This is a genomic window from Massilia eburnea (assembly GCF_009720745.1).
Taxonomy (GTDB): Bacteria; Pseudomonadota; Gammaproteobacteria; order Burkholderiales; family Burkholderiaceae_D; genus Rugamonas; species Rugamonas eburnea.
This window is the reverse complement of the sequence record NZ_WNKX01000008.1, coordinates 1-57135: the sequence shown is the minus strand read 5'-3', so window position 1 is coordinate 57135 and position 57135 is coordinate 1. Positions and strand designations below refer to the sequence as shown.

Here is a 57135-nt window from a genome sequence, read left to right as displayed (position 1 = left end):
GTGCACTGACCCTGATTGCTTCGCTGAGAAGAAGGCGGCGCACTACAAGCGAATCATTGTGGTCGCGAACAAGAAGGGCATCCCGGTTTTGGAAGGCGATGAAGCTGACGAAGCGTACCCATGCAATTGGAACCGCGACGAAGCGTTCGTTACCGAAGATCACCACCTGAGCGCTTTCGATCGCGTGGCGCCGGCGACCGGCATGGGCGGCACGGTCAAGAAGCACATCGAGGCAGAAGGCTGGCCTACGCCGGCGAAGTACCTCAAAGAAGACAATGGCAGTGTCAAAGCGCTCTATCGCCGCGAAGACATTCAAGCAGCCCTGGAAAAGGCAGGCGCCTGCGAAACAGAACAGGCCCGCGCCGATCGCCGCGGCGCGGATGCAGCCGGCGCAGACGCGAAGCTGACCGCACAACAAGAGAGAGCGGCCCGCGAGGCAAAGGAACGCGAGGAACGCCAGAAGCGCTGCAAGACGCAGACGCAAGAACGCGTCGCTCGCTACCGCAAACTGCGCTCCCTTGCAGCCGACGGACTTACGCTGGACATGCTGCGCGAACTGACCAAGGCAATCGTTCTCGATGACCAGGGATTCTGCCTGCCAGACGACTTGATCGGCGACCTGTACCGTTTCGACGACCGCAGCGACGAAGGCCTGTGCGCCTACATCGACCAAGCTGACATGACGACCGTCCAATTGCTGCTGATGGATCTACTCATCGGGGAGAGCCTCACTGTCGACACTTGGAACCTCGATGAGGACCTGACCCCATTCGAGCAAGCGCTTGTGACCATGGCGGAAACGGTAGGCGTCGACGTCACGCCTGCCGACCTGGCTGTCGCCGGCATCGACATTGACGCACTACAGAACCCCGAAGACGTTCTCGCCGCGATTACAGCGAACATCGAACATATGACCGCTGTCATCGCGCATATCATCGACAAGGCTCCGCACCATATCGGCAACGCTGAGGCCGCTGCGAACGCACTCGGCTACTTCTACAAGGATAAGGCTTGGCATAAGAAGGACGTTCAAACCCCAGCTGCAGCTCCTGCCAACCGCACCGATGAGGCAGAAAGCGCACCGGCGCCACGCAAGACGATCACCCTCAAGGGCAAACCGCAGGCACAGGAAGGCGACACGACCGGCCCGGTCATCAAAGTGCGCAAGAACCGCGCGGCCCAGGCCGAAGCGAGTGGCGAACTGGTGCCGGAACCAGAGCAAGCACCGAAGCTGAAGCCAGCGGCGGCGTGGCCCTTCCCGACGCAAACGAGGACCTAAGCAATGCGCAATGAACGGATTCTGGACCTAACCATGTTCGCGATCCTTGCCGCCATCAGTGCGTTGATCACGTTGATGGCGACCACTTAACCTAGTCAATCAGTAGAAACCATATGAACGCATTTAATAACCATACGACTACGGTGGCGCCGGCCAAACCATTGCCAGCGCACCTGGTCATCACCAGCCTGGCGAGCGAACTGCACGCGGCAGGCGAAGTTTTGAACGCGCTGCACCACTTCGCTCCAATGGCGGCACTGCTGCACGCCAAGGCCGACCTCAAGGAGCGCGGCGTGATTGACCAGGATCTCAAGCGCAACGCCGAACGCGCCGCCGTACTGAGCATGTCAAGGCAGTACCTCGCACAGCACCGCACCACCTCGCCGCGCGCCGCGGCCAGCCGCGACCTGGCGCGGCGACTTCGCACCGTTGCCGGCCAAAGCATGATCAAGCCGCCAGATATCGACATTGAAGCCGCCGATCACATCGAAAGGCTTGTGCTTGAGATTGAACGCCTGACTCGCGCTGACCAGTCTTCGCAGGAGATCACTCAATGAGCGCAGCAATGAACCGCCTGTACGTGGACTTGCCCGAGGTGGCCAGTCTGCTGACGTTATCGACCGCGACAATCCAAAAGATGGTTCGTCAGAGTGAGTTCCCACCGCCTCGCAAGCTGTCCGCACAGCGCGTCGGCTGGCTGGTGCGCGAGGTTGAGGCTTGGGCAGAGGAGCGGCCAGTGTCAGATCTTCCACCTCCGCCAAATACTGGTGGCCGCAAAGGGCCTAAGCAATCGGCTGACTGCCAAGGTCAAAATAGTGGGCAGTAATTCAGGTTATCAAAGGCGAGTGAGCGTAAAAAAAGGCCCGCAATTGCGGGCCTTTTTTCTAAATTCCAGCCTATCTATATGCCGCTTGCCGATAGGAGTATTCTTCAACCAAATCTTCGGTTAAAACTGCTGCAGCAATAAAAGCCAGAGTCAGGCGCACAAACGAAGTGCACACTTCCCGCAGCTCAACCATCTTGGTAAATACCGACAAGCCACTTGCCTTGAGGGCGCGAATAAAGCCGCCCAACAACATAACAACCACAACGATTGGGAGGAAGAACACAATCAGCAAGACCATCCAGCCCGAGCTTGTGAGCATATAGCTCATCATTATCTGGCGCGCTTCGTGACGCAGAGCGGCAATGTACTTCGACTGATCCACTGAGTCGCATACGAAGTTTCGCTCGAATCGCTCCTTCATCGCTCGCTGCAAATCTTTGTTGTGCTTAACGGCAGTCTCTATGTAGTTGAATTCGCTATACGAGAATCGCTCGGTATAGCGAAGGTAGCCGTTCAACAAGTCGCGCACGTGTCGATAAATTGGGGAATTCATATCCCAATCATTTTTTCTGAAGGTCGCGCGAAGGTTGTCTCGCAAGTCAAACAACTTATCTCGATGAGTATCCAACAGCGATCGCTTGAGCATCTTTCTCCACATGAGATTGATAAGAAGGATGCCGATTCCAGCAATAATTAGTTCCATTTATACCTCCGCGCTTTCTGGGGTATCCCCAGTGTGAGTTAAACCACTGGAAGGATGGTAAGGGTCATTTGCTTCGCGACGGTGCCTAGCTTTCGCCGCTTTTTCAACAATTCGCTTTTTGCCCTTTCTCTCAAGGTACCACGCGGTGGTTGATCCCGCCGCGAGAACATAACCGAGAATACCGCTTATATTGAGATTCTTGACCAGTACTGCAAGAGCAGAAATCCCCGCTGGGTTTGCGGCCGAAATCTCTTTGAGCCCCGACATTACCAAGTAGATGATTAAAACTGCGCCGGCGATCTTCGCAACGTTATCGAACGTTGCCAACTTTGCCTTTTGCAAGGACGCCGCGATCCGAGCCTGTTCAAGAAGTAGCTCATTCTTATTCATTGTTATTTCCAGCTGGACTTGATAACTGGCAATATTACCACGACCCAGCCGGCCAATATTCACACAATGTAACATTACGTCTCACCTCGTCTCACTGCGTCACGCTGTGCGATGGAGGCTGGCAAGCGCATAATGACACACATCAGCGCATCAGGCTTACGACATAGCAACCCAACGCACGAAAGTATCAGCTCTCCGCAAGACGTTCTAGATGCGGATCAAGCCGCGCGAGCCATTCGCGCCGTTCCTTGTCGTACGCATGGCGGTTGTACACGCCCGTAATACCCTGCTTCATGTGGCCGAGGATTGCCTCGCCCACCTCGTCAGGGCAGCCGAGGGCCGCAAGCAGGGTCCTCGAGCTGCGCCGCAGATCGTGCGGCGCCCAGCGGTCCACCGGCAATCGCGGTCGGTCATATTCCGGCCGCGTCTTCGAATACGGCATATGTAGCCAAACCTGCGATGCAACGTTCTTTTGCTCGACATGCCCCGATGCGCAATGCTTCGAAGGGAACAGGTAGCCACCCTCGGCCACCTCCAGCCGGCGCCGCACGATGCGCTCGGCGCGCCCCAACAGCGGCACCCGAAAGTCCGTCGCATGCTCCCGCCAGCTGTTCTTTGTCTTGTCCTTAGGAACCGTCCACCAAAGGCCGTCGCTTTCTTCCGAAATCTCGCCGGCGTGCATGGCCATGATTTCCGATCCACGGGCGCACGTCCACAGGTACAAGGTCAGCGCATCCTCGACAATACGAGAGAAGTTCGGCAGCCAGGGAATGAGCTTGGCCAGTTCGGCTTCGCTGAGAACGCGCTTCACCACGCCGGCAGCTGCGCCCTGGATCATCCGGCCCTTGCTGCGCAATTTCCCGCGCATGATCAAGCGCCACCAGTTCGGCACCGACTCGGGAAGCCGGCCAGAATCGAGCGCATAGTCCCACGCTGCACCGATTTCCGCCCGCAACTTTGCCGCCTGGACGGGAATGTGGCCGAACGACTCGATCAAGTCGAAGGCCACCGACCTAGTCACGTCCGCTGCGCGCACTTCGCCAGTTTGGCCCAGCATGGTTTCGAACATACGCCGGACTTCAGCCGCACCTTTCTCGCTCCGGTTCTTCTCGATGTACTTGACCAGGTAGTTGTCGCACACATCGGCGACGGTGACCACTTCCATTGCGGCCCGCTCGCGTTCCGCCGCCGCCGCCGCGCGCTTCTCGCCGCGCTCGGCACGCTTCTTTGCGCTCGGATCTGCACCTTCGGCGCGCGCCAGGCGTAGCTTTTCCCATGCGACGGTAGCCGCCGCGAACGATACAACCGGCCATTCGCCAATTTTCGTTTGCTTCATCTTGCCGTCGACCGGGCTCTTGTAGCGGTAGATCCAGGATCGCTTCGTTGCGGTAGCTTCGAAACGCAATCCTGGGCACTCGGAAATGGTAAAGTGTTGGCCTGCCGGCAGCAGCTTGGCGGCGCGCGCATCGAATGACATGATTCTCCTTGCGGTGTAGGTTTGGCGTAGCTTTTCGCGAATACGGGAAGACAGGCCAGAATTTTAGCGTAACTTCAATTTTCAAAAGGAAAAAAGTTACGCTAAAAGCGCAAGTGCGTGCATGTGCGGCGATGCGTTGATACTAAAAGCAAAGTCGATCCAAAAATCGATTTCCCGATATATTTCAAATACTTATTCGTGAACACCCATTCAAATCAAGAGGTTGCAAGCTCCACCGAATCCAAGATGACGCCAATGATGCAGCAATACCTGCGCATCAAGGCCGATTACCCGACCATGCTGGTGTTCTACCGCATGGGAGACTTTTACGAGCTTTTCTTTGATGACGCCGAGAAGGCCTCGCGCGTGCTGGGCATCACGCTGACCGCGCGCGGCACGCAGAACGGTGTGCCGATCAAGATGGCAGGCGTGCCTTTCCACTCGCTGGACGGCTACCTGGCCAAGCTGGTCAAGGTCGGCGAGTCTTGCGCGATTGCGGAGCAGATCGGCGACCCGGCCCTGGCCAAGGGCCCGGTGGAGCGCAAGGTGGTGCGCGTGGTCACGCCGGGCACCCTGACCGATTCGGACCTGCTGCCGGAAAAATCGGAACGGCCGCTGCTGGCGATGACGATGATGAACAACCGCAAGCACGTCACTTGCGGCCTGGCCTGGCTGTCGCTCGCTTCCGGCGCGCTGCGCCTGATGGAATTCTCCGGCGACCAGCGCAGCGTCAACGTGCGCCTGATGCAGGAGCTGGAGCGCATTGCGCCCGCTGAAATCCTGCGCGGCGATGATGCCGACATGTTCGACGACATCTCGATCTGCCACGTCAACAATGTGCCGGCCTGGCACTTCGACGTGGTACACGGCCATAAGGCGCTGCTGGACCAGTTGGCGGTTGCCACCCTGACCGGCTTCGGCGCGGAAGGCCTGGGCGCGGCGTTCGGTGCGGCCGGCGCCCTGCTGCGCTACGCCCAATCGACCCAGGGCCGCGGCCTGCAGCACGTCAAGAGCCTGTCCTGCGAAACGGAAAACGAATACATTGGCCTGGACGCAGCCACCCGCCGCAACCTGGAGCTGACGGAAACCATTCGCGGCCAGGAATCCCCGACCCTGTTCTCGCTGCTGGACCACTGCCGCACCGCCATGGGTTCGCGCCTGCTGCGCCACTGGCTGCACCATGCCAAACGCGACCAGTCGGTAGCCCGCGCGCGCCACGATGCCATCGCCGCGCTGATGCAGCACGACACCACCGGCTCGCTGGCCTACCACCTGGCGCAAGTGCCGGATATCGAACGTATCACCACCCGCGTGGCGCTGCTGTCGGCGCGTCCGCGCGACCTGTCCGCCCTGCGCGACGGCCTGCAGCAGCTGCCGAAGCTGCAGCACGCCATGCAGCGCGCCCTGAGCCACGACAACGCGCAAGGCCTGCTGGCCAAGCTGCACCACGGCCTGAACGAGCCGGAAGAATGCGTCAGCCTGCTGGTGCGCGCCATCATGCCGGAACCGGCCACCATGGTGCGCGACGGCGGCGTGATCGCACGCGGCTACGATGCGGAGCTGGATGAACTGCGCGGCCTGTCCGAAAACGCCGGCCAGTTCCTGGTCGACCTGGAGACGCGCGAGCGCGAACGCACCGGCATCGCCAACCTGCGCGTCGAATACAACCGCGTGCACGGCTTCTACATCGAGGTCACCAACGGCCAGGCCGACAAGGTGCCGGAAGACTACCGCCGCCGCCAGACGCTGAAGAACTGCGAGCGTTACATTACGCCGGAACTGAAAGCCTTCGAAGACAAGGCCCTGTCTGCGCAGGACCGCGCTCTCGCCCGCGAAAAAATGCTGTACGACGAGCTGCTGGCAGCGCTGGCGCCGTTCATCGGCCCGCTGCAGGCGATCGCCCAGGCACTGGCGCAAGTGGACACCTTGTGCGCCCTGGCCGAACACGCCTTGCGCAACAACTGGTGCGCGCCGAACCTGGTGGCCGAGCCGTGCATCAACATCGTGGAAGGCCGCCACCCGGTGGTGGAAAACCAGATCGAACGCTTCATCGCCAACGACTGCAAATTCATGGCCGACCGCCGCCTGCTGCTGATCACCGGCCCGAACATGGGCGGTAAATCGACCTTCATGCGCCAGGTGGCCCTGATTACCCTGCTGGCCTATGTCGGCAGCTATGTGCCTGCCGCCAGCGCGACCATCGGTCCGATCGACCGCGTGTTCACCCGTATCGGCGCGACCGACGACCTGGCAGGCGGCCGCTCCACCTTCATGGTTGAAATGACCGAAGCGGCCACCATCATGAACGGCGCCACCGAGCATTCGCTGGTGCTGATGGATGAAATCGGCCGCGGCACCTCGACCTTCGACGGCCTGGCGCTGGCGTGGGCAATTGCGCGCCACCTGATCGAATCGAGCCGCAGCTTCACCCTGTTCGCGACCCACTACTTCGAGTTGACGCAGTTGCCGGAAGCGCATCCGACCGCCGCCAACGTGCACCTGTCGGCGGTGGAGCACAAGGATTCCATCGTCTTCCTGCACGCCGTGCAGAACGGCCCGGCCTCGCAAAGCTACGGCTTGCAGGTGGCGCAGCTGGCCGGCGTGCCGCAGCCGGTGATCAAGGCCGCGCGCAAGCACCTGGCGCGCCTGGAAGCGCAGGCACTCGACGCAACGCCGCAGCTGGACCTGTTCGCCGCGCCGGTGGCCGACGCCAACGACGACGAGGCGGCGCCGGTGGCAGCCGCCGATCCGCGCGCCAAGGAATTGCTGGCGGCGCTGGACGACATCGACCCGGACGCCATGACCCCACGCGAGGCGCTGGACCGCCTGTACCAGCTCAAGCGCCTGGCACAGGCATGAAGCCGCAAAGCATCCCGCGCCGCAGCGCCGTGCGCTGGCTCGCCGCTCGCCGGCTGGCCGTCGGCGCTGCGCTGCGCGCCGCCGCCAGCGCGGCGATAGTGCCGCTGGTGGCAACCGCGCTGCCTGCGGCAGCCGTGTTGTCCGCGTCCGCCGTCCCCCAGGCGAAGGCCGCGCAAGCCGCATCGGCCGCACAAGCGCACAACGACAAGGCTGCGCCAGGCAAGGGAGAATTCACCTTCGTCCTGCTCGGACACAATTTCGGCAAGGACGGCGGCGACGCCGAAGTGCGCCGCATGCTGGCCGAAGCCGACCGCACCGACCCAGCCTTCATCATCGCCACCGGCATCAAATCCGCCGGCGAGCCGTGCACCGACCGCCTGTACGAAGCGCGCCGCGATTTGATGAACAGCGCCGAACACCCGCTGGTCCTGCTGCCCGCCGGCAGCGACTGGGCCGAGTGCCGCAATTCCAACGGCAAATCGAATGCCACCGAACGCCTGAACCGCATCCGCGAACTGTTCTTCATCGAACCGGATTCGCTCGGCACGTGCAAGCTGGCCCTGAACCGCCAGTCCGCCATCGCAAAATTCCGCGACTACGCCGAAAACACCTACTGGGAGCAGGGCAACATCCTGTTCGTCACCATCAACGTCCCGGCGAAAAACAACCACTATCTCAGCGAGGCAGGCCGCAACAGCGAGTATGAAGACCGCATGGTGGCCAACCGCGCCTGGCTGCACCGCGCCTTCCTGACGGCCAAGCGCAAGAAGCTGCCCGGCATGGTGCTGGTGATGGATGGCGACATCGGCGCCCATGTTGAGCAAGGCTTTTTCGCCCGCCTGTCGCAAAAGCGCGATGGCTTTACCGAGATTCGCCGCATCGTGCGCTCGCAGGCCGACAAGTATTCCGGCCAGCTGCTGCTGGTAGATAACCGCAAACAGGACAAGGCGGCGCCGGCTATCTCATGGAACAAGAACGTGGGCCACCTGTCGCTTGGCGCCGAATGGACGGCGCTGCGGGTGATTCCCGGCAGCGCCTCGCTGTTCACACTGGAACGCGACTAGGCTCCAAAAAAGAATCCCCGCCGAGCGGGGATTGTTCTTAGTGGATCGGGTGGCTGCGGAAGTGATCGCCTTCCTCGCCCTCGTCGCCTTCTTCATCATCGTGGTGGTGGCCATGGGCGCCATGCACGTGCTCGTGGGCGATTTCTTCTTCGGTGGCGGGGCGAACGTCCACCACTTTCAGTTCGAAGCGCAGGGCCATGCCGGCCAGCGGATGGTTGCCGTCCAGGACCACTTTATCTTCGGCGATCTCGGTCACGGTGAAGATCATCGCGTCGTCGTCCTCGCCGCCTTCAGGCAGGCCTTCGAACTGCATGCCGATTTCCAGCGGTTCCGGCAGGCGCGCGCGCTCTTCCACTTTCAGCAGGTTCGGATCGTAATCGCCAAAGGCGTCTTCCGGTTCAATCTGGATCGTGGTGGCGTAGCCGGCGTCTTTGCCGTCCAGTTCTTCCTCGATCTTCGGCAGGGTATTCTCATAGCCACCGTGCAGGTAGACCATAGGCTGGCGACCGTCTTCGATCAGATTGTTCTGTGCGTCGGACAGTTTGTATTCCACCGTCACGACGGTATTCTTGGCGATCTTCATTGAGCTTCCTTTCTTTTCTAAGCTGGGAAGGATTATACCGCTTGCTATAATCGCCCCCATGAAAAAACTCACTCTCCTGGGCGACATCACGCCCGAACAATTCCTGCGCGATTACTGGCACAAGAAGCCGCTGCTGATCCGCCAGGCCGTGCCCGGATTCAAGCCGCTGCTGCCTTTCGACAAGCTGGCCGAGCTGGCCAGCAAGGACTACGTGGAAAGCCGCCTGGTCACCAAGAAAGACGGCAGCTGGGACATGCAGCACGGCCCGTTGAAATCCTTGCCTGCACGCAGCGAGCGCGAGTGGACCATGCTGGTACAGGGCGTCAACCTGCAGGACGACAAGGCCGACGAACTGCTGCGCCAGTTCCGCTTCCTGCCCGATGCCCGCCTGGACGACCTGATGGTGAGCTTTGCCACCGACGGCGGCGGCGTTGGCCCGCACTTCGATTCCTATGACGTTTTCCTGCTGCAGGCGCAAGGCCAGCGCCGCTGGAAGATCAGCGCACAGAAAGACCTGACCCTGATCGAAGGCCTGCCGCTGAAGATCCTGAAGAAGTTCAAGGCCACCGAAGAATTCGTCCTGGAACCCGGCGATATGCTCTACCTGCCGCCGCATTACGCCCACGATGGCGAAGCGATCGGCGATTGCCAGACTTATTCGATCGGTTTCCGCTCGCCGTCCTACCAGGAATTGGGCGAAGCCTTCCTGCAATTCATGGCCGATTCCATCGACCTGCCGGGCCGTTACGCCGATCCGGACCTGGAACCGACCAATAAGCCGGCCGAGATTCCAAAAGCCATGCTGTCCAAATTGGCCGATGAATTGAATAAAGTCAGCTTTACCGAAGACGATTTCGCCATTTTCCTGGGTGAATACCTGTCCGAGCCAAAACATAACGTCTTCTTCCAGCCCCTGGAAAAGCCGCTAACTGCCGGCAAATTCCAGCAAGCCGCTGAGAAAAAGGGCGTAACCCTCTCCCGTAAGACGCAAATGCTGTATCGCGGCAAGAATGTCTTCATCAATGGCGAATCGTTCGCCATGAACAAGTCCGATAAAGCCGCACTGGAAACGCTCGCCAATACCCGCGGCCTGGACGGCGCGGCCGTGGCGGGCGCTTCCGAGGACGTGCTCGAAGCGCTGTTCGCCTGGTATACCGACGGCTGGCTGGAACTCAATAAATAAGCGGAGATCAGCATGGAAAAGCAGCTCTTTGACAGCCGTACCCAATTCCAGGCCCTGCTGCAGGACTGCATTTCCGAGGCCCGCCTGACGCTGCAAATGTTCGACCCCAACTATGAATGGTGGCAACTGGGGCACTCCAGAACGGATGCCCTGCTGCGCCACTTCCTGCAGCATAAGGGCCAGCTGAAGCTGGTCGCCCACAGCAATGCCCACCTCGAGCGCAACGAACCGCGCTTCCTCAAGCTGCTGGAAGATTATTCTCACCAGATCGAATGCCGCCTGACGACGCGCAGCATCGCCACCCTGACCGACTCCTTCTGCGTGGCGGACGGCGTAACGATCGTACGCCGTTTCCATTCCGATCATTTCCGTGGTGAGGCAGATATTAATAATCCTTCGTCAACGCAAACCAGCCTGGAGCGTTATGAGGCCATCTGGGCTGAAACTCAGCCAGGTTTGCGGCCAGGAACTACTGGATTGTGAGCCAGAAAACTGTAAAATGCTGCGGTTCGAGATTGTCCGGTGATCGCTGCAGTTGCAAGCAGAACGGCGCGGTAAAAAAATATTGCGTTTTCGCAAAATAGTTGCGTAAACAATCCGTTTTGCTATTGCGACGCAGCAGAAAACGCTATAATATCCGGTGTGTTTCCGTGTCTGGTCGACCTTTTTCTGAAGGTTGGAAAGGCCGACGAAACGCCGTACGAGCGATAATTACCGGTAATTATTCATCGCAACATTGTTAATATTTTTGTTGTTATTTAAGGAAAACAAATGAAAAAATCCCTGCTGATCGCCTCCCTGCTGGCCGTTGCCCTGGCTGCTTGCTCCAAGAAAGAAGAAGCTCCAGCTCCAGTAGCTACCCCAGAAGCAGCTGCTCCAGCAGCCGCTCCTGCAGCTCCAGCCGCTGACGCAGCTGCTGCTCCTGCCGCTCCAGCCGCTGACGCTGCTGCTGCTGCCGCTTCCGCTGCTTCCGACGCTGCTGCTGCTGCTTCCGCAGCTGCTTCCGCTGCTTCGGCTGCTGCCTCCGCTGCTTCCGCTGCTAAGTAATTCCTTCGCAGGGAAAAGAAACCAGCCTTCGGGCTGGTTTTTTTTTGCTTAAAAAAGGGGCGAAAAAAGGGGACGTAACACATTTTCGTGAAGCTTGAAAATGTGTTACGTCCCCTTTTTCCGCCCCGCCCCTTTTTTAAGCAAAAAAAACCGGCCAAAGGCCGGTTTTCCTATTCAAGGCTTTCGCCTTATTTCAGCTGCTCGTGCAGCAGCGTCAGGATCTTCTCGCCCACCGGCGATTCTTCCGGCTTATTGTCGTTGTTCCACACCGATACCTGGGTGGAATTGACCGAGTCGGCGCGGACGGAGATGCGGTAGCGCTGCGCTTCCTTATCCTTGTCCGAAGAACCGAGGTTGAACAGCTTGCTGAAGAAGCCGCGGGTGTCGGTCGCGTCGTTGACGAAGCGGACGAAGTACACACCGTTCACACGGTCGCGGTCTTCCACGGTGAAGCCGGCACGGTCCAGCGCCAGGCCAACGCGGCGCCAGGTGCGGTCAAAGCCTTCGTCGGTGCGGATGTAGCGGCCGGCGCCCTCGCCCACGATGGCGGCGTGCTGCGCTTGTACGGCGGCGTTATCCACGGCGGTCTTGGCCGTTGCTTCGTCGGCGGTGCCGCCCAGCTTGGTCATCAGCTTGGCCAGGAAGATCGCTTCCAGGTTCGGGTCGCTATTGCGGTTGGTCCACATGGTCGACTCGTTCTGCGAGCCGGTGACTACTTCCTTGGTGCCGCGGTGGCTGATGTAGATCTCGGTGCCGCCGGCAGGATTGCGCTCGAGGCGGGTGCGGTACTTGTCGCGCTCGCCGCTCGAGTACAGACCGTCGAAGACCTTGCCCAGGGTGTTGCGGATGAAGTCCTGCGGGATCTTGGCGCGGTTTTCATTCCATTCGGTTTCCATCACGCCGGCAGTCGCATCGTCCACCGCCAGGGTGAAGCCCGACTCTTCCCAGAACGATTTCAGCTGCGGCCACAGGGCTTCCGGCGTCTGCTGCACCACCAGCCAGCGCTGGTTGCCGGCACGCTCGACGCGCACTGCGCTGTTGCCGGTGCTGGCCACTTCATTGCTGCTCACCTGCGCGGCAGCCGGGGCGCCCGGGCGGGAAGCCTGGTAGCCGGAGGCCGTCGCCACGCCGCGGTCATTGTTCGGCAGCGCGTAGCGGTTGTCCTTGGACAGCTGGGTCAGGTCCGGCGGCACGTCCAGCGTGCTGGCTTTCTTGGCCGACTTGTAATCTACCTTGGTTTCGCCTACTACGGACTGCACCATGCCGCAGCCGGTCAGGCTCAGCATCAGGGCGCCAACGACGAGCCCGCGCTGCGGGGTCTGGGAAACGATCTTGCGAATAGTCATGTGAAGAAGAAGATTAGTTCAGCACGCCGGATTCACGCAGGGCTGCGCGGACGGTCTCATGGTACTGCTCTGCCAGCGGCACCAGCGGCAGGCGGATACCTTTCGGCATCTTGCCCATTTCCGCCAGGGCCCACTTGACTGGCACCGGATTCGGTTCGATGAACAGGTTCTGGTGCAGCGGAAGCAGCTGGTTGTTGATGGCGGTCGCTTTCGCGGCATCGCCTGCCATCGCGGCTTCGCACATTTCGTGCATCTGGCGCGGCGCCACATTGGCGGTCACCGAGATATTGCCCTTGCCGCCAGCCATCATCAGCGCGATGGCGGTCGGATCGTCGCCCGAGTACACGGCGAAGTCGGACGGCGCACGGCGCAGCAGGTCGTAGCCGCGGCCGATATTGCCGGTCGCGTCCTTGACGCCGATGATGTTCTTGATCTGGGCCAGGCGCAGGATGGTGTCGTTGCTCATGTCGGCAACGGTGCGGCCGGGCACGTTGTACAGGATGACCGGCAGGTCCACCGCTTCGGCGATGGCCTTGAAGTGCTGGTACATGCCTTCCTGGGTAGGACGGTTGTAGTAAGGAACCACTTGCAGCGAAGCGTCGGCGCCGGCGCTCTTGGCAAAGCGGGTCAGTTCGATGGCTTCCTGCGTGGAGTTGCCGCCGGAACCGGCGATCACCGGGATACGGCCTGCTACGCGTTCCACGGTCGCCTTGATCAGTGCACAGTGCTCGGCCACGTTGACAGTGGCGGATTCGCCGGTAGTGCCGACGATGACGATGGCGTCCGTGCCTTCGGCGATATGCCAGTCGATCAGCGCGTTCAGGCCTGGATAGTCCAGGGTGCCGTCGGCGTGCATCGGGGTTACGATTGCTACAATGCTACCCTTAATCATAGGAAACCAATTGCAATAAGAATTAAAACGACGATTGTAGAGCATACCCTGCACCCGTGGTGCATTTTGGTCGCTCAAAATGACGGCAACAGCGCCGCCTCCCTTGGAAACTCCGCTTTTACGGCGCAAATCCTCTGCACCATCGCGGGTTTCGGTGTATTAACGACCCCATCTTCGAATGCGATGACACGCAAACCATGCATTCTAGCCAATTCCAACAATTCTCCCGGCTGTAACAAAAAAGCCGGATTTGATGGTTTGCCGAAGGCGGCATTGCCGTCGGCGAAAGTCTCGTAAATCAGCATGCCGTTCGGCGCCAGGCTGCCCAGCATGTCCGCCAGCAGCGGGCGGTGCAGGTAGTTGGTGACGATGATGGCGGCGAAGCGCTCCAGGCCGAAGGGCCAGCAGGCCCCCTCTTCTTCCAGGTCGATCTGGCTGGTGACGATGCCGTCATCGGCGGTGGCGGCCAGGGCTTCAGCATCGCGGTCCACCGCCACCACGGCGTGGCCGAGCGCGGCCATGAGGCGCGAGTGGCGGCCGCTGCCGCAAGCCAGGTCCAGCACTTCGCCGCCCGGCACCAAGGTGGAGAAACGTTCGACCCAGGCCGATGGTGGAGTAAAGACATCAGCCATAACTTAATCCCATCGCTTCGCGCACGTCGCGCATGGTTTCCTGCGCCAGCTTGCGCGCGGCTTCATTGCCGTCGGCGACGATGGCGCGCACCAGGGACGGATCGTCCAGGTAAGGCTGGGCGCGTTCGTGCATCGGCTCCTGCTCTTTGACGATGGCGTCGATCACAGGCTGCTTGCATTCGATGCAGCCGATGCCGGCCGATTTGCAGCCCTTCTGCACCCATTCCTGGGTCGGTCCGTCGGAGTACACGACATGGAATTGCCAGACCGGGCAGCGTTCCGGTTCGCCGGGATCCGTGCGGCGTACGCGTGCGGGATCGGTCGGCATGGTGCGGATCTTTTTCGTGACCGCGTCCTTGTCCTCGCGCAGGGCGATGGCGTTGCCGTAGCTCTTGGACATCTTGCGGCCGTCCAGGCCCGGCAGGCGCGACGCCTCGGTCAGCTTGGCCTGCGGCTCGACCAGGATAAGCTTGCGCGCGCCTTCCAGGTAGCCGAACAGGCGCTCGCGGTCGATCATCGACAGGTTTTGCGCGTCGTCCAGCATGGCCTTGGCTTGTTCGAGGGCGGCGTCATCACCTTCCTGCTGGTAGGCGGTGCGCAATTCGTTGTACAGCTTGGCGCGCTTGCTGCCCAGCTTCTTGACGGCGTCCTGCGCCTTTTCTTCGAAACCCTTCTCTTTGCCGTACAGGTGATTAAAGCGGCGCGCGATTTCGCGCATCATTTCCACATGCGGCACCTGGTCGTCGCCGACCGGCACTTCGCTGGCGCGGTAGATCAGCACGTCGGCCGCCTGCAGCAGCGGGTAGCCGAGGAAGCCGTAGGTTTGCAGGTCCCTGTTGGCCAGGTTTTCGATCTGGTCCTTATAGGTTGGCACGCGCTCCAGCCAGCCCAGCGGTGTGGCCATCGACAGCAGCAGGTGCAGCTCGGCGTGCTCGGGGATCTTAGACTGGATGAACAGCGTGGCCTGGGTTGGGTCGATGCCGGCTGCCAGCCAGTCCACCAGCATGTCCCAGGTCGATTTTTCGATGATCGACGGGTCGTCGTAATGCGTGGTGAGCGCGTGCCAGTCGGCGACAAAGAACAGGCATGGCTGCTCGGACTGCATCTTGATCCAGTTCTTCAAGGCCCCGTGGTAGTGGCCAAGGTGCATGCTGCCCGTGGGGCGCATGCCGGAGACTACGCGGTCAGGATACATAGGGGAGGAATGGTCGGAAAGGCAGTTCGATCGCGGTCATCACCAGGCCAACGAGGCCATTAACGAGGGCGCGGAACGGGCCGGTGTTCAGCAGCAGAATCAGGCCGAGGAAAATAAGGGGGCCAAGCCGTTCAATGCTCGCGAACTTAACTGCCAAGTCGCGGGGAAGCAGCGCGGTGACAATGCGACCACCATCCAGTGGCGGGATCGGGAGCAAGTTGAAGGCGCACATCACCGAGTTGGCGATGACACCGGCCTTGCACATTTCGATCGGGAAACGCTCATAGACGCGCAAATTAAGCAGCACCACCAGCAGAAGCATCCAACCCAGGCCCATGACGAAATTGGCGGCCGGCCCCGCGGCCGCCACAAAGCCCATTTGCTTTTTGGGGTTGCGCAAGCGGCTGAAGTCCACCGGCACTGGCTTAGCATAGCCGAATGGCGGTGCGCCAATGAATTTCAACATCAGCGGCAGCAGGATGGTACCAAACAAGTCGATGTGCTTGAGGGGATTCGGGGACAGACGGCCCAGCCTTTCAGCAGTGTTGTCGCCAAAATAACGGGCCACGTAACCGTGGGCGGCTTCGTGCAGGGAAATGGCAAACAGGACAGGGATCGCGTAGACCGTGATTGTCTGGATTACCTGGTCAAAATTGTTCATATCGGGAATTCTATCAGAGGGGTCCAGCGCGCTTGCCGAGCGCCGGAAGGCATCAGAGGCCGAGCGCGGCGCAGTCGCCGCAGCCGCGCCGGATCAATTCTGGCTCGTCGCCGGTCAGGTCCACCACGGTGGTCGGCTCGAAGCTGCAGGCGCCGCCGTCGATCACGAGTTCGACCTGTTTGCCCAGCCGCTCCAGCACCATGTCCGGGTCGGTCAGCGGCTCGTCGTCGCCAGGCAGGATCAGGGTGGTGCCCAGCAGCGGCTGGCCCAGTTCTGCCATCAGCATCTCAGTGATCGTACTCTTTGGCACACGCAGGCCGATGGTCTTGCGCGAGGGGTGCGACAGGCGGCGCGGCACTTCGCGCGTCGCCTCGAGGATGAAGGTGTAAGGGCCCGGCGTGACAGCCTTCATCAGGCGGAATTGCTTGTTGTCGACCCGGGCGTAGGTGCTGATTTCGCTCAGGTCGCGGCACAGCAGGGTCAAATGGTGCTTTTCGTCGATGCCGCGGATGCGGCGCAGCTTTTCCACCGCCGCCTTATCGTCCAGGTGACACACCAGCGCATAGCAGGAATCGGTCGGCAGCGCGACGATGCCGCCGCCGTGGATGATTTGCGCCGCTTGCTTGATCAGCCGCAGCTGCGGGTTTTCTGGGTGTACCTGGAAGAATTGGGTCATGGTTTAGCGCAGCTGCTGGAGCGCCGCGATGCGTTCTTCAATCGGAGGATGGCTGGAGAACAGTGCAGCCCAGCCGCTCGGCGAGGTAATGCCGGAAGCGGCCATGCCCTGCGGCAGTTCTCCCGGATGCACGCCGCCCAGGCGCGCCAGGGCGTGCTGCATTGGCACGCTGGAACCCAGCAAGCGGGACGAACCGGCGTCGGCGCGGAATTCACGCTGGCGCGAGAACCAGGCCACAATCATGGAGGCGATCAGGCCGAACACGATTTCGCATACGAACACGGTGACCATATAGCCGATGCCCGGACCGCGGCGCTCTTCACCCTTGTTCAGCATATTGTCGACGATGCCGCCGACGATGCGCGCCAGGAACACGACGAAGGTGTTCACCACGCCCTGGATCAGGGTCAGGGTGACCATGTCGCCATTGGCGATGTGGGCGACCTCGTGGCCCAGTACCGCTTCCACTTCCTCCTTGTTCATGGACTGCAGCAGGCCGGTGGAGACGGCAACCAGGGCGTCGTTCTTGAAGGCGCCGGTGGCGAAGGCGTTGGCGTCGCCTTCGTAGACGGCGACTTCAGGACGGCCGATGCCCGCCTTGTCGGCCAGGCCATGCACGGTGGCGACCAGCCATTGCTCGGTGGAGTTCTGCGGCTGCTCGATGACGCGCGCCCCGGTCGACCATTTGGCCATGGGCTTGGACATCAGCAGGGAAATGATGGAGCCGGTGAAGCCGACCACGGCCGAAAATGCCAGCAGGCTGCCCAGGCTGGTGCCGGAGCCGGGCCGGCCAATGCCGAGCAGGGACAGGACGATGGAAAGCACCGCCACAACTGCGAGGTTGGTGGCGATGAAGAGGACGATGCGTTTCATGTGGGGTTCTCCGGACAACTTTGCCGAATCATAATCTATGGTCAGTTGCAGGGGAATTCAAGTGCCAAACCGGTAACCCGGCCGGGTTACCGGCTTACCGGTTGTCAGAACCAGTCATGCCAAACCGGCGTCACATTAGCCGGCAACGGCGGCAGCAGGTGAAAATCAACCCGCGCCTCCCCCGGCGCATGAAAATCCGTCCCGCGCGAAGCCAGGAAACCATAACTATTGGCCAGATTGGCATATTTCGGATACTGGTCAGGCGTATGCGACCCGGTCACCACCTCAATCGCCGTCCCACCCAGCGCTTTGAACTCGTCAAACAGCACGCCTTCCTGCATCGGCGTGAATTTGTAGCGTCCCGGGTGCGCAATTACCGCAATCCCGCCCGCGCCCAGAATCCAGCCCACCGCATCCTGCAGCGAAGCCCAGCGATGCTCGACGAACCCCGGCTTCCCCGGCGACAGGTACTTGCGGAACACCTCCGGCACCGAAGCGCAAATCCCCTGCTCCACCAGGAAGCGCGCAAAGTGCGTGCGCGACATCAGCGAAGGATTGTCGACGTAATTCAACGCACCTTCATAAGCGCCCGGAATGCCCACCATCTCCAGCTGGCGGCCAATCTCGCGCCCACGGTTATCGCGCCCTGAACGGGTATCTTCCAGCCCTTTCAGCAAGGCTGAATTATTTTCATCAATCTGCAGGCCGACGATATGCACCGTCTCATTGGCCCAGGTGATGGAAATCTCCACCCCGGGCACGAACTGCATGCCATGCAGCTGCGCCGCGGCGCGTGCAGTGGCGACGCCGCCCACTTCATCATGGTCAGTCAGCGCCCAGACGTTCACGCCCGCCTTACGGGCATGTTCGGCCACCGCCGCCGGGGGCAGCACACCGTCGGACACATTCGAATGGCAGTGTAAGTCTACGTTCAGCATACGGATTGCAAAATTGCGAAGCTTTCATTGTACGCTGAAAGCTCAAGCCAGGAATTCCTCCAACATTTCGGCCAGCAATTCGGGCTGGTCATGGTGCAGCATATGGCCGGCATCGGGCATCATTTTCGGCGTGACCTTGGCCAGGTGGCCCAGGCGGCGGTCGATTTCGGCGCGCGCCTCGTCCTTGGGGCCCATCCACAGCCACATATTGGTGTCTTCCGCCTCCACCCACAGCACCGGCGCCGTGATTTTCTTCCAGCAGGCCAGCACTTCCTCAACCCGGTAAAGCGAAGGACCCGGGCGCTTGTGCACCGGGTCGCCCAGGATTTCCCAGCGCCCTTCCGCATTCCGGGCCGACCAGTGCGTCGCCAGGAAGGCAGCGCGTTCGTCGGACAAGCGCGGGTTGGTCTTCTGCAAACGGGCGGCGACGGCGGCCTGCGATTCGTAGGTGCGCATTTCCGGCGCGACCAGCAGTTCGTCCAGCCACTTGCGCATGCGCGATGGCGCCTGCTCCGGCACGGTCGCCTTCAGCCCGAAGCCTTCCAGGTTGATCAGGCGGCGGATGCGCTCGGGACGCACGCCTGCGTATAAACTGACAACATTGCCGCCCATGCTATGGCCCAGCAAATTCACCTCGCCGTCCGGCTGGTAATGGCGCAGGATGGCATCCAGGTCGGCAACGTAATCCGGGAACCAGTAAGTATCGGTACCGTTACGCTCGGTCAGGCCGAAGCCGCGCCAATCGGGTGCAATCACGTGCCAATCGCCCTTCAGGCAATCGACCACGAACTGGAAGCTGGCGCCAACGTCCATCCAGCCGTGCACCATGAAGACCTTGGGCGCGCCTTCGCGGCCCCAGTGCAGCACGTGGGTGCGCTTGCCGCGCACGTCGATGAAATCGGAACGGGATGGAATCATGTCGCTTGCCTCAAAATGGTGAAACGAGATATTAGCACGACCGTGCTAAAACCTGCTTGGCGTACAATAGCGCCACTTCCCTTCCCTCGTACCGGACCATCCATGACAATTTACCAGCTTGGCGAGCATTCGCCTGAGATTGATGCTTCCGCTTTCGTGGCGGAGAATGCGACTTTGATCGGCAAGGTCACGTTGCACGCGAACAGCTCCGTCTGGTTCGGCGCAACGATTCGCGGCGATAACGAGCGCATCACAATCGGTGAAAACAGTAATGTGCAGGAAGGTACGGTCATGCACACCGACATGGGCTACCCGCTCACGGTGGGCAAGGACGTGACCATCGGCCACCAGGCCATGCTGCATGGCTGCACCATCGGCGACGGCTCGCTGATCGGCATCCAGGCGGTGGTGCTGAACGGCGCCAGGATCGGCAAAGGTTGCCTGGTCGGCGCCGGCGCCCTGGTCACCGAGGGCAAGGAATTTCCCGACAACTCGCTGATCGTCGGTGCCCCCGCAAAAGTGGTGCGCCAGCTGACAGCGGAGGACGTGGCGCGCCTGATCGGCAGCGCCGACAGCTATGTCAAACGTGGCCAGCTGTTCAAGTCGCAACTGAAAAAGATTGGATAAAAACAATGACGAACACCCCGGATACCCTGCAGAAGTTTGTTTTCGAAGACGCCGCCGTGCGCGGTGAGCTGATCGACATCTCCGCCACCTGGCGCGAGATCGTGGCTCGCCACCACTATCCGACGGCCGTCAAGCGCCTGCTGGGCCAGATGGTGTCGGCGGCCGCCCTGCTGTCGGCCAACCTGAAATTCAACGGCTCGCTGATCATGCAGCTGCATGGCGACGGCCCGGTGCGCCTGCTGGTGGTGGAATGCGATTCCGAACTGCGCATGCGTGCAACGGCCAAGATGAACTCCGAGTTCGCAATCGCGGAAGACGCGGGCCTGCAGGCGCTGGTCAACGCACATGGCCACGGCCGTTTCGTGATCACGCTGGATCCGGCGGAGAAGGTGCCGGGCCAGCAGCCTTACCAGGGCATCGTGCCGCTGGATGGGGAGGACGTGGCGACGGTGATCGAGCATTACATGCTGCGTTCGGAGCAGCTCGATACCAAACTGTGGCTGGCGGCGGATGACCAGGTCTCGCGCGGCTTGCTGCTGCAAAAGCTGCCGCTGCATGGCGGCAAGGCTGAAACCACGGCGCAGGCGGTTGAACATTCGCAGGAAACCTGGAACCGCGTGGTGATGCTGGGCGATACGCTGAAAGAAGCGGAGATGCTGGAGCATGGCATCGATGAACTGCAGAAGCGTTTGTTCTGGGAAGAGACGCTGCGCGTGTTTGAGCCGCTGCATCCGGAATTCCACTGCTCGTGCACGCGCGAGAAGGTGGGAAATATGTTGAAGATGCTGGGGCAGCAGGAAGTTGAAGATGCGCTGTCCGAACAGGGCAAGCTGGGAATCAACTGCGATTTCTGCGGCAAGCATTACGAGTACGATGCGGTCGACTGCGCGCAGCTGTTCGTCACCGACGCGCCGGCCGAAGCGCTGATCCACGGATCGGAAGCCAAACACTAAGACCGGCACACCGGTGTCCGACCCTGCGGGTCTGACACCGGTTTGCCGGTTTAAGGTATCCTGAGCGCCTCATCTTTACCCAGGATACCCAATGCTGCCTACCCGCCTAACCACCGCGGTCCTCACTGCCAGCCTGCTGGCCTCCCCTCTCGCGTTCCCCCCGGCCCTGGCAGCACCGGCCGCCAAGCAACAAGCCACGCAAGCAAGCCGCCAACTGGCGCAACTGGCCAACGACTTCCACGTCTCCCGCGCCAAATACGACCCGCTGCTGTTCGCGACCGCCAACGGCGACCCGCGCTACAACGACCAGATCGGCATGGCCATCTCCCCATCTGTGCGCGCCAAGCAATTCGCCACCTACCGCCAGATGCAAAAGCGCCTGGCAAAAATCCCGCGCACACAACTGGCCGACCAGGACAAGATGACGATGGACCTGCTGGCATATGAACTGGACGCCGCCCTCGCCCTGGCGCCGTTCCCGGAGCACCTGCTGCCGCTGAACCACTTCGACAACATCCCCAGCACCCTGGCAAACTACGCCGGCGGCACCGGTTCGCAGCCGCTGGGCACCGTCAAGCAATACGAGGACTACCTTAGCCGCGTACGCCAGCTGGCGCCGTGGATCGACCAGGCCATCGCCAATATGCGCGAAGGCATCAAGCAAGGCGTCGTCCAGCCGAAGACCATCACCCAGGCCATGCTGCCGCAGATGGCCGCCCTGCGCAGCGCGACGCCGGAGGCCAGCGTCTACTACTCGCCAATCACACGCATGCCTGCATCGTTCAGCGACGCCGACAAACAGCGCCTGAGCCGCGACTACCGCGCCGCCGTGGCGAAGCTGAATCCAGCGCTGCAACGGCTGGTGAAATTCCTGGAATCCGATTACCTGGCAGCCAGCCGTGACAGCAGCGGCTGGAGCGCCCTGCCAAACGGCGCCGCCTGGTACAAGGCACGCATCAACGACAGCACCAACCTGCCGCTGACGCCGCAGGAAGTGCACGACCTTGGCCTGAAAGAAGTCGCCCGCATCAGCGGCCAGATGCAAGGCCTGATGGGCAAGCTCGGTTACGAAGGCCCGGCGCAAGGTTTCCCGCAATGGGTCAGCAACCAGCAGAAGTTCAAGCCCTTCACCACCGAAGCTGAAGTGCTGAACGAATACCGCAAGATCTACGACATCGTGCAGGCCAAACTGCCCGCCTATTTCAGCCTGGTGCCGAAATCAAAACTGGTGGTCGACCTGGAGCCCGAACTGACCCGCGCCACCGCCTCCGACCATTACACCCCGCCAGCGGCCGATGGCTCGCATCCGGGCGTGTTCTGGGCCGTGGTCAACGATCCAAAAGACTACAGCCGCACCGGCATGGCCAGCCTGTTGTTGCACGAAGGCGTGCCGGGCCACCACTTCCACGCCGCGCTGCTGAAGGAAATGCCGCTGCCCGACTTCCGCATGTTCAGCACCGAGAACCAGAACAACGCCGCCTACACCGAAGGCTGGGCGCTGTATTCGGAAACGCTGGGCAAGGACTTCGGCCTGTACGACGACCCGGTCTGGTACTACGGCCACCTGAATGCGGAAATGCTGCGCGCCGTGCGCCTGGTGGTGGACACCGGCGTGCACGCGCTGGGCTGGAGCCGCGAGAAGGCCATCGCCTACATGGTGGAAACCCTGGGCGTCTCGGAAGCACGCGCCAAGAACCAGATCGAGCGCTATATGGTCTGGCCGGCACAAGCCCTGAGCTACAAGATTGGTTCGCTGAAGATCCTGGAACTGCGCGACAAGGCGCAGAAAGCATTGGGCAGCAAGTTCAGCTACCCGGCCTTCCATGCTGTGATCCTGGGCGACGGCACGCTGCCGCTGCCAATCCTGGAGGCCCGCGTCAACGCCTGGATCGCCAGCGCGAGTATGTAATTCAAAGTCGGGGTCAGGTCGCGCTGACCCCGACTTCCTCTATGATATGAAAAAAATAATCATTTCTATCGCCGTAGTGCTTGCCAACGGCATCGCCGGAAGCTGCATGGCGCAAAGCTCCCCGTCGGATTACACCATCAGGGAGGACGCGCCGCATCATAGCGCGCTTATCTTGAACACTCTCATGAGGACAACATCGGTTGCGATCAACAAGCGCTACCATGAACTGAGTGCGCAAGACCGGGCCAAGCTGCATTCCTGGTGGCAGTCGATACCCGAGGGAGACGAACCACCCTTCCCGGTCAACGGACTGAAGCCGATTCACTCGGCCATGCTGAAAGCACAGGATATGCTTTCGGTCGAAGGGGAGTTGTATCTGGTTGCGACTGTCGACAGCAATGGCGATGTGATCCAGGTGAAAACAGTTGGATCGCCCAGTCCTGAAATGACCAAGTTCGCAGCCTCAGTGGTGGGACTGACGAAATTCAAACCGGCTATTTGCAGCGGCAAGCCATGCCAGATGGAATTCCCGTTCCGCTATAACTTCACACTGGAGAATTAAGGCTTGGCATCAGCGGTGGCCGGCTTGGCCTGGTCCTTGCCGAGGATTTGAACGTAGATTTCGTTCTGCTTGATCATACTGAGTTCGAAGCGCGCCCGCTCTTCGACGGCGCCGGTGCCGTCCTTCAGGTCGTTCACTTCGGAAGCCAGTTTGGCATTGCGCTGGCGCAGGCCTTCATTCTTTTCCTGCGCAGCCGCGACTTCTTTCTCCAGCTCTCCCACGCGCAGCCAGCCGCCCTTCCCCAGCCAAAGCGGGTATTGGATCAGCAACAGCAACAGGGCAAGGGCAACAGAAATCAGGCGCATTGGGTCAAAACTGAACCGGCCGGGAAGCCCCGGCCGGTGGGTACTTGATTACTTCAGATTATAGAACGCATCGCGGCCTGGGTAGGAAGCGATATCGCCCAAGTCTTCTTCAATGCGCAGCAGCTGGTTGTACTTGGCCATGCGGTCCGAACGGGACATGGAGCCAGTCTTGATCTGCAGCGCGTTGGTGCCGACAGCGATATCGGCGATGGTCGAATCTTCGGTTTCGCCGGAACGGTGCGAGATCACGGCGGTGTAGCCGGCGCGCTTGGCCATTTCGATGGCGGCGAAGGTTTCGGTCAGGGTGCCGATCTGGTTGATCTTGATCAGGATCGAGTTGGCGATGTCTTTCTGGATGCCTTCCTTCAGGATCTTGGTGTTGGTGACAAACAGGTCGTCGCCTACCAGCTGCACTTTCTTGCCCAGGGCTTGGGTCAGGTGCGCCCAGCCAGCCCAGTCGCCTTCGTGCATCGCGTCTTCGATCGAGATGATCGGGTATTTGTCGCACCAGGTGGCCAGCAGGTTGGTGAACTCTTCAGCCGACAGGACCATGCCTTCGCCTTCCAGGTGGTACTTGCCGTCCTTGAAGAACTCGGAAGCGGCGCAATCCAGGCCGATGGCGATCTGGGTGCCTGGCTCGTAGCCGGCTTCTTCGATTGCTTGCATGATCAGCTTGATCGCGTCTTCATGCGAAGCCAGCGAAGGAGCGAAGCCGCCTTCGTCACCCACGGCGGTGTTCATGCCCTTCTTGTGCAGGATCTTCTTCAGGGTGTGGAACACTTCGGCGCCGTAGCGGATCGCTTCCTTGAAGGATGGTGCGCCGACCGGGATGATCATGAACTCCTGGATGTCCAGGTTGTTGTCGGCGTGTGCGCCGCCGTTGATCACGTTCATCATCGGCACTGGCATCTGCATGGCGCCGGAGCCGCCGAAGTAGCGGTACAGCGGCAGGCCCGCTTCTTCAGCAGCGGCTTTAGCCACGGCCATCGAGACTGCCAGCATGGCGTTGGCGCCCAGGCGCGACTTGTTCTCGGTGCCATCCAGCTCGATCAGGGTACGGTCCAGGAAAGCCTGCTCATTGGCGTCCAGGCCCATGATGGCTTCCGAAATTTCAGTGTTGATGTTTTCGCAGGCTTTCAGCACGCCTTTGCCGAAGTAGCGCTTGGCATCGCCGTCGCGCAGTTCGATCGCTTCGCGCGAACCGGTGGATGCGCCGGACGGCACTGCGGCACGGCCCATGACGCCGGATTCCAGCAGGACGTCGCATTCCACGGTCGGATTGCCGCGCGAGTCGATTACTTCACGACCGATGATGTCAACGATTGCACTCATGTGTTTTCTCCAAAGTTAAAGCGAATATCTGGGACAAAATTGCTGCAAGAATAACAGACGGGGCCAAAAAAAGGCCGCAAATCAAGCGGCCCTTTTGGGTATGACTTAGTTGAAGTTGGTCTCGAGGAAGCCAGACTTCTTGGTCACGCGGTCCAGATCGATCAGAACGGACAGCAGTTCTTTCATGCGGCCGAGCGGTACGGCATTTGGGCCGTCCGACAGCGCTTGTGCAGGAACCGGGTGGGTTTCCATGAACAGGCCAGCTACACCAACGGCCACCGCAGCGCGCGACAGCACAGGCACCATCTCGCGCATACCGCCCGAGGAGCCGCCCTGGCCGCCCGGCAGCTGCACCGAGTGGGTTGCGTCGAACACCACCGGTGCGCCGGTTTCGCGCATGATGGCCAGCGAACGCATGTCCGACACCAGGTTGTTGTAGCCGAAGGAAGCGCCACGCTCGCAGGCCATGAAGTTGTCTTCGTTCAGGCCCTTGGCCTTGGCAGCGGCGCGTGCCTTGTCGATCACGTTTTTCATTTCGTGCGGCGACAGGAACTGGCCCTTCTTGATATTCACCGGCAGGCCGGATTCGGCGCAGGCGGTGATGAAATCGGTCTGGCGGCACAGGAAGGCCGGGGTCTGGATCACGTCGACCACGGACGACACGGCGGCGATTTCTTCCACGGTGTGCACGTCGGTCAGCACTGGAACCTGCAGCTCGCGCTTCACGTCGCCCAGGATTTCCAGGCCCTTTTCCATGCCCGGGCCGCGGTACGAGGTACCGGAGGTGCGGTTGGCCTTGTCGAAGGACGACTTGTAGATGAACGGGATACCCAGTTCAGCGGTCATTTCCTTGAGCGCGCCGGCAGTGTCGAACGCCATCTGGCGCGACTCGATCACGCAGGTGCCTGCGATCAGGAAGAACGGTTTGTCCAGGCCTACATCAAATCCACACAGCTTCATGCTACGTTCTCCTTGGTTTCGACTGCCTTCAGTGCCGGCTTGCCTGCGGCGGCTTTATGCGCCAGCGCTGCCTTGATGAAGGAGGTGAACAGCGGGTGGCCGTCACGCGGAGTCGATTTGAATTCAGGGTGGTACTGCACGCCCATATACCATGGGTGCGAATTGGCGCCGGTGCGAGGCAGTTCCATGATTTCGCACAGGTTTTCGTTCGGGGTGCGCGCTGCCACCACCAGGCCGGCTTCTTCCACGCGCGCCAGGTAATGGTTGTTCGCTTCGTAGCGGTGGCGGTGACGCTCGGTGACCACGCTGCCGTAGATCTCGGAAGCCAGGGTGCCCGGCTTCACTTCGCAGGTCTGCGCGCCCAGGCGCATGGTGCCGCCCAGGTCGGAGTTGGCGTCGCGCTTCTCGATCTTGCCGTCTTCGTTCTGCCATTCGTCGATCAGGGCTACCAGCGGCTGCTCGGTGTCCGGCTCGAATTCGGTGGAGTTGGCCTTGGTGAAGCCGGCCATGTGGCGCGCGTATTCGATCAGCGCAACCTGCATGCCCAGGCAGATGCCCAGGTAAGGCACCTTGGATTCACGGGCGAATTGGGCCGCCTTGATCTTGCCTTCCACGCCGCGCTTGCCGAAGCCGCCCGGCACCAGGATCGCGTCGAACTTCGCCAGTTCGGCGACGCCCTTGCTCTCGATTTCTTCGGAGTCGATGTACTCGATGTTCACGCGCGACTCGGTGTGCAGGCCTGCGTGGCGCAGCGCTTCGGTCAGCGACTTGTAGGATTCGGTCAGTTCGACGTACTTGCCGACCATGCCGATCGACACTTCCGCCTTCGGGTTTTCCAGGTTGTGGATCAGCTTCGCCCACATGGACAGGTCGGCCGGCGCCGGGTTCAGGTCCAGTGCTTCGCAGATGATCGCGTCCAGGCCCTGGTCGTGCAGCATCTGCGGCACTTTGTAGATGGTGTCCACGTCCCACACCGAAATCACGGCGCGTTCTTCGATGTTCGAGAACAGGGAAATCTTCGCCACTTCGTCTTCCGGGATCTTGCGGTCGGCGCGGCACAGCAGCGCGTTCGGGGAGATACCGATTTCGCGCAGCTTCTGCACCGAGTGCTGGGTAGGCTTGGTCTTCAGTTCGCCGGCCGATGCGATGTACGGCACCAGGGTCAGGTGAACGAAAGCGCAGTTCTTGCGGCCGGCGCGCAGCGACAGCTGGCGGGCGGCTTCCAGGAATGGCAGCGACTCGATATCGCCCACGGTGCCGCCGATTTCGCACAGGGCGACATCGTAGCCTTCCGCGCCACGGCGGATGTAATCCTGGATTTCATTGGTGATGTGCGGGATCACCTGCACGGTCTTGCCCAGGTACTCGCCGCGGCGTTCCTTGCGGATCACGGATTCGTAAATCTGGCCGGTGGTGAAGTTGTTCACCTTGCGCATGCGGGTGGAGATGAAACGCTCGTAGTGACCCAGGTCCAGGTCGGTCTCGGCGCCATCGTCGGTAACGAACACTTCACCGTGCTGCATTGGGCTCATGGTGCCTGGGTCCACGTTGATGTACGGGTCCAGTTTGAGCATGGTGACTTTGAGGCCACGCGATTCGAGGATCGCGGCGAGGGAGGCGGCGGCAATCCCTTTACCAAGGGACGACACAACGCCACCAGTGACGAAGACAAATTTGGTCATTGCGAGATCGGGCGCCGATAGGCGCGCAGCGGGAAATTGAAATTATAGCCTATTTTGGGGTCGAATGCGTGCGGCACCGAACAGACCCCTGCCCCGCCAGGCAGCAACAATAACTTTATTTCAACAGGAGGCCACCATGAGTCTGGATCGCGACGAATATGGCAACTATGTCGACACCGGCCACCAGGGCCCGGGGCCGCGCCTGATGGGCGCCGACACCCTGATCGGCGACCATGTCCACAACCTGACGAACGAGCATCTGGGCACGATCAAGGAGATCATGCTCGATATGCAGACCGGGCATATCGCCTATGTGGTGATGGCTTCAGGCGGCGTGCTGGGCATCGGCGAGAAGCTGTTTGCGGTGCCGTTCGAGGCGCTGTCGCTCGATACCGTCAACCACCGCATGACGCTCAATATCGACAAGGAGCGCATCGAACAGGCGCCCGGTTTCGACAAGAGCCACTGGCCGGATATGGCCAACCAGGATTGGGCGGCGGAGCTGCACAGCTTCTACGGCACCAGCGGCACCACCAGCGGCCTGAGCCACCTCGACCAGAGCTCGCGCTAAACCTGCGCCAGGTCGAGCCGCATCGGGATAAACCTGATGCCATGCATTTCCGCCACCGGACCGGTCGCCGTGAAGCCGAGGTGGCGGTACATGCTTTCCGCAAACGATGAGGAATTCACGGTAAAACTGCCCGGGTTGCCGCGCGCAAGCGCCGCATCCCGGGCCACTTGCCACAGCCGCTTGCCAAGTCCTTGCCCGTGCCAGGCAGAGCCCACGTACAAGCTGAACAGATGGGCGTTGTCGCGCACCGCAACGACACCCGCCAGCAGGTCGCCGTCATAGGCCAGCTGGTAGCGGTAGTTCTCGTCTTGCAGGTTGCGGCGGATGATATCGGGCGAGAGCGATACCAGGAATTCCTCCGCCCCGCTTCCGTCCGGCTCAATGGTGAGGTAAGGCTGCAGCGAAAGGATCAGCGCACTGATCGCCGCTGCATCGCCAGCCGTCCCCGCCCTTAAGTTGAAATGTTTTTCCATCCGGCCATTTTATCTGGCCTTGTTTGGAAAGTAGAACGTCATCACCAGTGTTGCCAACGACAGCGCACCGATCTTAACAACTTCACGACCAATAGCAGACTCGGTAGAACCTGCCGCGCGAATCGCAGGCGTTGACGACGGCTCAATCGTTCCGCCAATGCGATGCGCGCCGCATATGGCGTAGCTTGAGGCGGCGCAAGCTTATTGGAAGTCGCGGCTGGCGGTGGGCAGGCGGCCGAGCAGGTGCGATAAATCGACCAGGCGGCGGGCAACCAAGTGGCGCACGATGCCTTCCTGCTGCCAGACGCCGTACACGCCAAGCAGCGATGAGCCCAGCACTTCGCGCCGGTATTGCTCAACCAGATCAGGCCAGACGATCACATTGACGTAGCCCGTTTCGTCTTCGATGGTGACGAACAGCACACCTTTCGCCGTGCCGGGGCGCTGGCGTCCGGTGACGATGCCGGCACCGCGCGCCAGCTGGTTGTTGCTGAAGGTGTTCAGCACTTCGGCTGGCAGGAAGCGCTTGGCCAGCAGCGCTGGCCGCAGCAGCGCCAGCGGATGGCGGCCCAGCGTAAGGCCTTGCGCGCGGTAGTCGCCGAGGATTTCTTCGCCTTCAGTCGGCGGGACCAGTTGCGGGGCATCTTCCTCCACTTCGGTCGGGCGCAGCAAGTCCTTGTCCGGCACTGCACCCGCCGCATCCCATAACGCCTGGCGGCGGTTGCCCGCCAGCGAGCGCAGGGCATTCCCGCCAGCCAGCACCTGCAGGTCGTGGCGATTGAGGTCGGCGCGACGCGCCAGGTCCGCCACGCTGGCGAATGGACGCGCCGCCCGCGCCTCTTCGATCCGTGCCGCAGCATTTTCGCGCATGCCGTACAGCCGCGACATGCCGAGCCGCACCGCCGGTTGCCGCCGGGCGCCCTGCGCCGCCCGCGCGGCAAGAAACTCCTCGGGCAGCACTTCGCGCTCGAATGGCAACTCCTGCAGCGCCGGCAACGCATCCAGCTCTTCCAGCGAAGATTCCCAGCCACTGATCTCGACGTCCACAGGCCGTACTTCGACGCCGTGCCGTTTCGCGTCCTGCACCAGCTGCGAAGCGCTGTAGAAGCCCATCGGCAAGCTGTTCAGCAAGGCGCACAGGAACGCCGCCGGCTCGTGACGCTTGAGCCAGGAACTCACATACGTCAGCAATGCAAAACTTGCCGCGTGCGATTCGGGGAAACCATATTCGCCAAAGCCCTGGATTTGCTGGCAGATTTGCAGCGCAAACTCTTCGCTTAAGCCACGGGCCATCATCCCGGTGACAATGCGATCCTGGTATTTCTCCAATCCGCCCTTGCGCTTCCAGGCCGCCATGGAGCGCCGTAACTGGTCGGCTTCACCAGGCGTGAAGCCCGCCCCATCGATCACCACCTGCATCACCTGCTCCTGGAAGATCGGCACGCCCAGCGTGCGCCCCAGTGCTTTCTCGAGTTTAGGCGGATAAGTGACCGGTACGTTCCCCATGCGCCGCTGCAGGTAAGGATGCACCATGCCGCCCTGGATCGGCCCGGGACGTACGATCGCCACCTCGATCACAAGATCGTAGAACTTGCGTGGCCGCAAACGCGGCAGCATGCTCATTTGCGCCCGCGATTCGATCTGGAACACGCCAATGGTGTCGGCCTGGCAGATCATGTCGTACGTCGGCTTGTCTTCCGGTGGCACGCTGGTCATGCCGAATGGAATCTGGTAGCGTTCGGAGATCAGGTCGAAAGTGCGCCGCATTGCCGTCAGCATGCCCAGCGCCAGCACGTCTACTTTCAGCAAGCCCAGTTCTTCCAGGTCGTCCTTGTCCCACTGGATCACGCTGCGGTCTTCCATTGCCGCGTTCTCGATCGGCACCAGGCGTGACAGCTTGTCCTGCGAGATGACGAAGCCGCCGACGTGCTGCGACAAGTGGCGCGGGAAGCTGAGGAATTGCAGCGCCAGCTGCGCCCATTGGTGCGCGACGGGAGATTCCGGGTCCAGGCCACATTCGGCGAAACGTTCCATCAGTTCGTGCTTGCGGTCGAACCAGCGGTGCGACTTGGCGACCTTCTCAACAATCTCCAGGTCCACGCCGAGCGCTTTGCCACTGTCGCGCAGCGCGCTCTTGGTGCGGTAGCAGATCACGGTTGCAGCCAGCGCGGTGCGATGGCGTCCGTATTTGTTGTAGATGTATTGGATTACTTCCTCGCGCCGCTGGTGCTCGAAGTCGACGTCGATATCTGGCGGCTCGTTGCGTTCAATCGATATGAAGCGCCCCACTACGCTATTGCCGCGCACCGGGTCGACCGACGTCACGCCAAGGCAATAGCAGACCGCCGAATTGGCGGCCGAACCGCGCCCCTGGCACAAGATTCCGATTGAGCGGGCGTAGCGGACAATGTCATACACCGTCAGGAAAAAGTACTCGTAGCGCAACTGCGCAACCAGGTCCAGTTCCATTTCAATCTGCTCACGCACGTGTTGCGGAATGCCGTGCGGGTAGCGCCACTGGGCGCCTTGGTAAGTCTCCTGCCGCAGGAAACTGGCGGGCGTATGGTCTGGTGGGATCAGCTCATTCGGGTATTCGTAGCGCAGTTCTTCCAGCGAGAACGTGCACATGCCGGCTATGCGTACTGTTTCTTCCAGGACTTTGGGCGGGTAGACGTTCGCCAGGCGCAGGCGCGAGCGCAGGTGCTGCTCGGCGTTCTGGCCCAATTCATAGCCGCATTCGCTGACCGGCTTGCCGAGCCGCACCGCAGTCAGCGTGTCGTGCAGCGGTTTGCGCGAGCGCACGTGCATGCAGACGTGGCCGGCCGCCACCATCGGCAAGCCGTGCTGCAGCGCGACCTCCTCAATTGCGGCGCTGTGGGCTTCGTCGAAGGCGCGGCCGAGCATGGTCATGCCGAGCCAGGTGCGTTCGCCAAAGGTGGCGGCCATCCACGACGCCTGCTGGTGCAGGCGATCCACGCTGGCCGGGTATTCCGGCAGCAGGAGCAGCAGGCAATCGGGCATCCCGCGCAAATGCTCGCGTTCGGGCGGCGGATGGGCGAAATCGTCCGGGTGCAGTTCGTAACTGCCCTTGTCGGCGCGCATGCGGCCGAGGGTGATCATTTCCGACAGGTTGCCGTAGCCATTGCGGTTGGCAGCCAGCGCCAGCAGCGAGAGCGCGGGACTGCCGTCGGGGTGGCTCAGGTGGAAGTGGGCGCCGACCAGCAGTTTCAGGCCGGCCTGCTTGGCCTCGCCGTGCGCGCGCACCACGCCGGCCAGCGAGCATTCGTCGGTGATGGCCAGGGCGCTATAGCCGAGCTTTACCGCGCGCTCGACCAGCTCTTCGGCATGGGAAGCGCCGTGCAAAAATGAAAAATTTGTCAGGCAAAACAGCTCCGCATAGGCGGGCAGCCCGGCACGGGGTAACTGTATATCCATACAGTATTCTACACCGCCGCCAGCGCGCCGCGCCACCCTGTTGTATCCTGCGCCGATGACTATTTCGGAACTGTTATGTTTTGGCGTCCGCCCGGGGCAAGGCAACCCGGCGCTGGTGATCCGCGATGGCGGCGCAGGCATCGCGGCAAGGCAGGCCTTCGCCAAGGCCGCCAACAAGAGCGCCTGCGTGTTTGTTGACGCCGGCGCCGGCGATGCCGCCTGGACGCTGGATTATTTCTATCCGCACACGCGCTCCCCCCTTTGCCTGCATGCCACGCTGGCGGCGGCGCGCGTGCTGCTCGCGGACACGACCGGACCGATGAAAGTGCGCACGGCCATGCGCGGGCAAGAGCTGGTTTTGAGCCGCAACGACGACGGATTCTTTGCCAGCCTGTCGCGCCAGGAGTTGCCGAACCTGGCGCCCGGCGCCGAGCCGGCCAGCCTGGCCGAGCTGGCAGCGCGCCTGCTCGACGCGCCCCGACCGGCGCTGGTTTCGGCGCCCGCCGTGGCCTCGGTCGGCAGTCCGAAACTGCTGGTGGAAGTGGCCGACAGCGATACCCTGCAGGCCTTGCGCCCGGACTTGGCCACGATCGTCGAATGGGGCAAGGCATATGGCGTCAACGGTATCTACGCCTGGTGCCGCCGCGCCGACGGCGCCTTCGAAGGCCGCAACTTCAACCACCTCGACCCGGCGATGGAAGACAGCGCCACTGGTGTTGCGGCCGGCGCCCTCACGCTCCACCTTGGCCATTCGCTCGCGCTGTACCAGGGCGCCAGGCGCGGCCAACCATGTTTGATCCGCACCCGTCTTGAGGGAGAGCAAATCCTGATCGGAGGAGCGGCAGAGTACGTATGATCCGCAGCGCAGAAGTGGCGTAGTTGCAACGCAAACTTGCCACTTATGAACGCTGCCACAGGCCTGATCGGATAGAATGGAAGGCAATTTTTCCTAGGAGCAAAAAATTGTCAAGCCATTCGATCCTGCGTAAAGCCATCCTGACCGCGCTGTACGGCGCGGGCGCCCTGTCCGCCTTCCCTGTCGTTGCACAAACGCAAAATGGCGACATCACCGTGGTGAACGTGGTCGGCTCGCGCCGCGCCACCAGCTCCACCACCGATACCGTGGCGCCGATCGACGTGATCCCGCTCACCAAGGCCGCCGAAAACGGCGCGCAGTTCGACCTGGCGCAAACCCTGGCCTTCATCTCCCCTTCGTTCAACTCGACCCGCCAGTCCGGCGCGGACGGCGCCGACCTGGTGGACTCCGCCGCCCTGCGCGGCCTGAGCTCGGACCAGACCCTGGTGCTGGTGAACGGCAAGCGCCACCACACCTCCGCCCTGGTCAACATCTTCGGCGCGCGCAACCGCGGCTCGACCGGTACCGACATGAACACCATCCCGGTGATGGCGATCAAGGACGTGCAAGTGCTGCGCGACGGCGCCGCAGCGCAATACGGTTCGGACGCGATTGCCGGCGTGATGGACATCGGCCTGAAAAAGAACGTGGGCTGCGAATCCTCGCTCGGCTACGGCCAGTACGGCGCCGGCGACGGCAAGAACTACCTGGCATCGGCCTACTGCGGCTTCGCCGTGGCTGGCGGCACCGTCGGCATTACCGGCGAATACCTGGACCGCGGCCGCTCCAACCGCGCCGAGCCTGACAATCCGCGCATCATCGGCGACTCCAAGACCAAGAACAAGACCGTTCTCGTGAACGGTGAAATCCCGGCCGGCCCTGGCCGCGTCTACTTCACCGCCAGCCTGCAGCAGCGCGACGCATCGAGCGGCGCCTGGGCACGCAACGGCACCGACGACGTCCCATCGCGCAACTCCGCCGCCATGTACCCGGACGGCTTCGTCCCGTTCATCAACGGCGACCTGGATGACCGCTTCGCCATCCTCGGCTACAAGCAAAAGATCGGCGAGTGGAATGCCGACCTGTCGCAGACCTACGGCTACAACCGCCTGAAGTACAACATCAGCCATACCCTGAACGCCTCCATCGCCAATCTCGACCTGATGAACGGCGGCAAAGGCATCAGCCCTGACCACTTCGACGCGGGCGGCTTCTCGTTCCAGCAATCGACCACCAACTTCGACATGAACCGCTACTTCGAAGGCCTGGTTGGCGATGGCCTGAACGTGGCGTTCGGCGCCGAGTACCGCCGCGAAAACTACAAGATCTTCGCCGGCGAACCGGGCTCCTACATCGACGCCGACGGTCCTGGCGGCGGCAATGCCGGCAGCCAGGGTTTCCCGGGCTTCCAGCCGGGCGACCAGACCGACGCCAAGCGCCACAGCCACGCCGCCTACCTGGACCTGGAACTGGACGTCAACGCCAAGACCCGCCTGCAGGGCGCCGTACGCTACGAGAAGTTCAGCGACTTCGGCTCCACCGTGAACGGCAAGCTGGCCGGCAGCTACCGCATCGCCGACCCAGTGCTGCTGCGCGGCTCGGCCTCGACCGGCTTCCGCGCACCGTCGCTGCAGCAGGCCTACTTCTCCTCGACCTACACCGACTTCGTGGGCGGCAAGCCGGTCGACATTTCGATCTCCCCGGCCGTGGGCCCGGTCGGCAAGATCGCCGGCCTCGATCCGCTGAAGGAAGAAAAATCGCGCAGCTTCACCCTGGGCGCGACCTGGACCCCGTCTTCCGACCTGTCGGTCACCGCCGACCTGTATCACATCAAGATCAAGGACCGCATCGTGCTGTCCGGCCAGTTTAACGACGACAACTACCCTGTGCTGGCAGCCAAGCTGGCCACCTTGGGCGTAGGCGCCGCGCAGTTCTTCGTCAACTCGGTCGACACCAAGACCCAGGGCCTGGACCTGACCGCATCGCACAAAGCCACCGTGTTCGGCAACAAGCTGACCACCTTCCTGGCTGCGAACTTCAGCAAGACCGAAGTGACCGCGATCCACGCCCCGGCAGCGCTGCAGGGCTTCGAAGACGTGCTGCTGTCCGAGCGCGAGCGCCTGTTCATGGAACAAGGCGGCCCGCGCCGCAAGGCTACCCTGGGCTTCAACTACGTGACCGGCCCGCTGGAAACCGACTTCAAGATCATCCACTACGGTCCGCAGACCCTGGGCACCTGGAGCGGCACCGCAGCTGGCGTGCCTAACCAGCACTACGAAGCGAAGACCTCGGCCGACCTGGGCTTCACCTACGCGATCACCCAGAAGGCCAAGTTCAGCATTGGCGCCTCCAACATCTTCAACGTGCACCCAAGCAGCCAGGACCCGAACGAAACCGACAACGGCTTCAAGTACGAGAGTGTGCAGTTCGGCCTGAACGGCGTGGCCTACTTCGCACGCCTGCACGTCAAGTTCTAAGCGCCGCAACGGCCCAGCCCGTGTCCCACCATGGGGTCACACCCGTTTCGGGACACGGGCTCGGCCATGTTGCGGCCGGGCCCGTGTCCCATTTCGGGTGTGACCCCAAGGTGGGACACGGGCTCTTGCGTAGGGTTTGATTTAGCGCAAAACCTCCCTGGTCCAAATGATGCAAGGTGGAATTACTTTCCACACGGAGGAGGTGCTATGGCTGCAATGACGATCCACCTGGCTGGCGACGTTATTTCCGCAATCGCCAAATGGGCGCCGATTGAGCAAATGTCGGCGGAAGAATTCATCCTCAGCGCCGTTTCCGAAAAGTGCGAGAAGGCCAACGCACTGGAGGAAGTGGAACGCTTCTGGCGCGATCTCGCGCTTCCCCTACCTTCCAGCAATTAGCGCCAGCTCGGCGCTCATGTTTGCAATCGCAGCGGCGGTGTAGTTGTCGGTGAAGAAGGGGTCCGCGAACAGCGTGCCCGCTTCTGCTTTGCCGCGCAGGTGCGCCAGGATCTGGGCGCGCTTGCTGTTGTAGTCCGCTTCGGGCACGTGGGCGTATTCGGCGCGGATGCCCGTTGCGTAAGCCTGGTATACCTCGGCTTCCTGGCCGAGGATGGCCAGGTCCACCGACAGCATGGTGTCCTTCAGCGGGTGCAGCATGGCGCCGCCCTGGAAATGGTCGGTGGCGCGGATCAGGGTCGCCACTTCTTCGGCGCGCACCGCGTCCGGCTCCAGGCCGCTGCCCAGCCACAGGCGCGCGCTGGCTTCTTCGTTGGAGACCTCGCCGGCGGCGTGCGCATACACGGCGTCGTGGAACCAGAAGGCGGCCTTGACCAGTGCCACGTGGGCCGGTGCAGCGCCGGTATTGGCGGCCCAGGCGCGGATTTCGGCCAGGCCGTGCACCAGGTGGTCGAGGTTATGGTAATGGCGCTCGGCGCCGCCGTAGGCCTGTTCGCCGGTCAGGCGTTCGAACCATTCGGCCGAATGCGGGCGCTCGCGCCACAGGCTGTCCCATTCCTTGCGCAGCCAGGCCAGGATCCACGCTTTGTAGGCCGGCGCCGGAACGAATTTCTTCATCGTCCAGTTCCAGCCCACCGGGCCTTCCAGCGCCTTGACGAAGCTGGAACTCACCGAACCCAGGTCGCGCGGCGGCATCACGAACAGCGTCTTGGCGCCGCCGATCACTTCCACATTGGTTTGCTGGATCAGGTTTTCGTAATCGAAATCGGCGGTGCTGCGGATGCCGCGAATCAGGTAGCCGACGCCATTGCGCTTGGCCACGCGCGCCGTGTATTCGCTTTTCACGATCTGCACTGCGACGTTATTCCAGCCCCGCTCTGCGCAGCTGGCCAGGACGATGGCCTTGCGCTCTTCGGCGGAGAATTTGGGCGCCTTGGTGGAGTTCTCGGACAGGAAGACCACTACCTCCTCCGCGATGGAACGCGCTTCGCCAATGACCCACATATGGCCGTTGGTGATGGGGTCCAAAGTCCCCGAGAAACCGATCTTCTGCATGCCCTGCTCCGGATGTCGAAAACGACATTCTAGCTCGGGGCAAACTCCACCGTCACTTTCAGGCCTCCCAGGCGCTCGGACGCGTCCAGCGCCAGCGTGGCGCCGTGGCGTTCGGCGATGGCGCGGATGATGGCCAGTCCCAGTCCGCTGCCCTGGGCTTCACTGCCCGGCACGCGGTAAAAGCGGTGGAATACGCGCTCGCGTTCTTCCGGTGCGATACCGGGGCCGCTGTCTTCCACCACCAGCTTTGCCCCGGCGCCGCCGCAGGCGCCCAGCACCGAAACATCCACCGTGCCGCCGGCCGGCGTGTATTTGACTGCGTTATCGACCAGGTTGCGCAACAGGATCACCAGCGCATCGCCCTGCCCCTTGACCGAGGCCTCGTCGGCCTGTTCCAGGCCCAGGTCGATCGAACGCGCTTGCGCGGCGCCCGCCATATCGCCCACGGCGCGCTTGGCCAGGTCGGTCAGGCTGACCGGCTCCAGCTTGGCGTCGGCCGCTTCGGTGCGGGCCAGCACCAGCAATTGCTCCACCAACCGCGAGGCGCGCTCCACGCCAGCCGACAGGCGCCCGATGGCGACGTCGCGTGCTTCGCTGCCATCAGCACGGGACAGGCTGAGGATCTGCAGCTTGAGCGCCGCCAGCGGCGTGCGCAGTTCGTGCGCTGCGTCGGCCACGAAATTCTGCTGCGCTTCAAAGGCGGTCTGCACGCGCGAGAACAGCAGGTTCAGTTCCTGCACCAGGGGCCGCACTTCGTCCGGCAAGTCCGCATCGGATACTTCGGACAAGTCGTCCGCCTGGCGCGACGCGAGCTGCCGCTGCACCCGCGCCACCGGCGCCAGCGAGCCGGACACCACCCACCACACCACCAGCATCAGCACCGGCGCCATCAGGGCGATGGGGCCGACGGTGCGCAATGCCAGCGTGCCCGCCATGCGCTTGCGCACGGCCAGGTCCTGGGCGATCTGGATGGTCTGGTTGGCCGATTGCGCCGAGAACACGCGGTAGGTAGTGCCGTTGGCGCGCACGTTGGAAAAGCCCAGCACGGCGCGTTGCGGCAGTTCGGCGCGCGACAGGGAGCGGAAGACCTGGATGCCATCCGGCGTCCATACCTGCACCACCATCTCGTCGTTGCCGGGATCGGAAGGGTCGTTATTGCTGGTGGAGGCCATGGGCGCATTGGAGCGCAGCGACATGGCCATCTGCTGCATGTGGTAGTCGAAGATCTGGTCGGCGTCGTTCAACGCCGAGCTGTAGGCGATCATGGCCTGCGCCACGGCGGCCATGGTGATCGCCGCCAGCAAAAACCATAGCAGGCGCCCACGCAGCGAGTGCGTGACGTTGACCTTCGGGACTGCCATCATCATTGTTTCGGCACCATATAACCGAGGCCGCGCACGTTCTGGATCAGGTCCGATCCGAGCTTCTTGCGCAGGCCGTGGATATACACCTCGACTGCATTGGAATTGACTTCATCCTTCCAGCTGTACAGCTTTTCTTCCAGCTGCGCGCGCGAGAGAACGATGCCGGGGCGGGCAATCAGCGCTTCCAGCACCGCCCATTCGCGGGCCGACAGGCTGACCGGCTGGCCGTTGGCGATCACCTCGCGCGTTTGCGGATTGATCGACACACCCTTGTGCTCGAAGATCGGCTCGGCGCGGCCGGCGGCGCGGCGCAGCAGGGCGCGGATGCGGGCCAGCAGCTCGTCCAGGTCGTAAGGCTTGAGCACATAGTCGTCGGCGCCGGCATCCAGGCCGGCGATGCGCTGCTCCACTGCGTCGCGCGCGGTGGCCACCAGCACCGGGGTCAGCTCCTTGCGGGCGCGCATGGAGCGCAGAACTTCCAGCCCGTCCTTCTTCGGCAGGCCCAGGTCCAGCAGCACCAGGTCATACGTCTGGGTCTGCAGGGCCGTGTCGGCCATGGCGCCATCCTTGACCCAGTCGACTGCGTAGTGCTCGGCCCTGAGCAGGTCGAGCACTACCTCGCCGATCATCGTGTCATCTTCTACCAGCAGGAGGCGCATTTCTTTCCTTTCTTGTTGTTTTAGCCGAGGCGCACCGGGATAAAGATACGCTCGTCGCCGCGCTGGATCAGCAGCGCAACGGATTTACTGGATTTTGCCACGAGGTCGCGTACATCGCCCACTGAAGTGACCGGGCGGCCGTTCACCGACAGCAGCACGTCGCCCGGCTGCACGCCTGCGCTCAGGGCGGCGCCGCCGGCGTCCTCGATCAGCAAGCCCGAAGACAGGCCGGATTCGCGGCGCTCCATCGGGTCCAGCTGGCGCAGCGACAGGCCGAGGCGCAGCTTGGAGGCCGCTTCATCGTTCTGTACCGCCGCGACGTTGCGGTCGCTGGCATTTCCCAGCTTGCCTTCCAGCGAAACGGTCTTACCCTGGCGCCAGACTTCAAGCGTTACTTTATCACCTGGCATGGCCAGGCTGACCATGGCCGGCAAATCGCCCGAGGCAACGATCTTCTGGCCGTTCATCTTGCGGATTACGTCGCCCGCCTTCAGGCCAAGCTTGTCGGCCGGGCCGCCGCGTTCAACATTGGCCACCAGCGCACCTTCCGGGGACTCCAGGTCGAAGGAGTCGGCAAAGCCCTGGTTCACTTCCTGCACCATTACGCCAAGGCGTGCATGCACCACCTTGCCGGTCTTGACGACCTGGTCGCGCACGCGGGTGGCGACGTCGATCGGGATCGAGAAGGACAGGCCCTGGTAGCCGCCGCTCTGGCTGTAAATCTGCGAGTTGATGCCGATCACTTCACCGCGGGTGTTGAACAGCGGACCGCCCGAGTTGCCAGGATTGATTGCGACGTCGGTCTGGATGAAGGGCACGTTGGAATCGTCAGGCAGGGAGCGTCCTTTTGCGCTCACCACACCGGCGGTGACGGTGTTTTCCAGGCCGAACGGCGAACCGATGGCCAGCACCCACTCGCCCACCTTCACGTCGTTGGAACGGCCCAGCGGGACGACCGGCAGGTTCTTGGCGTCGATCTTCAGCACAGCCACGTCGGTTTTCGGGTCGGAACCGAGCACCTTGGCGCGGAATTCGCGGCGGTCGGTCAGCTTGACCGTCACTTCGCTGGCGTCGCGCACCACGTGGGCATTGGTCAGGATGATGCCGTCGGCGCTGACGATGAAGCCGGAGCCGACGCCATGGGTCGGCACGGCGCCGCCACGGCCGCGCGGGCCGGGCTGCTGGAAGCGGCGGAAGAATTCGAAGAACGGATCGTTGTCCGCATCGGCGTCCTGGTCGCCCCGGAAGCTGGCGGCCTTGGTGCTGCCGACTGTGGAAATATTGACAACAGCAGGACCATTGCGCGACGCGATCACGCTGAAGTCAGGCAGGGAAATCATCGGCGCGGGCACAGGCGCCGGCGCGCCCTGGGCGGCGTTGGTGGCCGGGGCGGTGATGGCAGCGACTGGGGCGGGCGATGCGAAGGCCTGGCTATGCTGGACAGCGATGGCTGCACCGGCACCGACAACGCCGGCGGTAGCCAGGGCGAGGAACATGGTAGTGGTGTTGCGCATGGTTTGACTCCTGATGAAAATAGCGTTTCTCAACGGCTCCAATATGCGGCATTAAACTTAGATGCGTCTTAATGCAAAAAGGCCGGAAATCCGGCCTTTTTCATGGGAGCTGGACGCGCTTAGGCGGCAGCTTGCTGCTCCAGGGCAGTGTGGTTGACAACACCGTCAATGGCGATCTTGCGCGGTTTCAGCGCTTCCGGCACTTCGCGCTGCAGCTCGATGGTGAGCACGCCGTTGCTGAAGGAGGCGCCATTCACCTTCACGTGGTTGGCCAGCTGGAAACGCTGCTCGAAATCGCGGAAGGCGATCCCGCGGTGCAGGTAGGTCTTTTCCTGGCTGTCTTTCTGCTTGCGGCCAACGACGACCAGCGAGTCGCGCTCGGTGGTGATGTCGATTTCGCTACGGTCAAAGCCGGCCAGCGCCATCACGATACGGTACTGGTCTTCCGACACCAGCTCGATATTGTAGGGCGGGTAGCTGGGCTGGTCGCTGCGATGCGCGTCATTCAGCATCTGGGCCAGGCGGTCGAAACCGATTGCGGAACGATACAGTGGGGTCAGGTCAAAAGTACGCATGTTCATATCCTTTCAAAGTTAAGCGATATAAGGTCCCGCGGTCCCCTTCTGGGCAACCGCTGACTCGGATATAGGAACCGCAAAACGGATTTCAAGGGATTTTTTTGAGATCGGTCAGGACCAGGCATGGCCTAATCCTTTCCAAGAAAGGCCGAGACATGCCGCCTGGCACTGATTGCGGCAGGGGCGTCGGCGCTGAAGTCGAAGCCGTGCCCGGCGCCGGGATATACGACCATTTCCGCCGTGGCCCCCAGCGTCTGGGCCTTTGCGAAAATGGCATTACCATCCTGCAGGGGGACCACCGTATCGGCATTGCCGTGAATGAGCAGCAATGGCGGCAGTGTCCGTATCTCGGACTGCATTTCCGCAGCATTGGGCAGCCTGGCATAGAGCACGACCAGGGCAGATACTGCCGGATTGTTTGCCGCACTGGCGATGGCAATGCGCCCGCCCTGCGAAAAACCCAGTAGGGCAACTGCGCCATTGGCACGCGGCAGGGCTTTCACCTGCTCGATCACTTGCCTCACTTCCGACGCCCAGCGCTGGAAGCGGGTCGCATAAGCTTCGCCATCGAGCCTGTTCTGCTGGAGCGCCGTGTAATCGGCCTCGTTGTAATACTCGAGGTCGTACACATCAAAGTTCTGCTTCGTCAATGCCAGCGCGTACCGCTCGTAGTCTAGCGCACAAGCGGCAATGCATTGGTATCCGTGCAGCAAGATGACGGCAGGCGCCTTGGAGGCTGACGGTGCGGAATAGACTTTGGCAATGACGCTGCCTTCACTGGTGTGGAAAACCTGGGAATTAGCCGCGAACGCGAATTGCGCGCTGAAAACAAGGGAAACGCACAGTACATATTGCTTCAGTTTCATCTGGGGCCGGCAGTTAGAAAAAGGCAAAGCTTATCATCTTGCTCATATGGGAAGGTTCACGAATATTCACGCTCGTAAATCGTTACGTTATGAAACAATCGCCCTCCCCCTGCGTGCTACACTCGCCCGTCGCTCTTTCCTTGTTGAAATAAATGAAACTGCTCACCAAAACCGCCTTCGCCCTGATGCTGGGCGCCGCCTTCAGCGCACAGGCCGGCCAGGCCATCCCTGCCCCGGTCGACCAGCCTTACCCAGGCACCATCGTGATGAAGGTCGATGCTTCCAACACCGCCCAGAACTTCTACCGCGTCCAGCAGACCATCCCGGCCAAGCCCGGCAAGATGACGCTGCTGTTCCCGCAATGGGTAACGGCGCAGCACGGCCCGACCGGCGCGTTGAACCAGTTCGCCGGCTTCAAGGTTTCCGCCAACGGCAAGAACTTGGCCTGGCATCGCGACAACGTGAACGTGTACGCCTTCCACATCGAAGTGCCGGCCGGCGCGAAATCGATTGATGTCGAATACCAGCACCTGGCGCCGACCGAGTCCGCGCAAGGCCGCACGTCGATCACGCCTGACATCCTGGGCATCCAGTGGCAGTCGCTGACCATGTACCCGGCCGGCTACGCCACGCGCCGCATCCCGATCCAGACCACGCTGACCCTGCCGGCCGGCTGGCAGTACGGCTCCGCGCTGGAAGAAGCCGAGCGCAAAGGCGACGTGGTCACCTTCAAGACCACCGACGTCGAAACCTTCGTCGATTCGCCGCTGTTCGCCGGCCGCTATTTCAAGCGCTTCGACCTGGACCCGGGCGGCAAAGTGCCGGTGCACCTGGACGTGGTGGCAGACAATGCCGAAGCGCTGGAAGCCAAGCCAGAGCAGCTCGAATTGCACCGCAACCTGGTCAAGCAAGCCTACAAGGTATTCGGCTCCCAGCATTACAAGCACTACGATTTCCTGTTCGCCTTGAGCGATGAATTCGGCGGCGTGGGCCGTGAACACCACCAGTCCAGCGAGAACGCGCTGAAAGCCGACTACTTCACCGACTGGAACAAGACCGAGGGCGAACGCGGCCTGCTGCCGCATGAATTCACGCACTCCTGGAACGGCAAATTCCGCCGCCCGAAAGGCCAGGACGTGCTGAACTTCAACCAGCCGCTGCAAAACGATCTGCTGTGGGTATATGAAGGCCAGACCACCTATTACGGCGATGTGCTGGCAGCGCGCTCGGGCCTGATGAAAGCCGCCAGCATCAAGGACACCATCGCCGCCACCGCCGCCCGCTACAGCATCATGAAGGGCCGCGAATGGCGTTCGGTGCAGGACACCACCTACGACCCGATCATCAACGCGCGCCGCCCCATCCCATGGTCGAACTACCAGCGCAGCGAGGACTACTACCAGGAAGGCATGCTGGTCTGGCTGGACGTGGACACCAAGATCCGCGAACTGTCCGGCGACAAGCGCTCGCTGGACGATTTCTCCGCCAAGTTCTACGGCGTAGACGATGGCCGCAACACCGCCCTCCACTACACCTTTGAAGACGTGGTCAAGGCGCTGGACAGCGTGCAGGCCTACGACTGGGCCACCTTCCTGCGCACGCGCATCGAAGACCTGGGCCCGGTGCCGATGGATGGCATCACGCGCGCCGGCTACAAGCTGGTATTCGCCGACAAGCAGACCGATTTCCTGAAGGCTTCGGAGGATCGCAGCAAGTCCGCCGACTTCACCTACTCGCTGGGCTTTAACGTCGGCAGCGAAGGCAAGATCCAGAGCATCCAGTGGGAAGGCATCGGCTTCAAGGCCGGCCTGTCCGGCAACACCACCCTGCTGGCGGTGAACGGCCGCGCCTACAAGGCAGAACTGCTGCGCAAGGCGGTCACCGAAGCCAAGACCAGCAAGAAGCCGATCGAACTGCTGGTGAAGCACGGCCAGGAGTACCGCACCATCGCGCTGGCGTACTACGAAGGCTTGAAGTACCCGCGCCTGGAACGCATCGAAGGCACGCCTGACCGGCTGGAAGCCATCCTGTCGCCGCGACAGTAAGTCACGTGCAACGGGCGCACTGCGGTGCGCCCGTTTTCTGTTGCCCGCGCTAGAGTATCGGGCATCATGTATACCGTCTACACCTGGTCGACACCGAACGGCCGCAAACCCCTGATCATGCTGGAAGAACTGGGCCAGCCTTACGAAATCGTCCCGGTGAACCTGCGCGAGCATGAGCAGTTTGAGGCCGGCTTCCTCGCCATTTCCCCCAACAACAAAATCCCCGCCATGAAGGATGGTGCGCTTTCCATGTTCGAGAGCGGCGCGATCCTCACCTACCTGGCGGAGAAGCACCAGCGCTTCCTCGCCAACGAAGGCCCGCAGCGCTACTGCGCCTTGCAGTGGCTGTACTGGCAGGTCGGCGGCCTGGGCCCGATGCTGGGCCAGTTGGGCTTTTTCGAGAAGAAGGACTCGGCGCTGGCGAAGGAACATTTCAGCGCAGAGGCCGAGCGCCTGCTCAATGTGCTGGACCGTGCGCTGGCTGGCAGCAGCTACGTCGCCGGCGACGAGTACACCATCGCCGACATGGCCTGCTATCCGTGGACCCAGGCCGCCGCTTCGCATCTCGAGTTGAACCTGTCCGGCAAGCCGGCCGTGCAGCGCTGGCTTGGCATGATGGGCGAACGCCCCGCTGTCCGGAAGGCGATGGCGTGGAAGCCGCCGGCTACTTGATATAGCGTGCGCTCCAGGCGGCGATCAGGCCTGCCACATACACGGCATCTTCGCGTACGGACAGCAAATGGTCCGCCGTGTCGAGGGAGATAAAGCTCTTCGGATGTTTCGCCGCCGCAAAGATTTCCAGCGCATTGTTGATGCCGACCGTGGCATCGCCCGGCGCATGCATGATCAGTAAAGCCTTGCGCATGGTGGCGATCTTGTTGCGCAGGCTGTTCTCCGCCACGTCTTCCAGGAATTGCCGTTTGATGCGGAACGGCCGCCCCGCCAGCTGCACCATCGCCTCGCCCTGCGCCGTGATCGCGTCAATCTGTTCGCCGAACAGCTGTGTCACGTGCACCGGGTCGCTCGGCGCTGCGATGGTGACCACTGCCTGCACTTCCGGCACGCTGCCGGCAAAGGCCAGCGTTGCGGCGCCTCCCAGGCTGTGCCCAATCAGCAGGCGCGGCGCCTGGAATTCGCGCCGCAGGAAGTCCGCAGCCGCCTGCAAATCCGCCAAGTTGGAAGAGAAATTGGTGTTGGCGAACTCGCCCTCGCTGGCGCCCAGCCCGGTGAAGTCGAAACGCAGCACCGCGATGCCATGCGCGGCCAGCGCCTGCGCGATGCGGCTGGCGGCGAAGACATCCTTGCCGCAGGTGAAGCAATGCGCGAACAGGGCATAGGCGCGCACGCCGCTCTCGGGAGAGTCCAGCAGCGCCGCCAGCCTGTCCCCGCCAGCGCCAGCAAATTCGAGCTTTTGTGCATACATAAGCGTTCCTCCGCGCCCATCATACGCCTTCCACCAGGCGGTTCAGCGCAAGATTCAATTGTTCGCCCATGCGTTCCAGGTCGGCCATGGCATCGTGCACTGCCGATGTTTCGCCATGCGCCAGATGTTGGACCAGTTGCCGCGCCATTTCATGCTGGGCTTCATGCAGGCGCTGCGCCACGGTCACCAGCTTGCCTGCCTGCGGGCGCTGCACGGCCTGTTCCAGCCACATATCGAGGCGGCATTGCTCTTCGATGAAGGGCGGCAACGGCTGCGTGCCATCGCGCGCGTAGTCGAGCAAGGTGCGTATCCAGGCCTGGTGCTCGACGGCCGCTACCAGCAGCTGTGCGCTATTGCGGTCGAGCACCCGGCACCCAGCCAGGCCGTCCGGCAAGCGCCAGGCGGCAGCCCAGGCCTTCACCTGGTGCGGCGGCATAGGGCGGGCGATGCCGTAGCCCTGTCCCATCAGGCAGCCCATCTGCACCAGCATGCGCGCGTGCTCGATGCTCTCCACGCCTTCAGCAATGACTTCGCGCTTGAAGGCGGCGGCCATGCCCAGCACGCCCTCCAGGATGGCCAGGTCATCCGAGTCGACCAGCATGTCGCGCACGAAGCTCTGGTCGATCTTGATGCGTTTGGCGGGCAGCTGCTTCAGGTACAGGAGGGAGGAATAGCCGGTGCCGAAATCGTCCAGCGCAAACGGCACGCCCAGCGCGGCGCACTCCGTGATGGTTTGCGAGACGTGCCCGATATCGTTCAGGGCACTGGTTTCCAGCACTTCGAGCTTGATGCGGCCGGCGCCTACGCGCGGGTGGGCGCCCAGCTTGGCGCGCAGGCGCTCGACGAAATCGCGCTCCTGCAGCTTGGTGCTGCTGACGTTGACGCTGATCGCCACGTCAAGTCCCTCGGCCAGCCAGGCCTGGTGCTGACGCAAGGCTTCGTCCATGACCCAGTTATCCAGCGACGCGGCGATGGGGTGGCCTTCGATCAGCGGCAGGAATTCGGCCGGCGGCAGCAGGCCTCGATCCGGATGCTGCCAGCGGATCAGCGCTTCTGCCGAATTCAATTCGCCTGTCTGCAGGTTGACGATGGGCTGGTAATGCAGCACGAATTCTGCATTGGAGATGGCGCGCGCAATCTCGGCCAGAGGACCGCTCACCTGCGCGCCGGCGGCCGGCATGTCGTCGCCAAATACGGTGTAGCGGTTCTTGCCCAGCGTCTTGGCGCGATACATGGCCTGGTCGGCCTGGCGCATCAACTGGTCGGCGTCGATTTCCACCGATTGTGGATAAATCGCGACGCCAATGCTGCCGGTCACGCGCAGAACTTTGCGCTCGACCACCACCGGCGCCGCCACCGCTTCCAGCAGGCGCACCACCATCGGGATAAAATCCGAGGCATCCTGCAGGTCGTCCAGCATCACCACAAATTCGTCGCCCCCCAGGCGGCACACGGTGTCGCATTCGCGCGTGGCGTGCGTCATGCGCGCGCCCAGGGCTACCAGCAACTGGTCGCCGAATTCGTGGCCCAATTCATCGTTGACCGCCTTGAAGCCGTCCAGGTCCAGGTAAGCCACCACCAGGCGGCTGCCGCGGCGCCGCGATTGCGCCATGGCGTGCTGCAGACGATCGGCCAGAAGGCGCCGGTTCGGCAGTCCGGTCAGCGGGTCGTAGTGGGCAATACGGTCCAGATGCTGCGCCTGCAAGGTCTGCTTGGTGATGTCCGAGAAAATGCCGACGTAATTGAGCGCCTTGCCGCGCGCATTGCGGATGCCGGTGATGGTCAGGCGTTCCACATACAGCTCGCCGGATTTGCGGCGGTTCCAGACTTCGCCCTGCCAGAAGTTATCGCTGTGCAGGCGCTCCCACATCGCGTCGTAAAACTCGCTGCCCTGGCGGCCGGAGCTCAGCATGCTGGGGTTGCGGCCGCAGGCTTCGGCTCTTGTGTAGCCGGTGATTTTCTCGAAGGCGCCGTTGACGTCGATGATGGTGGCGTCGGCTGCCGTGATCATGATGCCTTCGCCGGCGTGCAGGAAAACGCTGGCGGCAAAGCGCAGCTTTTCCTCGTTGCGTTTGCGCTCGGTGACGTCGCTCAGCGTGCCCGAGATGCCGATCAAGGCGCCGTCCTGCCCCAGCGTCAGGCGCGCGAACACTTCCACCCAGCGGAAGCTGCGGTCGCGATGCAGGTAGCGGATCTCGTGCCGGCAATATTCTTCTTCGCGCCGTAGCAAGGGCATGAAGCGCTGCTGGTTCAGCTTGCGGTCTTCCGGCCACAGGTATTGGAGGAAGGGCTTGCCCAGGCTGTCCGCCACCTGATGGCCGGTCAACTCTTCCCATGCGGGATTGAGGAAAGTCCAGCAGCCGGCGGCATCGGTCTGGAATACCACTTCCTTGAGATTATCCAGCACGGACTCGGCAAGCCGGGCGCGCGCACCGGCGTTGGGAAGGGAAAGTTGGGTCAGCATTTTTCGATTATAGAAGTAGCCCTCTAATCGAGAAATTGCCCTAGATCAAATTTGCCCCAGATTATCAGGCGAACAAGCCATGCAGGTACCAGCGCGTTTCCTCGGTGCCGGGCGTGCGTTCGCGGAACACCCAGTAATAGGCGTGATCTTCGCCCTCGGCGATGAAGTAGTCACGGGTTTGGGTGTCGCTCCACCAGCCGGCCTCGATGCGCTCGGCGCTTGACACCATGCGCAGCGGGGAGCAGTAGAACGGTCGGTGGTCGCGCATCAGCAGCTGGATCGGCTTGGGCAGCAGGAAGGCCGGGCGCGGCAAGGGGCGCGGCGGCATCTGGGACGCGACGTCGGCCGGGCGCACCTTTTCGTGCAGGGGCACCCAGCGGTTGGCGACTTCGGGGCGGTAGTCTGCTTTCGGATAAGGCTGCAAGACGTTGTCGGCGCCGAGGCGCGCCACCAGCACTTCGAACAGGCGCTGGCGCTCCTGCGGGCTGCCGCCAGGTTCGGGGAAGAGCGAATCGCTGAGCGGGGCCATAGCCTCCACCTGGGCCGCTTCCAGCGCCAGCCCGATCACCGGCGCCGGCAGCTCGACCTTGGCCAGGCGCTCCTTCAGCAGGCGCACGATGTGCTCGTCGCGCCAGGTGGGTTCGGCCAGCATCACTTCCACCGGCGTCGGCGGGCAGGCTTCGCGGCCTCTTTCATGCTCCAGCAGCAGGCGGATGCGCGAGACGGCGAACTGGTGGGCGCACAGCCAGCCGGTCAGCTGCTGCAGCAGGCGGCAGGCGCCGGCCAGCAGCAGGTCGGTGTTTTCGATGCGGCCGAACAGTTCCAGCTTGGCCTTGAAGGTGGGCGGCGCTGCGATCCACTCGTGCATTTCGGGCGCCAGGCCTTGCGCGGCATCGAGCATGTCCAGCACTTCGATGCCGCAGCGGCGCTGCAGGCCGGGACGCGGCAGGCGCACCAGGTCGCCGATGCTGAGGCAGCCGATGCCGTCCAGCCAGCGCTGGTGGCGCTGCAGCGGCGGCAGCAGGCCCACCGGCAGGCGGTGCAGGTGGCGCAACAGGCTGTCGAGCTTGAGCGTGCGGCCGCCGCCGGCGCGCGCCAGCAGCCAGGCGCCGCGCGCGGTGGGCGCCACGCCCAGCACGCCGCTGAAGCCAAGCTTTTGCAGGCTGTCTTCCACCAGTCGGCACAGGTTGCGGATGCCGCCGAACAGGCGCAGGCTGGCGCCCACATCCAGCAACAGGGTGGCGCCCTCGCCTTCCGCTACCTGGGGCGTGTATTGCAGCATGGCCATGGCGACGGCGTGCAGGGCTTCCTGTTCCAGCTGCGGGGCGCGCTCGTGCATCTGGGCGTCCGGCGCCAGCATCAGCGCGCCGCTGCGGCGCATGCCGGGCCGCACGCCCATCTGGTGGGCGCGGTAGGACACTGCCAGCACGCCTTCCTGCTCCAGCACCACGCTGCACAAGTCATCCGACCAGTTGGGGCAGAACACTTCGAGCGGTAGCCGGGGCAGGTAGAGGCCGATCCACAGACGCATGGCGTTGCAACAGGGTTGGGGTTAACGGGAGGAACAGCGGCGTGTCGCGCTGCGGTCCCCGGCGTTTGACGAATTCGATATGGATGCCTCCCGGCGCCGGGCGCAGCGCCAGCCGCAGCGGTGCGGGGGAGGAATCCTGGGCGGCGGCAATCGGCCGCAGCAGGAAGAACAGGGTCTCGCCGCACTGGGCCGCCAGGTGCAGGCGGCGCAGCGATTCGTTGCGGATGTGCTGCTGCCACAGCAGCACGGCGCCGCAACTGCCGCTGCGCAGGATCTGCTCGGCTGCCCACAGGCTGTCGGCGGTCTTGCCGGTGTTGCGGATCCATAGCAGTTGCTGGGGAGGCAAATCCAGCGCCAGGGTTTGCGGGTTGTAGGGCGGCTGCAGCATGGCTACCGGATTTTTCAGGCTGCTTAACGTGGCTTGCAATAAACGCAATTCGCCAATGCCGGGTTGCTGGAGTAGCAACTCCGTCAGCACGCCCGTGGGCCAGCCGCCTCCTGGCAACTGATGGGAGAGCACGGGAATGCCCGTATCCACGCAGGACGTGGCACCCTTGCTGAGCTGGGATGCCAGCCAGAGGGCCGGGTGCAGGGGTTGTGGGTCGAAAAGCGCCATAGCGAACGATACTGTATATGCATACAGTATAATCCTACTGGCGCGCGGAGAAAACCTGTTTCAGGGTTTGGGCGTCCAGCACTGCTTCGCTCCACTTGGCAAGCTGCTCTGGGCTGGCCTTGGCGAGCCGCTTCCGGACCGTAGGAGATAGTGCGCCAAAACGTCGATTAAGCAGGCGCTCCAGCATTTGCGCGGCCCCTTCCTGCCGACCTTCCTGCCGACCTTCCTGCAGGCCTTCCTGCAGGCCTTGCGCGCGGCCTATCTTAATGCCGCGCTTCTCGCCTTTCTTCTCACCTTGCTCAAACCGGAGCTTGTCATAAGGATTAATCCATTCCACGTTACGCCTCCTTTCAAGCCGCCTGATGCTGCGTATTAGCCGACTCTCCAGTTCGGCTGGCAAAGGCATCAGCCAGTGAATGATCGTGAACAGGTCGATAATACGCCGCTTGCGCCAGCCACGTTCGTACAGAAGCCTGATTAGCCGCCATTTATCGGCGTGGCGCGACTCGGCCTTGCCATGCGACCTTTGCGCCAATAAATGCGCAGCCGTAACCCACGCAAAGACATTGCGTTCAAGCAGTAGTTCATCAACCACCTCAGCCAGCTCCTTGTCACGGAAGCTGATCGGGCGATGCCGATCGATCAGATCCCGATATTGCGGGAAGAAAAAGGCGATGAATTCCGCCAAGTTGTGCTTGAGCGCCCGCTTCCAGGGCGAATCGTAGTGATCGGCCATGCATCGAGCCTAGCGGCGCCAGCGGTCCGCCGGTAGCGGTTTGCGCAAGACTAGGTTAAGTAATGACCCGCCTGATAGAATCGGCAATATTGCCAACTAAAAACCACTGACATGCAACTGATCGGCGCCATCCTGTTTGCCCTCGCCCTAGTGCACACCTTCAGCGCGAAAGCGTTTGAGCGGCTGTCGCATAAATTCCCGCGCCATGCCGGCTTGCTGCACTTGCTGGGCGAGGTGGAAGTGGTGTTCGGCTTCTGGGCCATGGTGCTGCTGGTGGTGATGGCACTCGTGGCCGGGCCGCAGAACGCGATTGCCTACGCGGAAACGCAGCAATATACCGAACCATTGTTCGTCTTCGTGGTGATGGTGGTGGCGGCATCGCGGCCGGTACTCGATTTGGTGCAGCGCCTGATCGACGTGCTGTCGGGGGGGCGTCCATTGCTGCAAGCCTGGATGGGACTGGCGCTGGTGCCGCTGGCAGGCTCACTGATCACCGAACCGGCCGCGATGACGCTGGCGGCCTTGATGCTGGCGCCGCAAATTTTCCGCGATGGCGTGCCGGAATGGCAGAAGTACGCCGCGCTGGGCGTGCTTTTCGTCAACGTCTCGGTCGGCGGCACGCTGACCGCCTACGCCGCGCCGCCGGTACTGATGGTGGCCGCCACTTGGCAATGGGACAGCGCTTTCATGGCCGCGAATTTCGGCTGGAAGGCTATGCTGGCCGTACTGGTGAACGCCACTGCCGCTTGCTGGCTGCTGCGCGCGCACCTGAGCGAAGGCGTCCGCCGCGATGCGCCGGCGCTTGCTTCACGCAGGCCAGCGCCGCTGCTCACCAGCATGATCCATCTGGCGTTTCTCGCCGCCGTGGTGCTGCTGGCGCATCATCCCGTGCTGTTCCTCGGCCTGTTCCTGTTCTTCCTCGGCTTCACCACCGCTTATCCGCAGCATCAGTCGCCGCTGATTTTGAAAGAAGCCCTGCTGGTCGGCTTCTTCCTCGCCGGCCTGGTCGTGCTGGGCAGCATGCAACAGTGGTGGCTGCAACCAATTGTCGAAAGCCTGCAGCCACTAGCGCTCTTCTTCGGCGCGCTGGGACTGACCGCCATCACCGACAACGCTGCCCTTACCTATCTCGGCTCGCTGATTGACGGCATCAAGCCGCAAGCGCAATACATGCTGGTGGCAGGCGCGGTTGCCGGCGGCGGGTTGACTGTGATCGCCAACGCACCGAATCCTGCAGGCGTTGCGCTGCTGCGTAAAGGATTCCGCGATGAATCAATTGGCGCACTCGGATTGCTGGCAGGAGCCCTTGCTCCGACTGCAGTTGCTGCCCTCGCGTTCTTTTTGTAGGACTACGCCGCGCTAGCGTAGCGCGCGCCTTGCGGCTGCTGCTTACGCTATTCTGGCCTCACCATCCACACCAATGAGGAGAGGCAGAATGAGCTACCTAGACCGCGACAAATTCGGCATCTATCGCGACCGTGACGATAACGATGGACCGGGTCCGCGCCTGATGGGCGCCGACACGCTGATGGGTGAAGACGTCTATAACCGCCAGGAAGAAGACCTCGGCGACATCAAGGAAATCATGCTCGACATGCAGACCGGACAGATTGCCTATGCGGTGCTGTCCTTCGGCGGCGTGCTGGGCATGGGCGACAAGCTGTTTGCCGTGCCATGGCAGGCCTTGCAGCTCGACACGGTGAACAAGCGCTTCGTGCTCGACTGCACCAAGGAAAGACTGGAGAACGCGCCTGGCTTCGACAAGGACCGCTGGCCGGACATGGCAAGCCCCGAATTCAGCACGCAGATCCACGACTTCTACGGCACCACCGCCACCGGCATGCGCACCTCGACCGGCAGCGTGATGGGCTCCGGCACCAGCACCATGCAAAGCGGCTCGACCAGCGGCAGCAGCTATAGCGGCGGCTCCACCGGCAGCTCGAGCGGCAACAAGGGCAATTACTGATTGAACCGTGCGCGGCGCACCAAGCGCCGCGCTGACAGCGCGTTTAACGCTGCATCGATTCCCACACTTTCGTCAGGCGTTTGACGGACACCGGCATCGGCGTGCGCAGTTCCTGCGCGAACAGAGAAACGCGCAACTCTTCCAGCATCCAGCGGTATTCCACCAGTTTCGGATCGGTGTTCTTGCCGGCGGATTTGTCGCGCATCAGGCGCTGGTAAGGCGCAGCAGCCTGGTTCCACTCTGACATGGCCTTGGCGTCGCGTGCGGCGTCTGCGCGCAGCTTTTCCAGGCGCACGTTCATCGCCTTCAAGTAGCGCGGGAAGTGCGACAGCTGCGCAAACTCGTTCTCGATCAGGAAGCGCTTGTGCACCAGGCCCTGCAGCTGCTGCTGCATGTCCTGCGCCACTTGCTGGCTGATGCCTTGCAGGCGCTTGGGCAGGCCGTGGTATTCGGTCAGCACCTGCGACACCAGGCGCGCGATTTCGTTCACCAGCAGCACGATGCGGGACTTGCCTTCGTCCTTGCGCTTGTTGAAGCTCGCTTCGTCGGTGGGCAGCGGATCCTGCAGGCAGGCGATATCGATGGCCTTGGCGATGATCTGGTCACGCAATTCCTCCTGCGTGCCCATGGACATGAATTGCATGCCCATTTGCTGCAGGTTGGGAATCGATTTCTCGACGAACTTGATCTGGTCGCGCATCTGCAGCATGAACAGGCGGCGCAGGCCGATACGGTGGGTGCGCGCGGCGACGTTCGGGTCGTCGAACACCTCCAGGTCGCAGTGCGTGCCCTTGTCCACCAGGGCCGGGAAGCCGATCAGGCTTAGCTTGCCTTGCGTGATTTCCAGCAGCTCGGGCAGTTCGCCGAAGCTCCAGGTGGTGATGTTGGTGTGCTGCGGCGCCGCGCCAGCGCCAGCATTGATCGCGCCGCCCCGGCCGGAGCCAACGCCAGCACCGGCACTGCTGCCGGAACCTGCAGCGCCGCGTGCGGCGTCGGCGGCGATGCCGCCGTGCTTGCCTTTGGCCGCGCCGGCGCCACCGCCCGAGCTGCCAGCGCCGATGCCGCCACCCGCCAGCGGCGCCAGTGGCGCGGCGGAGGCAGGCGTATTGCCGCCTTCGGCCATGCGCTGGAAACTCTGGCGCGCCTGCAGGCCGTATTCCGCCTGCAGCGTGGCCAGGTTGCGGCCCATATCGAGCTGGCGGCCATGTTCGTCCACCACCTTGAAGTTCATGAAGTGGTGCGCAGGCAGCTGTTCCGGCTTGAAGTCGGAGGTCAGCACGCTGATCGTGATCTGCTTGCGGATGTCGGCAATGATGGCGTCGATCAGGTCACCGCGTGCAAACTCGGTACGCTCGCAGAATTTGGCGGCGTAATCCGGCAACGGCACCATGTGGCGGCGCTGCTTCTGCGGCAGGGTTTTGAGCAGCAGATGCACCTTCTCCTTCAGCATGCCCGGCACCAGCCATTCGCAGCGCTCACGCGAGAGCTGGTTCAGCGCGTACAACGGTACCGTCAACGTCACGCCATCGCGCGGCGTGCCCGGTTCGAAGTGATAGGACAGCTGCATTTCCAGCCCGGCCGCCATCATCTTTTTCGGGAACAGGTCGGTTGTGATGCCTGCCGCCTCGTGGCGCATCAAGTCGTCGCGGTTCAGGAACAGCAGTTTCGGATCGTCGTGCGAGGCGTCCTTGTACCATTTCTCGAATCCGGCCCCATTCACCACGTCGGCGGGAATGTGCTCGTCGTAGAAAGCTTCGATCAACTGGTCGTCAACCAATACGTCCTGGCGGCGCGATTTGTGTTCCAGGTTTTCGATCTCGCGCACCAGCTTGTGGTTGTGGGCAAAGAACGGCAGGCGGGTGTCGTAGTCACCGCCAACCAGGGCATCGCGGATGAAGATTTCGCGCGCTTCGGCCGGGTTCTTCTGGCCGTAATTGATGCGGCGCTGGCTGTACACCACGATGCCGTACAGCGTTGCGCGCTCGGACGCGGTGACTTGCGCCGGGCGTTTTTCCCAGCGCGGCTCGCCCCAGGATTTTTTCAGCAGGTGGCCGCCGATCTTCTCGATCCATTCCGGCTCGATGCGGGCCACGCAGCGCGCATACAGGCGCGTGGTTTCCACCAGTTCGGCGGAGACGATCCACTTGCCAGGCTTCTTCGACAGGTGCGAGCCGGGCCAGACGTGGAATTTGATGCCGCGCGCGCCGAGGTAGGCGCCGCCGGGTTCGTCCTCGCCCTTGAAGCCGATGTTGCCCAGCAGGCCGGTAAGCAGGGCCATATGCAGCTGGTCGTAGGTGGCCGGCAGTTCGTTGGTGCGCCAGCCCTGCTCTTTCACGATGGTGAGCAGTTGCGAGTGCACGTCGCGCCATTCGCGCAGGCGCAGCTGGTTCAGGAAAGTCGCGCGGCACGAGTCCATCAGCTGGCGGTTGGACTTCTTGTGCTCGATGGCGTTCTCGAACCACTTCCAGATTTTCAGGTAGCTGAGGAATTCGGATTTTTCGTCGGCGAACTTCTTGTGCGCTTCGTCGGCGGCTTGCTGGTGTTCGACCGGGCGGTCGCGCGGGTCTTGCACCGACAGCGCGGAGGCGACAATCAGGACTTCGGTCAGGCAGTGGTACTCCTGCGCGGCCAGGATCATGCGGCCAACGCGCGGGTCGAGTGGCAGCTTGGCCAGCTTGCGGCCAAGTGGCGTCAGCTGGTTATCGTCGTCGACTGCGCCCAGCTCCTGCAGCAGCTGGTAGCCATCCGCGATGGCGCGCCCCAGCGGCGGCTCGATGAAGGGGAAGCTCTCCACATCCGTCAGGTGCAGGGACTTCATGCGCAGGATGACGGAGGCCAGCGAGGAGCGCAGGATTTCAGGATCGGTGAACTTGGGACGCTGCAGGAAGTCCTGCTCGTCGTACAGGCGGATACAGACGCCGTCGGCCACGCGGCCGCAACGGCCGGCGCGCTGGTTGGCGGCCGATTGCGCCACCGGTTCCACCTGCAGCTGCTCCACCTTGTTGCGGTAGCTGTAGCGCTTGACGCGCGCCAGGCCTGCGTCCACCACGTAGCGGATGCCGGGCACCGTCAGCGAGGTTTCCGCCACGTTGGTGGCCAGCACGATGCGGCGCGCGTTCGTGGTGCGGAAGACGCGGTCCTGCTCTTCCACCGAGAGGCGGGCGAACAGGGGCAGGATTTCAACGTGCGGCGGGTGGTGCTTGCGCAGTGCTTCGGCGGCGTCGCGGATTTCCCGCTCGCCGGGCAGGAAGACCAGCACGTCGCCGCTGCCGATGCGGCAGACTTCATCGACGCCGTCGACGATGGCGTCCATCAGGTCGCGCTTGTCGCGGGCGGCGGCGGTGCGGGCGCCCTTGGCGTCGCCGCCTTGCGCGCCCGGTACCACGACCTGCTCGCGCTCCACGGGGCGGTAGCGCACCTCGACCGCGTACAGGCGGCCGGAGACTTCGATCACCGGCACCGGCGGCTTGCCTTCCTGCGTGAAGTGGCGGGCGAAGCGCTCGGCGTCGATGGTCGCGGAGGTGATGATCACCTTCAGGTCCGGGCGGCGCGGCAGGATCTGCTTCAGGTAGCCAAGCAGGAAGTCGATGTTCAGGCTGCGTTCGTGGGCTTCGTCGATGATGATCGTGTCGTAAGCCTTCAGCAGCGGGTCGGTCTGGGTTTCGGCCAGCAGGATACCGTCGGTCATCAGCTTGACCGAGGCGCCCTTGCTCAGGGTGTCGTTGAAGCGGACCTTGTAGCCGACGGTTTCGCCCAGGGGCGTGCCCAGTTCCACGGCGATGCGTTTGGCGGTCGACGACGCGGCAATGCGGCGCGGCTGGGTGTGGCCGATCAGGCCTTTCTGGCCGCGGCCCAGTTCGAGGCAGATCTTCGGCAGCTGGGTGGTCTTGCCGGAGCCGGTTTCGCCGGAGACGATGACCACCTGGTGCTTGCCCAGGGCTTCGGCGATTTCGGCGCGGCGGCCAGAGACAGGCAGTTCTTCCGGGAAGGTGATCGGCGGCAGCGGGTTGCGGAAGGCGCGCGCAGCTTCGCGTTCGGCGCGCTGCTCCGTCGTCTCCCGATCGCGGCGCTCGGCACGACGTCCCTCACCGCGCTCGCCGGCCTTCCCGCCTTCACCAGGTGCCGCGCGACCGGCGCCAGCGCCGTGCGCAGGCGCGGCGTCGGCGCGTCCTGCGCC

General features: G+C 62.4%; 51 protein-coding genes (1 of these 51 only partly in view). 20 read left to right on the top strand and 31 right to left on the bottom strand.

Annotated elements, in window-relative coordinates; all coding sequences use genetic code 11:
- The 3 genes from GM658_RS12445 to GM658_RS12435 all read left to right on the top strand — a co-directional run.
- Window positions 1–1279, top strand: partial view of a ParB/RepB/Spo0J family partition protein gene (locus tag GM658_RS12445; RefSeq protein ID WP_155454365.1) — the 3' portion only. Its footprint begins 842 nt before the window's first position; 1279 of the gene's 2121 nt are visible here — the last part of the coding sequence; the start codon falls outside the window, past its left edge; its stop codon occupies window positions 1277–1279.
- Window positions 1280–1392: 113 nt separating this feature from the next.
- Window positions 1393–1836 (top strand): hypothetical protein, encoded by a 444-nt coding sequence (locus GM658_RS12440; RefSeq protein WP_155454364.1) that lies wholly within the window; start codon window positions 1393–1395, stop codon window positions 1834–1836.
- Window positions 1833–2105 carry a helix-turn-helix transcriptional regulator gene (locus GM658_RS12435; RefSeq protein WP_308612969.1) on the top strand — a complete coding sequence of 91 codons (273 nt, stop codon included), beginning with the start codon at window positions 1833–1835 and terminating at the stop codon, window positions 2103–2105. The genes GM658_RS12440 and GM658_RS12435 overlap by 4 nt, the downstream gene beginning before the upstream one ends.
- Window positions 2106–2175: 70 nt before the next feature.
- On the opposite strand, the gene GM658_RS12430 is transcribed toward GM658_RS12435, so the two are convergent.
- From GM658_RS12430 to GM658_RS12420, 3 genes are all read right to left on the bottom strand, one after another.
- Window positions 2176–2808, bottom strand: coding sequence for a hypothetical protein (locus GM658_RS12430; protein ID WP_155454363.1), 633 nt, complete (start codon window positions 2806–2808; stop codon window positions 2176–2178).
- On the bottom strand, window positions 2809–3198 hold the full coding sequence (locus GM658_RS12425) for a hypothetical protein (protein WP_155454362.1): 390 nt from the start codon (window positions 3196–3198) through the stop codon (window positions 2809–2811). It abuts the gene before it with no gap.
- Between the two features lie 187 nt (window positions 3199–3385).
- Window positions 3386–4675 carry a tyrosine-type recombinase/integrase gene (locus GM658_RS12420; RefSeq protein ID WP_155454361.1) on the bottom strand — a complete coding sequence of 430 codons (1290 nt, stop codon included), beginning with the start codon at window positions 4673–4675 and terminating at the stop codon, window positions 3386–3388.
- Window positions 4676–4930: 255 nt separating this feature from the next.
- Here GM658_RS12420 and mutS point away from each other — a divergent pair, with 255 nt between their 5' ends.
- Complete coding sequence (gene mutS / locus GM658_RS12415) at window positions 4931–7534, top strand: DNA mismatch repair protein MutS (protein ID WP_155454360.1); 2604 nt, start codon at window positions 4931–4933, stop codon at window positions 7532–7534.
- A complete protein-coding gene (locus GM658_RS12410) occupies window positions 7531–8598 on the top strand; it encodes a hypothetical protein (protein WP_229416882.1) in 1068 nt (355 codons plus the stop codon). The genes mutS and GM658_RS12410 overlap by 4 nt, the downstream gene beginning before the upstream one ends.
- A gap of 37 nt (window positions 8599–8635) precedes the next feature.
- Here GM658_RS12410 and GM658_RS12405 read toward each other — a convergent pair whose 3' ends face one another.
- Window positions 8636–9181, bottom strand: a complete 546-nt coding sequence (locus GM658_RS12405; protein WP_155454359.1) for an FKBP-type peptidyl-prolyl cis-trans isomerase — start codon at window positions 9179–9181, stop codon at window positions 8636–8638.
- A 58-nt stretch (window positions 9182–9239) separates the two neighbouring features.
- On the opposite strand from GM658_RS12405, the gene GM658_RS12400 reads away from it, so the two are divergent.
- The 3 genes from GM658_RS12400 to GM658_RS12390 all read left to right on the top strand — a co-directional run bounded on the left by GM658_RS12400 (window position 9240) and on the right by GM658_RS12390 (window position 11411).
- Window positions 9240–10364: a ribosomal protein uL16 3-hydroxylase gene (locus GM658_RS12400; protein ID WP_155454358.1), complete on the top strand. Its 1125-nt coding sequence runs from the start codon at window positions 9240–9242 to the stop codon at window positions 10362–10364.
- Window positions 10365–10376: 12 nt separating this feature from the next.
- Complete coding sequence (locus GM658_RS12395; RefSeq protein ID WP_155454357.1) at window positions 10377–10847, top strand: DUF7931 domain-containing protein; 471 nt, start codon at window positions 10377–10379, stop codon at window positions 10845–10847.
- Between the two features lie 288 nt (window positions 10848–11135).
- Entirely contained in the window at window positions 11136–11411 is a 276-nt protein-coding gene (locus GM658_RS12390; RefSeq protein WP_155454356.1) for a hypothetical protein, read from the top strand.
- A 188-nt stretch (window positions 11412–11599) separates the two neighbouring features.
- Here GM658_RS12390 and bamC read toward each other — a convergent pair whose 3' ends face one another.
- The 9 genes from bamC to GM658_RS12345 all read right to left on the bottom strand — a co-directional run bounded on the left by bamC (window position 11600) and on the right by GM658_RS12345 (window position 19542).
- Complete coding sequence (bamC, locus tag GM658_RS12385) at window positions 11600–12757, bottom strand: NlpB/DapX family lipoprotein (RefSeq protein WP_229416881.1); 1158 nt, start codon at window positions 12755–12757, stop codon at window positions 11600–11602.
- Window positions 12758–12770: 13 nt separating this feature from the next.
- The gene (dapA, locus tag GM658_RS12380; protein ID WP_155454355.1) at window positions 12771–13649 is read right to left on the bottom strand and encodes a 4-hydroxy-tetrahydrodipicolinate synthase; all 879 of its coding nucleotides are present in this window, start codon (window positions 13647–13649) and stop codon (window positions 12771–12773) included.
- A 74-nt stretch (window positions 13650–13723) separates the two neighbouring features.
- The gene (locus GM658_RS12375) at window positions 13724–14281 is read right to left on the bottom strand and encodes a class I SAM-dependent methyltransferase (protein ID WP_155454354.1); all 558 of its coding nucleotides are present in this window, start codon (window positions 14279–14281) and stop codon (window positions 13724–13726) included.
- A complete protein-coding gene (locus GM658_RS12370; protein ID WP_155454353.1) occupies window positions 14274–15476 on the bottom strand; it encodes a tryptophan--tRNA ligase in 1203 nt (400 codons plus the stop codon). Before GM658_RS12370 ends, GM658_RS12375 begins: the two co-directional genes overlap by 8 nt.
- The gene (locus GM658_RS12365) at window positions 15466–16137 is read right to left on the bottom strand and encodes a site-2 protease family protein (protein ID WP_155454352.1); all 672 of its coding nucleotides are present in this window, start codon (window positions 16135–16137) and stop codon (window positions 15466–15468) included. Before GM658_RS12365 ends, GM658_RS12370 begins: the two co-directional genes overlap by 11 nt.
- 52 nt (window positions 16138–16189) lie before the next feature.
- Window positions 16190–16813 carry an L-threonylcarbamoyladenylate synthase gene (locus GM658_RS12360; RefSeq protein WP_155454351.1) on the bottom strand — a complete coding sequence of 208 codons (624 nt, stop codon included), beginning with the start codon at window positions 16811–16813 and terminating at the stop codon, window positions 16190–16192.
- Window positions 16814–16816: 3 nt separating this feature from the next.
- Complete coding sequence (gene htpX, locus GM658_RS12355; RefSeq protein WP_155454350.1) at window positions 16817–17686, bottom strand: protease HtpX; 870 nt, start codon at window positions 17684–17686, stop codon at window positions 16817–16819.
- 104 nt (window positions 17687–17790) lie between these two features.
- Window positions 17791–18624 carry a 3',5'-nucleoside bisphosphate phosphatase gene (locus GM658_RS12350; RefSeq protein ID WP_155454349.1) on the bottom strand — a complete coding sequence of 278 codons (834 nt, stop codon included), beginning with the start codon at window positions 18622–18624 and terminating at the stop codon, window positions 17791–17793.
- Window positions 18625–18666: 42 nt separating this feature from the next.
- On the bottom strand, window positions 18667–19542 hold the full coding sequence (locus GM658_RS12345; RefSeq protein WP_155454348.1) for an alpha/beta fold hydrolase: 876 nt from the start codon (window positions 19540–19542) through the stop codon (window positions 18667–18669).
- A gap of 102 nt (window positions 19543–19644) precedes the next feature.
- On the opposite strand from GM658_RS12345, the gene GM658_RS12340 reads away from it, so the two are divergent.
- The 4 genes from GM658_RS12340 to GM658_RS12325 all read left to right on the top strand — a co-directional run bounded on the left by GM658_RS12340 (window position 19645) and on the right by GM658_RS12325 (window position 23593).
- Window positions 19645–20169 carry a gamma carbonic anhydrase family protein gene (locus tag GM658_RS12340; protein ID WP_155454347.1) on the top strand — a complete coding sequence of 175 codons (525 nt, stop codon included), beginning with the start codon at window positions 19645–19647 and terminating at the stop codon, window positions 20167–20169.
- 5 nt (window positions 20170–20174) lie between these two features.
- Window positions 20175–21122, top strand: coding sequence for an Hsp33 family molecular chaperone HslO (gene hslO / locus GM658_RS12335; protein WP_155454346.1), 948 nt, complete (start codon window positions 20175–20177; stop codon window positions 21120–21122).
- A 91-nt stretch (window positions 21123–21213) separates the two neighbouring features.
- The gene (locus GM658_RS12330; protein ID WP_155454345.1) at window positions 21214–23031 is read left to right on the top strand and encodes a DUF885 domain-containing protein; all 1818 of its coding nucleotides are present in this window, start codon (window positions 21214–21216) and stop codon (window positions 23029–23031) included.
- A 46-nt stretch (window positions 23032–23077) separates the two neighbouring features.
- Window positions 23078–23593, top strand: coding sequence for an energy transducer TonB (locus tag GM658_RS12325; RefSeq protein ID WP_155454344.1), 516 nt, complete (start codon window positions 23078–23080; stop codon window positions 23591–23593).
- Here GM658_RS12325 and ftsB read toward each other — a convergent pair.
- The 4 genes from ftsB to pyrG form a co-directional block, all read right to left on the bottom strand.
- A complete protein-coding gene (gene ftsB / locus GM658_RS12320) occupies window positions 23590–23898 on the bottom strand; it encodes a cell division protein FtsB (protein WP_155454343.1) in 309 nt (102 codons plus the stop codon). The two genes, GM658_RS12325 and ftsB, sit on opposite strands and share 4 nt — an antisense overlap.
- 48 nt (window positions 23899–23946) lie before the next feature.
- Entirely contained in the window at window positions 23947–25230 is a 1284-nt protein-coding gene (gene eno, locus GM658_RS12315; RefSeq protein ID WP_155454342.1) for a phosphopyruvate hydratase, read from the bottom strand.
- Window positions 25231–25335: 105 nt separating this feature from the next.
- The gene (gene kdsA, locus GM658_RS12310) at window positions 25336–26190 is read right to left on the bottom strand and encodes a 3-deoxy-8-phosphooctulonate synthase (protein ID WP_155454341.1); all 855 of its coding nucleotides are present in this window, start codon (window positions 26188–26190) and stop codon (window positions 25336–25338) included.
- Window positions 26187–27872, bottom strand: coding sequence for a CTP synthase (pyrG, locus tag GM658_RS12305; protein ID WP_155454340.1), 1686 nt, complete (start codon window positions 27870–27872; stop codon window positions 26187–26189). The genes kdsA and pyrG overlap by 4 nt, the downstream gene beginning before the upstream one ends.
- Window positions 27873–28008: 136 nt before the next feature.
- Between pyrG and GM658_RS12300 the strand changes: the two genes are divergently transcribed.
- Window positions 28009–28443, top strand: coding sequence for a PRC-barrel domain-containing protein (locus GM658_RS12300; RefSeq protein ID WP_155454339.1), 435 nt, complete (start codon window positions 28009–28011; stop codon window positions 28441–28443).
- Here GM658_RS12300 and GM658_RS12295 read toward each other — a convergent pair.
- Window positions 28440–28916 carry a GNAT family N-acetyltransferase gene (locus tag GM658_RS12295; RefSeq protein ID WP_155454338.1) on the bottom strand — a complete coding sequence of 159 codons (477 nt, stop codon included), beginning with the start codon at window positions 28914–28916 and terminating at the stop codon, window positions 28440–28442. The genes GM658_RS12300 and GM658_RS12295 overlap by 4 nt on opposite strands.
- 201 nt (window positions 28917–29117) lie before the next feature.
- Window positions 29118–32351, bottom strand: a complete 3234-nt coding sequence (locus tag GM658_RS12290; protein WP_155454337.1) for an error-prone DNA polymerase — start codon at window positions 32349–32351, stop codon at window positions 29118–29120.
- 55 nt (window positions 32352–32406) lie between these two features.
- On the opposite strand from GM658_RS12290, the gene GM658_RS12285 reads away from it, so the two are divergent.
- The 3 genes from GM658_RS12285 (at window position 32407) to GM658_RS12275 (ending at window position 36083) form a co-directional block, all read left to right on the top strand.
- Window positions 32407–33207, top strand: coding sequence for a PhzF family phenazine biosynthesis protein (locus tag GM658_RS12285; RefSeq protein WP_155454336.1), 801 nt, complete (start codon window positions 32407–32409; stop codon window positions 33205–33207).
- 107 nt (window positions 33208–33314) lie between these two features.
- A complete protein-coding gene (locus tag GM658_RS12280; protein WP_155454335.1) occupies window positions 33315–35684 on the top strand; it encodes a TonB-dependent receptor plug domain-containing protein in 2370 nt (789 codons plus the stop codon).
- Between the two features lie 207 nt (window positions 35685–35891).
- Entirely contained in the window at window positions 35892–36083 is a 192-nt protein-coding gene (locus GM658_RS12275; protein WP_155454334.1) for a hypothetical protein, read from the top strand.
- Here the strand turns inward: GM658_RS12275 and coaD are convergent.
- The 6 genes from coaD to GM658_RS12245 form a co-directional block, all read right to left on the bottom strand.
- Window positions 36066–37196 carry a pantetheine-phosphate adenylyltransferase gene (coaD, locus tag GM658_RS12270; protein WP_155454333.1) on the bottom strand — a complete coding sequence of 377 codons (1131 nt, stop codon included), beginning with the start codon at window positions 37194–37196 and terminating at the stop codon, window positions 36066–36068. The genes GM658_RS12275 and coaD overlap by 18 nt on opposite strands.
- A gap of 29 nt (window positions 37197–37225) precedes the next feature.
- The gene (locus GM658_RS12265) at window positions 37226–38560 is read right to left on the bottom strand and encodes an ATP-binding protein (protein ID WP_155454538.1); all 1335 of its coding nucleotides are present in this window, start codon (window positions 38558–38560) and stop codon (window positions 37226–37228) included.
- Entirely contained in the window at window positions 38560–39219 is a 660-nt protein-coding gene (locus tag GM658_RS12260) for a response regulator (RefSeq protein WP_155454332.1), read from the bottom strand. Before GM658_RS12260 ends, GM658_RS12265 begins: the two co-directional genes overlap by 1 nt.
- Window positions 39220–39239: 20 nt before the next feature.
- Complete coding sequence (locus GM658_RS12255; RefSeq protein WP_211841856.1) at window positions 39240–40733, bottom strand: DegQ family serine endoprotease; 1494 nt, start codon at window positions 40731–40733, stop codon at window positions 39240–39242.
- A 119-nt stretch (window positions 40734–40852) separates the two neighbouring features.
- A complete protein-coding gene (locus tag GM658_RS12250) occupies window positions 40853–41308 on the bottom strand; it encodes an Hsp20 family protein (protein WP_155454331.1) in 456 nt (151 codons plus the stop codon).
- A gap of 131 nt (window positions 41309–41439) precedes the next feature.
- Window positions 41440–42177, bottom strand: a complete 738-nt coding sequence (locus GM658_RS12245; RefSeq protein ID WP_155454330.1) for a dienelactone hydrolase family protein — start codon at window positions 42175–42177, stop codon at window positions 41440–41442.
- Between the two features lie 152 nt (window positions 42178–42329).
- Between GM658_RS12245 and GM658_RS12240 the strand changes: the two genes are divergently transcribed.
- Window positions 42330–44222, top strand: a complete 1893-nt coding sequence (locus tag GM658_RS12240; RefSeq protein WP_155454329.1) for a M61 family metallopeptidase — start codon at window positions 42330–42332, stop codon at window positions 44220–44222.
- Window positions 44223–44288: 66 nt separating this feature from the next.
- A complete protein-coding gene (locus GM658_RS12235; protein ID WP_155454328.1) occupies window positions 44289–44894 on the top strand; it encodes a glutathione S-transferase family protein in 606 nt (201 codons plus the stop codon).
- Here GM658_RS12235 and GM658_RS12230 read toward each other — a convergent pair.
- From GM658_RS12230 to GM658_RS12210, 5 genes are all read right to left on the bottom strand, one after another.
- Complete coding sequence (locus GM658_RS12230; protein ID WP_155454327.1) at window positions 44887–45645, bottom strand: alpha/beta hydrolase family protein; 759 nt, start codon at window positions 45643–45645, stop codon at window positions 44887–44889. The genes GM658_RS12235 and GM658_RS12230 overlap by 8 nt on opposite strands.
- A gap of 19 nt (window positions 45646–45664) precedes the next feature.
- A complete protein-coding gene (locus tag GM658_RS12225) occupies window positions 45665–48109 on the bottom strand; it encodes an EAL domain-containing protein (protein ID WP_155454326.1) in 2445 nt (814 codons plus the stop codon).
- A gap of 64 nt (window positions 48110–48173) precedes the next feature.
- Complete coding sequence (locus GM658_RS12220) at window positions 48174–49640, bottom strand: Y-family DNA polymerase (RefSeq protein ID WP_155454325.1); 1467 nt, start codon at window positions 49638–49640, stop codon at window positions 48174–48176.
- Complete coding sequence (gene imuA, locus GM658_RS12215) at window positions 49570–50256, bottom strand: translesion DNA synthesis-associated protein ImuA (RefSeq protein WP_155454324.1); 687 nt, start codon at window positions 50254–50256, stop codon at window positions 49570–49572. Before imuA ends, GM658_RS12220 begins: the two co-directional genes overlap by 71 nt.
- 34 nt (window positions 50257–50290) lie before the next feature.
- On the bottom strand, window positions 50291–50992 hold the full coding sequence (locus GM658_RS12210; RefSeq protein ID WP_155454323.1) for a DUF4351 domain-containing protein: 702 nt from the start codon (window positions 50990–50992) through the stop codon (window positions 50291–50293).
- Window positions 50993–51103: 111 nt separating this feature from the next.
- Here GM658_RS12210 and GM658_RS12205 point away from each other — a divergent pair, with 111 nt between their 5' ends.
- Together GM658_RS12205 and GM658_RS12200 are read left to right on the top strand one after the other, a co-directional pair.
- Window positions 51104–52339: a putative Na+/H+ antiporter gene (locus GM658_RS12205; RefSeq protein WP_155454322.1), complete on the top strand. Its 1236-nt coding sequence runs from the start codon at window positions 51104–51106 to the stop codon at window positions 52337–52339.
- A gap of 88 nt (window positions 52340–52427) precedes the next feature.
- Window positions 52428–52958 (top strand): PRC-barrel domain-containing protein, encoded by a 531-nt coding sequence (locus GM658_RS12200; RefSeq protein ID WP_155454321.1) that lies wholly within the window; start codon window positions 52428–52430, stop codon window positions 52956–52958.
- A 43-nt stretch (window positions 52959–53001) separates the two neighbouring features.
- On the opposite strand, the gene hrpA is transcribed toward GM658_RS12200, so the two are convergent.
- Window positions 53002–57135: ATP-dependent RNA helicase HrpA (gene hrpA / locus GM658_RS12195; protein WP_229416880.1), on the bottom strand; the 4134-nt coding region annotated here is incomplete at its 5' end.

Coding starts and splice junctions, on each gene's coding strand:
- GM658_RS12440 (WP_155454364.1), top strand. CDS start 1,393: ATGAACGCATTTAATAACCATACGACTACGGTGGCGCCGGCCAAACCA.
- GM658_RS12435 (WP_308612969.1), top strand. CDS start 1,833: ATGAGCGCAGCAATGAACCGCCTGTACGTGGACTTGCCCGAGGTGGCC.
- GM658_RS12430 (WP_155454363.1), bottom strand. CDS start 2,808: ATGGAACTAATTATTGCTGGAATCGGCATCCTTCTTATCAATCTCATG.
- GM658_RS12425 (WP_155454362.1), bottom strand. CDS start 3,198: ATGAATAAGAATGAGCTACTTCTTGAACAGGCTCGGATCGCGGCGTCC.
- GM658_RS12420 (WP_155454361.1), bottom strand. CDS start 4,675: ATGTCATTCGATGCGCGCGCCGCCAAGCTGCTGCCGGCAGGCCAACAC.
- mutS (WP_155454360.1), top strand. CDS start 4,931: ATGATGCAGCAATACCTGCGCATCAAGGCCGATTACCCGACCATGCTG.
- GM658_RS12410 (WP_229416882.1), top strand. CDS start 7,531: ATGAAGCCGCAAAGCATCCCGCGCCGCAGCGCCGTGCGCTGGCTCGCC.
- GM658_RS12405 (WP_155454359.1), bottom strand. CDS start 9,181: ATGAAGATCGCCAAGAATACCGTCGTGACGGTGGAATACAAACTGTCC.
- GM658_RS12400 (WP_155454358.1), top strand. CDS start 9,240: ATGAAAAAACTCACTCTCCTGGGCGACATCACGCCCGAACAATTCCTG.
- GM658_RS12395 (WP_155454357.1), top strand. CDS start 10,377: ATGGAAAAGCAGCTCTTTGACAGCCGTACCCAATTCCAGGCCCTGCTG.
- GM658_RS12390 (WP_155454356.1), top strand. CDS start 11,136: ATGAAAAAATCCCTGCTGATCGCCTCCCTGCTGGCCGTTGCCCTGGCT.
- bamC (WP_229416881.1), bottom strand. CDS start 12,757: ATGACTATTCGCAAGATCGTTTCCCAGACCCCGCAGCGCGGGCTCGTC.
- dapA (WP_155454355.1), bottom strand. CDS start 13,649: ATGATTAAGGGTAGCATTGTAGCAATCGTAACCCCGATGCACGCCGAC.
- GM658_RS12375 (WP_155454354.1), bottom strand. CDS start 14,281: ATGGCTGATGTCTTTACTCCACCATCGGCCTGGGTCGAACGTTTCTCC.
- GM658_RS12370 (WP_155454353.1), bottom strand. CDS start 15,476: ATGTATCCTGACCGCGTAGTCTCCGGCATGCGCCCCACGGGCAGCATG.
- GM658_RS12365 (WP_155454352.1), bottom strand. CDS start 16,137: ATGAACAATTTTGACCAGGTAATCCAGACAATCACGGTCTACGCGATC.
- GM658_RS12360 (WP_155454351.1), bottom strand. CDS start 16,813: ATGACCCAATTCTTCCAGGTACACCCAGAAAACCCGCAGCTGCGGCTG.
- htpX (WP_155454350.1), bottom strand. CDS start 17,686: ATGAAACGCATCGTCCTCTTCATCGCCACCAACCTCGCAGTTGTGGCG.
- GM658_RS12350 (WP_155454349.1), bottom strand. CDS start 18,624: ATGCTGAACGTAGACTTACACTGCCATTCGAATGTGTCCGACGGTGTG.
- GM658_RS12345 (WP_155454348.1), bottom strand. CDS start 19,542: ATGATTCCATCCCGTTCCGATTTCATCGACGTGCGCGGCAAGCGCACC.
- GM658_RS12340 (WP_155454347.1), top strand. CDS start 19,645: ATGACAATTTACCAGCTTGGCGAGCATTCGCCTGAGATTGATGCTTCC.
- hslO (WP_155454346.1), top strand. CDS start 20,175: ATGACGAACACCCCGGATACCCTGCAGAAGTTTGTTTTCGAAGACGCC.
- GM658_RS12330 (WP_155454345.1), top strand. CDS start 21,214: ATGCTGCCTACCCGCCTAACCACCGCGGTCCTCACTGCCAGCCTGCTG.
- GM658_RS12325 (WP_155454344.1), top strand. CDS start 23,078: ATGAAAAAAATAATCATTTCTATCGCCGTAGTGCTTGCCAACGGCATC.
- ftsB (WP_155454343.1), bottom strand. CDS start 23,898: ATGCGCCTGATTTCTGTTGCCCTTGCCCTGTTGCTGTTGCTGATCCAA.
- eno (WP_155454342.1), bottom strand. CDS start 25,230: ATGAGTGCAATCGTTGACATCATCGGTCGTGAAGTAATCGACTCGCGC.
- kdsA (WP_155454341.1), bottom strand. CDS start 26,190: ATGAAGCTGTGTGGATTTGATGTAGGCCTGGACAAACCGTTCTTCCTG.
- pyrG (WP_155454340.1), bottom strand. CDS start 27,872: ATGACCAAATTTGTCTTCGTCACTGGTGGCGTTGTGTCGTCCCTTGGT.
- GM658_RS12300 (WP_155454339.1), top strand. CDS start 28,009: ATGAGTCTGGATCGCGACGAATATGGCAACTATGTCGACACCGGCCAC.
- GM658_RS12295 (WP_155454338.1), bottom strand. CDS start 28,916: ATGGAAAAACATTTCAACTTAAGGGCGGGGACGGCTGGCGATGCAGCG.
- GM658_RS12290 (WP_155454337.1), bottom strand. CDS start 32,351: ATGGATATACAGTTACCCCGTGCCGGGCTGCCCGCCTATGCGGAGCTG.
- GM658_RS12285 (WP_155454336.1), top strand. CDS start 32,407: ATGACTATTTCGGAACTGTTATGTTTTGGCGTCCGCCCGGGGCAAGGC.
- GM658_RS12275 (WP_155454334.1), top strand. CDS start 35,892: ATGGCTGCAATGACGATCCACCTGGCTGGCGACGTTATTTCCGCAATC.
- coaD (WP_155454333.1), bottom strand. CDS start 37,196: ATGCAGAAGATCGGTTTCTCGGGGACTTTGGACCCCATCACCAACGGC.
- GM658_RS12265 (WP_155454538.1), bottom strand. CDS start 38,560: ATGATGGCAGTCCCGAAGGTCAACGTCACGCACTCGCTGCGTGGGCGC.
- GM658_RS12260 (WP_155454332.1), bottom strand. CDS start 39,219: ATGCGCCTCCTGCTGGTAGAAGATGACACGATGATCGGCGAGGTAGTG.
- GM658_RS12255 (WP_211841856.1), bottom strand. CDS start 40,733: ATGCGCAACACCACTACCATGTTCCTCGCCCTGGCTACCGCCGGCGTT.
- GM658_RS12250 (WP_155454331.1), bottom strand. CDS start 41,308: ATGCGTACTTTTGACCTGACCCCACTGTATCGTTCCGCAATCGGTTTC.
- GM658_RS12245 (WP_155454330.1), bottom strand. CDS start 42,177: ATGAAACTGAAGCAATATGTACTGTGCGTTTCCCTTGTTTTCAGCGCG.
- GM658_RS12240 (WP_155454329.1), top strand. CDS start 42,330: ATGAAACTGCTCACCAAAACCGCCTTCGCCCTGATGCTGGGCGCCGCC.
- GM658_RS12235 (WP_155454328.1), top strand. CDS start 44,289: ATGTATACCGTCTACACCTGGTCGACACCGAACGGCCGCAAACCCCTG.
- GM658_RS12230 (WP_155454327.1), bottom strand. CDS start 45,645: ATGTATGCACAAAAGCTCGAATTTGCTGGCGCTGGCGGGGACAGGCTG.
- GM658_RS12225 (WP_155454326.1), bottom strand. CDS start 48,109: ATGCTGACCCAACTTTCCCTTCCCAACGCCGGTGCGCGCGCCCGGCTT.
- GM658_RS12220 (WP_155454325.1), bottom strand. CDS start 49,640: ATGCGTCTGTGGATCGGCCTCTACCTGCCCCGGCTACCGCTCGAAGTG.
- imuA (WP_155454324.1), bottom strand. CDS start 50,256: ATGGCGCTTTTCGACCCACAACCCCTGCACCCGGCCCTCTGGCTGGCA.
- GM658_RS12210 (WP_155454323.1), bottom strand. CDS start 50,992: ATGGCCGATCACTACGATTCGCCCTGGAAGCGGGCGCTCAAGCACAAC.
- GM658_RS12205 (WP_155454322.1), top strand. CDS start 51,104: ATGCAACTGATCGGCGCCATCCTGTTTGCCCTCGCCCTAGTGCACACC.
- GM658_RS12200 (WP_155454321.1), top strand. CDS start 52,428: ATGAGCTACCTAGACCGCGACAAATTCGGCATCTATCGCGACCGTGAC.